This is a genomic window from Arthrobacter sp. ZBG10 (assembly GCF_001238605.1).
Classification (GTDB): domain Bacteria; phylum Actinomycetota; class Actinomycetes; order Actinomycetales; family Micrococcaceae; genus Arthrobacter.
Genome location: NZ_LFQH01000001.1, coordinates 1 through 57,671, shown reverse-complemented (window position 1 = coordinate 57,671; position 57,671 = coordinate 1). Strand labels below are relative to the sequence as shown.

The 57,671-nt window shown below is 63.0% G+C and carries 50 protein-coding genes (1 of these 50 running past the window's edge); 18 read left to right on the top strand and 32 right to left on the bottom strand.

What is annotated here, in order from left to right:
• Positions 1 to 773 carry the 3' portion of an FAD-dependent oxidoreductase gene (locus ACU18_RS00240; protein WP_050683509.1) on the top strand. The gene continues 595 nt to the left of window position 1, outside the view, so only the last 773 of its 1,368 coding nucleotides appear in the window; the start codon falls outside the window, past its left edge; the stop codon is at positions 771 to 773.
• Here the strand turns inward: ACU18_RS00240 and ACU18_RS00235 are convergent.
• Positions 748 to 1,281: a GNAT family N-acetyltransferase gene (locus ACU18_RS00235; protein WP_050683547.1), complete on the bottom strand. Its 534-nt coding sequence runs from the start codon at positions 1,279 to 1,281 to the stop codon at positions 748 to 750. The two genes, ACU18_RS00240 and ACU18_RS00235, sit on opposite strands and share 26 nt — an antisense overlap.
• An 81-nt stretch (positions 1,282 to 1,362) precedes the next feature.
• On the opposite strand from ACU18_RS00235, the gene ACU18_RS19470 reads away from it, so the two are divergent.
• Positions 1,363 to 2,184, top strand: a complete 822-nt coding sequence (locus ACU18_RS19470) for a hypothetical protein (protein WP_050683508.1) — start codon at positions 1,363 to 1,365, stop codon at positions 2,182 to 2,184.
• A gap of 1 nt (position 2,185) precedes the next feature.
• Here the strand turns inward: ACU18_RS19470 and ACU18_RS00225 are convergent, their stop codons facing one another.
• The 10 genes from ACU18_RS00225 to aztB all read right to left on the bottom strand — a co-directional run bounded on the left by ACU18_RS00225 (position 2,186) and on the right by aztB (position 12,202).
• A complete protein-coding gene (locus tag ACU18_RS00225; protein WP_050683507.1) occupies positions 2,186 to 2,419 on the bottom strand; it encodes a hypothetical protein in 234 nt (77 codons plus the stop codon).
• 100 nt (positions 2,420 to 2,519) lie between these two features.
• Positions 2,520 to 4,565, bottom strand: coding sequence for a DEAD/DEAH box helicase (locus tag ACU18_RS00220; RefSeq protein WP_157407493.1), 2,046 nt, complete (start codon positions 4,563 to 4,565; stop codon positions 2,520 to 2,522).
• A 490-nt stretch (positions 4,566 to 5,055) separates the two neighbouring features.
• On the bottom strand, positions 5,056 to 5,397 hold the full coding sequence (locus ACU18_RS00215; protein WP_050683505.1) for a YciI family protein: 342 nt from the start codon (positions 5,395 to 5,397) through the stop codon (positions 5,056 to 5,058).
• A 135-nt stretch (positions 5,398 to 5,532) separates the two neighbouring features.
• Positions 5,533 to 6,510 carry a patatin-like phospholipase family protein gene (locus ACU18_RS00210; protein WP_050683504.1) on the bottom strand — a complete coding sequence of 326 codons (978 nt, stop codon included), beginning with the start codon at positions 6,508 to 6,510 and terminating at the stop codon, positions 5,533 to 5,535.
• A gap of 196 nt (positions 6,511 to 6,706) precedes the next feature.
• Positions 6,707 to 7,051: a hypothetical protein gene (locus tag ACU18_RS00205; protein ID WP_157407489.1), complete on the bottom strand. Its 345-nt coding sequence runs from the start codon at positions 7,049 to 7,051 to the stop codon at positions 6,707 to 6,709.
• Between the two features lie 170 nt (positions 7,052 to 7,221).
• A complete protein-coding gene (locus ACU18_RS00200) occupies positions 7,222 to 7,863 on the bottom strand; it encodes a hypothetical protein (RefSeq protein WP_050683502.1) in 642 nt (213 codons plus the stop codon).
• 75 nt (positions 7,864 to 7,938) lie between these two features.
• A complete protein-coding gene (gene aztD / locus ACU18_RS00195; RefSeq protein WP_050683501.1) occupies positions 7,939 to 9,171 on the bottom strand; it encodes a zinc metallochaperone AztD in 1,233 nt (410 codons plus the stop codon).
• Between the two features lie 43 nt (positions 9,172 to 9,214).
• The gene (aztC, locus tag ACU18_RS00190; protein ID WP_231685963.1) at positions 9,215 to 10,111 is read right to left on the bottom strand and encodes a zinc ABC transporter substrate-binding protein AztC; all 897 of its coding nucleotides are present in this window, start codon (positions 10,109 to 10,111) and stop codon (positions 9,215 to 9,217) included.
• Positions 10,112 to 10,116: 5 nt separating this feature from the next.
• Entirely contained in the window at positions 10,117 to 11,322 is a 1,206-nt protein-coding gene (locus ACU18_RS00185; RefSeq protein WP_231685962.1) for a hypothetical protein, read from the bottom strand.
• Complete coding sequence (gene aztB, locus ACU18_RS00180) at positions 11,315 to 12,202, bottom strand: zinc ABC transporter permease AztB (protein ID WP_050683498.1); 888 nt, start codon at positions 12,200 to 12,202, stop codon at positions 11,315 to 11,317. The genes ACU18_RS00185 and aztB overlap by 8 nt, the downstream gene beginning before the upstream one ends.
• A gap of 57 nt (positions 12,203 to 12,259) precedes the next feature.
• On the opposite strand from aztB, the gene aztA reads away from it, so the two are divergent.
• Entirely contained in the window at positions 12,260 to 12,964 is a 705-nt protein-coding gene (gene aztA, locus ACU18_RS00175; protein ID WP_231685961.1) for a zinc ABC transporter ATP-binding protein AztA, read from the top strand.
• Positions 12,965 to 12,993: 29 nt separating this feature from the next.
• Here the strand turns inward: aztA and ACU18_RS00170 are convergent, their stop codons facing one another.
• Positions 12,994 to 13,710: a hypothetical protein gene (locus tag ACU18_RS00170; protein WP_050683497.1), complete on the bottom strand. Its 717-nt coding sequence runs from the start codon at positions 13,708 to 13,710 to the stop codon at positions 12,994 to 12,996.
• Positions 13,707 to 14,093 carry a PadR family transcriptional regulator gene (locus ACU18_RS00165; RefSeq protein WP_050683496.1) on the bottom strand — a complete coding sequence of 129 codons (387 nt, stop codon included), beginning with the start codon at positions 14,091 to 14,093 and terminating at the stop codon, positions 13,707 to 13,709. The genes ACU18_RS00170 and ACU18_RS00165 overlap by 4 nt, the downstream gene beginning before the upstream one ends.
• Before the next feature lie 246 nt (positions 14,094 to 14,339).
• On the opposite strand from ACU18_RS00165, the gene ACU18_RS00160 reads away from it, so the two are divergent.
• The 3 genes from ACU18_RS00160 (at position 14,340) to ACU18_RS00145 (ending at position 19,162) form a co-directional block, all read left to right on the top strand.
• On the top strand, positions 14,340 to 14,966 hold the full coding sequence (locus tag ACU18_RS00160) for a hypothetical protein (protein WP_050683495.1): 627 nt from the start codon (positions 14,340 to 14,342) through the stop codon (positions 14,964 to 14,966).
• A 96-nt stretch (positions 14,967 to 15,062) separates the two neighbouring features.
• On the top strand, positions 15,063 to 17,477 hold the full coding sequence (locus ACU18_RS00155; protein ID WP_082178082.1) for an Ig-like domain-containing protein: 2,415 nt from the start codon (positions 15,063 to 15,065) through the stop codon (positions 17,475 to 17,477).
• 395 nt (positions 17,478 to 17,872) lie between these two features.
• The gene (locus ACU18_RS00145) at positions 17,873 to 19,162 is read left to right on the top strand and encodes a choice-of-anchor P family protein (protein ID WP_157407487.1); all 1,290 of its coding nucleotides are present in this window, start codon (positions 17,873 to 17,875) and stop codon (positions 19,160 to 19,162) included.
• A gap of 156 nt (positions 19,163 to 19,318) precedes the next feature.
• Here ACU18_RS00145 and ACU18_RS00140 read toward each other — a convergent pair whose 3' ends face one another.
• Complete coding sequence (locus tag ACU18_RS00140; RefSeq protein ID WP_050683492.1) at positions 19,319 to 19,801, bottom strand: hypothetical protein; 483 nt, start codon at positions 19,799 to 19,801, stop codon at positions 19,319 to 19,321.
• 200 nt (positions 19,802 to 20,001) lie between these two features.
• Positions 20,002 to 21,258 carry a glycoside hydrolase family 26 protein gene (locus ACU18_RS00135; protein ID WP_082178080.1) on the bottom strand — a complete coding sequence of 419 codons (1,257 nt, stop codon included), beginning with the start codon at positions 21,256 to 21,258 and terminating at the stop codon, positions 20,002 to 20,004.
• Positions 21,259 to 21,469: 211 nt separating this feature from the next.
• Here ACU18_RS00135 and ACU18_RS00130 point away from each other — a divergent pair, with 211 nt between their 5' ends.
• On the top strand, positions 21,470 to 22,207 hold the full coding sequence (locus ACU18_RS00130) for an ANTAR domain-containing protein (RefSeq protein ID WP_231685960.1): 738 nt from the start codon (positions 21,470 to 21,472) through the stop codon (positions 22,205 to 22,207).
• A gap of 81 nt (positions 22,208 to 22,288) precedes the next feature.
• On the opposite strand, the gene ACU18_RS00125 is transcribed toward ACU18_RS00130, so the two are convergent.
• Genes ACU18_RS00125 through ACU18_RS00110 form a run of 4 tightly spaced genes read right to left on the bottom strand, consistent with a single transcriptional unit; the run spans position 22,289 to position 28,308 of the window.
• The gene (locus ACU18_RS00125; protein ID WP_157407485.1) at positions 22,289 to 22,630 is read right to left on the bottom strand and encodes an Hpt domain-containing protein; all 342 of its coding nucleotides are present in this window, start codon (positions 22,628 to 22,630) and stop codon (positions 22,289 to 22,291) included.
• Positions 22,627 to 24,609 carry a glycosyltransferase family 2 protein gene (locus ACU18_RS00120; protein WP_050683490.1) on the bottom strand — a complete coding sequence of 661 codons (1,983 nt, stop codon included), beginning with the start codon at positions 24,607 to 24,609 and terminating at the stop codon, positions 22,627 to 22,629. Before ACU18_RS00120 ends, ACU18_RS00125 begins: the two co-directional genes overlap by 4 nt.
• Positions 24,609 to 26,297 (bottom strand): ArnT family glycosyltransferase, encoded by a 1,689-nt coding sequence (locus ACU18_RS00115; RefSeq protein WP_050683489.1) that lies wholly within the window; start codon positions 26,295 to 26,297, stop codon positions 24,609 to 24,611. The genes ACU18_RS00120 and ACU18_RS00115 overlap by 1 nt, the downstream gene beginning before the upstream one ends.
• Positions 26,287 to 28,308, bottom strand: coding sequence for a cellulose biosynthesis cyclic di-GMP-binding regulatory protein BcsB (locus tag ACU18_RS00110; protein WP_050683488.1), 2,022 nt, complete (start codon positions 28,306 to 28,308; stop codon positions 26,287 to 26,289). The genes ACU18_RS00115 and ACU18_RS00110 overlap by 11 nt, the downstream gene beginning before the upstream one ends.
• A gap of 685 nt (positions 28,309 to 28,993) precedes the next feature.
• Between ACU18_RS00110 and ACU18_RS00105 the strand changes: the two genes are divergently transcribed.
• Both ACU18_RS00105 and ACU18_RS00100 read left to right on the top strand, forming a co-directional pair.
• Positions 28,994 to 30,460, top strand: coding sequence for an O-antigen ligase family protein (locus ACU18_RS00105; RefSeq protein ID WP_050683487.1), 1,467 nt, complete (start codon positions 28,994 to 28,996; stop codon positions 30,458 to 30,460).
• 177 nt (positions 30,461 to 30,637) lie between these two features.
• Positions 30,638 to 32,296, top strand: a complete 1,659-nt coding sequence (locus ACU18_RS00100; protein WP_050683486.1) for a hypothetical protein — start codon at positions 30,638 to 30,640, stop codon at positions 32,294 to 32,296.
• A gap of 179 nt (positions 32,297 to 32,475) precedes the next feature.
• Here ACU18_RS00100 and ACU18_RS20395 read toward each other — a convergent pair whose 3' ends face one another.
• The 3 genes from ACU18_RS20395 to ACU18_RS00090 form a co-directional block, all read right to left on the bottom strand.
• Positions 32,476 to 32,664 (bottom strand): hypothetical protein, encoded by a 189-nt coding sequence (locus ACU18_RS20395; RefSeq protein WP_157407483.1) that lies wholly within the window; start codon positions 32,662 to 32,664, stop codon positions 32,476 to 32,478.
• A gap of 179 nt (positions 32,665 to 32,843) precedes the next feature.
• The gene (locus ACU18_RS00095; RefSeq protein WP_157407481.1) at positions 32,844 to 34,049 is read right to left on the bottom strand and encodes a MinD/ParA family ATP-binding protein; all 1,206 of its coding nucleotides are present in this window, start codon (positions 34,047 to 34,049) and stop codon (positions 32,844 to 32,846) included.
• A gap of 606 nt (positions 34,050 to 34,655) precedes the next feature.
• Positions 34,656 to 35,471, bottom strand: coding sequence for an MBL fold metallo-hydrolase (locus ACU18_RS00090; RefSeq protein ID WP_050683484.1), 816 nt, complete (start codon positions 35,469 to 35,471; stop codon positions 34,656 to 34,658).
• A gap of 176 nt (positions 35,472 to 35,647) precedes the next feature.
• On the opposite strand from ACU18_RS00090, the gene ACU18_RS00085 reads away from it, so the two are divergent.
• Entirely contained in the window at positions 35,648 to 36,358 is a 711-nt protein-coding gene (locus ACU18_RS00085) for a hypothetical protein (RefSeq protein ID WP_050683483.1), read from the top strand.
• Positions 36,359 to 36,654: 296 nt separating this feature from the next.
• Here the strand turns inward: ACU18_RS00085 and ACU18_RS00075 are convergent, their stop codons facing one another.
• Genes ACU18_RS00075 through ACU18_RS00065 form a run of 3 tightly spaced genes read right to left on the bottom strand, consistent with a single transcriptional unit; the run spans position 36,655 to position 40,474 of the window.
• Entirely contained in the window at positions 36,655 to 38,130 is a 1,476-nt protein-coding gene (locus ACU18_RS00075; RefSeq protein WP_050683481.1) for a dihydrolipoamide acetyltransferase family protein, read from the bottom strand.
• 2 nt (positions 38,131 to 38,132) lie between these two features.
• Positions 38,133 to 39,245: an alpha-ketoacid dehydrogenase subunit beta gene (locus ACU18_RS00070; protein ID WP_050683480.1), complete on the bottom strand. Its 1,113-nt coding sequence runs from the start codon at positions 39,243 to 39,245 to the stop codon at positions 38,133 to 38,135.
• A complete protein-coding gene (locus tag ACU18_RS00065) occupies positions 39,242 to 40,474 on the bottom strand; it encodes a thiamine pyrophosphate-dependent dehydrogenase E1 component subunit alpha (RefSeq protein WP_050683479.1) in 1,233 nt (410 codons plus the stop codon). The genes ACU18_RS00070 and ACU18_RS00065 overlap by 4 nt, the downstream gene beginning before the upstream one ends.
• Before the next feature lie 161 nt (positions 40,475 to 40,635).
• On the opposite strand from ACU18_RS00065, the gene ACU18_RS00060 reads away from it, so the two are divergent.
• Positions 40,636 to 41,100, top strand: a complete 465-nt coding sequence (locus ACU18_RS00060) for an Lrp/AsnC family transcriptional regulator (RefSeq protein WP_050683543.1) — start codon at positions 40,636 to 40,638, stop codon at positions 41,098 to 41,100.
• 335 nt (positions 41,101 to 41,435) lie between these two features.
• Here the strand turns inward: ACU18_RS00060 and ACU18_RS19095 are convergent, their stop codons facing one another.
• From ACU18_RS19095 to ACU18_RS19080, 6 genes are all read right to left on the bottom strand, one after another.
• Entirely contained in the window at positions 41,436 to 42,929 is a 1,494-nt protein-coding gene (locus ACU18_RS19095; RefSeq protein ID WP_082178089.1) for a polysaccharide biosynthesis tyrosine autokinase, read from the bottom strand.
• A gap of 539 nt (positions 42,930 to 43,468) precedes the next feature.
• Positions 43,469 to 44,677, bottom strand: coding sequence for a lipopolysaccharide biosynthesis protein (locus tag ACU18_RS19090; protein ID WP_082178079.1), 1,209 nt, complete (start codon positions 44,675 to 44,677; stop codon positions 43,469 to 43,471).
• A gap of 69 nt (positions 44,678 to 44,746) precedes the next feature.
• Positions 44,747 to 45,808, bottom strand: coding sequence for a polysaccharide pyruvyl transferase family protein (locus ACU18_RS19460; protein ID WP_157407479.1), 1,062 nt, complete (start codon positions 45,806 to 45,808; stop codon positions 44,747 to 44,749).
• A gap of 41 nt (positions 45,809 to 45,849) precedes the next feature.
• On the bottom strand, positions 45,850 to 46,800 hold the full coding sequence (locus ACU18_RS19085; protein ID WP_082178078.1) for a nitroreductase family protein: 951 nt from the start codon (positions 46,798 to 46,800) through the stop codon (positions 45,850 to 45,852).
• A gap of 82 nt (positions 46,801 to 46,882) precedes the next feature.
• The gene (locus ACU18_RS00045) at positions 46,883 to 47,470 is read right to left on the bottom strand and encodes an acetyltransferase (RefSeq protein ID WP_231685959.1); all 588 of its coding nucleotides are present in this window, start codon (positions 47,468 to 47,470) and stop codon (positions 46,883 to 46,885) included.
• Positions 47,460 to 48,176: a glycosyltransferase family 4 protein gene (locus ACU18_RS19080; RefSeq protein WP_197273484.1), complete on the bottom strand. Its 717-nt coding sequence runs from the start codon at positions 48,174 to 48,176 to the stop codon at positions 47,460 to 47,462. The genes ACU18_RS00045 and ACU18_RS19080 overlap by 11 nt, the downstream gene beginning before the upstream one ends.
• A gap of 735 nt (positions 48,177 to 48,911) precedes the next feature.
• On the opposite strand from ACU18_RS19080, the gene ACU18_RS00040 reads away from it, so the two are divergent.
• From ACU18_RS00040 to ACU18_RS00010, 7 genes are all read left to right on the top strand, one after another.
• Complete coding sequence (locus ACU18_RS00040; protein ID WP_082178075.1) at positions 48,912 to 50,156, top strand: glycosyltransferase family 4 protein; 1,245 nt, start codon at positions 48,912 to 48,914, stop codon at positions 50,154 to 50,156.
• 45 nt (positions 50,157 to 50,201) lie between these two features.
• Entirely contained in the window at positions 50,202 to 51,230 is a 1,029-nt protein-coding gene (gmd, locus tag ACU18_RS00035; RefSeq protein WP_050683475.1) for a GDP-mannose 4,6-dehydratase, read from the top strand.
• Positions 51,230 to 52,204: a GDP-L-fucose synthase family protein gene (locus ACU18_RS00030; protein ID WP_050683474.1), complete on the top strand. Its 975-nt coding sequence runs from the start codon at positions 51,230 to 51,232 to the stop codon at positions 52,202 to 52,204. The genes gmd and ACU18_RS00030 overlap by 1 nt, the downstream gene beginning before the upstream one ends.
• A gap of 52 nt (positions 52,205 to 52,256) precedes the next feature.
• Positions 52,257 to 53,693: a sugar transferase gene (locus tag ACU18_RS00025; RefSeq protein WP_050683473.1), complete on the top strand. Its 1,437-nt coding sequence runs from the start codon at positions 52,257 to 52,259 to the stop codon at positions 53,691 to 53,693.
• Positions 53,694 to 53,815: 122 nt separating this feature from the next.
• Positions 53,816 to 55,654, top strand: coding sequence for a DUF4012 domain-containing protein (locus tag ACU18_RS00020; protein ID WP_231685958.1), 1,839 nt, complete (start codon positions 53,816 to 53,818; stop codon positions 55,652 to 55,654).
• A gap of 180 nt (positions 55,655 to 55,834) precedes the next feature.
• Positions 55,835 to 56,443, top strand: coding sequence for an LPXTG cell wall anchor domain-containing protein (locus tag ACU18_RS00015; protein ID WP_050683472.1), 609 nt, complete (start codon positions 55,835 to 55,837; stop codon positions 56,441 to 56,443).
• Positions 56,444 to 56,641: 198 nt separating this feature from the next.
• Entirely contained in the window at positions 56,642 to 57,088 is a 447-nt protein-coding gene (locus tag ACU18_RS00010) for a VanZ family protein (protein WP_050683471.1), read from the top strand.
• Positions 57,089 to 57,104: 16 nt separating this feature from the next.
• Here ACU18_RS00010 and ACU18_RS00005 read toward each other — a convergent pair.
• Positions 57,105 to 57,671, bottom strand: a 567-nt coding sequence (locus ACU18_RS00005; protein ID WP_269430506.1) for a UTP--glucose-1-phosphate uridylyltransferase, incomplete at its 5' end; no start/stop codon positions are given.

Sequence of the window (57,671 nt, the reverse complement as noted above, 5' to 3'; positions counted from 1 at the left end):
TTGTGGTCGTCGGGTCCGGCCACTCGGCAGCAAACACCCTGATCAACCTTGCCGCCCTCGCAAAAGACGAAGCCAGCACCTGCATCCTCTGGGCCGTCCGTGGCGCGTCGGCCGAAAAGGTCTACGGCGGCGGCGAGGCAGACGGGCTGCCAGCACGTGGCCAACTCGGCTCCCGCCTCCGCCGCCTCGTCGAAGCCGGCATCATCGAACTGCACACTGGATTCGGCATCGCGGCCCTGAAGAACCTCGACTCACACGTGGAGGTCGAAGCCGTGGACGGTCGCACCATCGAAGCCGACGTCATCGTCCCCTGCACCGGCTTCCGCCCGGACTTGGAGATCCTGCGCGAACTGCGCCTGGACCTGGACCCCGCTGTTGAAGCCCCTACCGAACTCGGCCCGCTGATCGACCCTGAATTCCACTCCTGCGGCACCGTCCCAGCACACGGCGCGAAGGTTCTGGCCCACCCCGAAAAGGACTTCTACATTGTCGGGATGAAGTCCTACGGCCGGGCACCGACCTTCCTGCTCGCTACCGGCTACGAGCAGGTCCGCTCCGTCGCCGCAGCCCTCGCCGGTGACCAGGAATCGGCGGACACCGTCCACCTTGAACTGCCCGAAACCGGGGTATGCTCCGCAGACGCCGGCACCAGCTGCGACGTTCCCCCCGCAGTCACCACAGGATCGCAGGAGCCCGAACCGGGCTGCTGCGCCGCGCCGGAACCGGCCAGGCCGGGCTTCCGGCAGGTCAGGAAACCAGCGATATCGGCTTAATATCCGGTTCCGGGTCGGTGCGCAGCCGGGCGTGGGTTTCCACGTCGTATCGTTCGGATCCGTACAGCAGTTTGCCGCGTTCGATACCCTCGGCGAGGAACCCGGCACGGGCAGCCACCCGGCAGGACGCCGGGTTGTTGGTGCGGTGGCCCAGTTCCAGCCGGAACAGACCGTCGCCGAACGCCCAGCCTGCCATCGTGGCCAACGCCCGTGCCGCGTACCCGTGACCGCGGGCCGGACCGGCCAGCCAGTAATATGCCCAAGCGGTGCCGTGGCGGCGTTCGATCGCTGAGAGGCCCACGTTTCCCACCACGGCGTTGTGGACGGTGATGGCCCAGTTGCGACGGGAATCGTTGAACGGAAGCTGGGCCAAGATGATGTCCCGGGCCTGTCCCACGGTGGCGGGACCGGCGCCGCCCAACTGGACCACCAGTTCCGGACTGCCGGCAACGGCAGTCACCAGGGCCGGTGCGTCATCGGTGGTCCACGGGCGCAGTTCAACGGTCATGGTCTCCATGGTGCCCGATCCGGGAGCATCAAGGCTTCCACCCGCCCCGATCCGGCCGGCCCGCTATAGAATGGGGCCATCATGACCGGCGCCCGTTCCCGTCTTTTCGCTGGGCTTTTTGCCTTGGCAACCCTGCTCGCGGCCTGCACGCCCGCGACCGGCACCACAGCGCCCAGCACCGCCCAGGCTCCGTCACCATCCGCCGCCGCTGCAGCCGCGGGGGAAACCGCCGTCGTCCCTACCCCCGCGCCGACGGCCGCCCCGGAGCCGCTGCCAGGCACAACGCCGGCTCCCCCGCCGCCGGTCCCCCAGCCATTTGCCCTCAACCTGTACCAGGAAGGCGACTTTGTGCCGCAGTACACCTTCGACTGGTGCGTGGCCGCGAGCATCCAGATGGCGCACAACCTGATTGACGACACCGGCGGCGGCACGTGGAACGACCGTGCCCAGCAAAGCGCGTTGTGGGAGCAGGCCCGGGCAAAGTCAACCAATGCCTACAACGGCGCCAACCCGTTCGGCTGGGCCCAGGTGCTCACCGAAAGCGGCATGGGGCCGTACACCGTGGTCAGCATCGCGGACTATGGCGAGACGCTGCGGACTGCCGCGCGGGCCATCGCCGGGACCGGCAGGCCAGTGGGACTGGTGATGTGGAGCGGTCGGCACGCCTGGGTGATGAGCGGGTTCGAATCCGTTGGCGATCCGCAACAGTTCGCAGATTTCCCGGTGACCGGCATCCGCGTGGTGGACCCGCTGTACCCCTACGGCAGTGGACAGTGGGGCCCGTCGCCCGCCCCGAACAGCCTGCTGACCCCCGATGAGTTGGCCACCCAGTTTGTGGTCCGCGAGCCGCGGCGCTGGAGCAGCGAGCTTCCGGCAGGCTACCTGCTGGTGCTGCCGCAGTAACTCAGCTGGCAGACGGATCCTCGCCGTTAGCCACAGTTTCGATCCAATCAACAGCCCCGTCAGAAAGCTGGAGGCCGTGTGGTGATTCGTTGGCCCAGCTCTGGGAATCAGTGGTGCCGCCCGCAGCAGCCTTGATGCCGTCAACCACTTTCGGCGGCAACGGCTCGCCGTTGTGTTCAATCAGCCAGTCGCGGGTTTCTGCGTCGAGCAGCGGCCACCACACACGGATATCCATCAACACAGCATCCCACCGATGCGGCATCGGGTACACAGCTGCTTGTCAGCCAACTCCCGGCCAGGCACCGCTGGGCGCCCGGCCGGAATGGCTTCGCAGGTCAAACCGCGACGCGGGCCTCCAGCGCATCGGTGAGCAGCGCAATCAGGGCACCGAGCTGGATGTCCTCGGAGGAGGAAACATCCTCATCCGATCCATCCAGGGCACGGGCCGCAAGGCCGGCCTTGGAATCGATCAGCTGCGCCACCTTGGAGTCGATGGTCTGCGCAGCGATGATGCGCCAGGCGGTCACCGGCTCTTCCTGGCCGATGCGGTGCACGCGGTCAATGGCCTGCGTCTGCTCCGCGTCGGTCCAGGACAGCTCGGCCAAGACCACGTTGGAGGCAACCTGCAGGTTCAGGCCCACGCCGGCGGCGCTGAGTGAGCACACCACCACTGCCACGTCCGGATCGTTGATGAACGCGTCGATGTTTTCCTGGCGCTGCTTGGCGGTCTGGTCGCCCCGGATGGAGGAATAGCGCAGGCCGCGCTTGGCGAACGTCTCTTCTGCCACGTCCATCACGTCGATGTGCTTGGCGAAGAACACCACCTTGCCCACGTTGCGGGCCAGCTGCGCAGCGTAGTCCGCCGCGAGCCCGGCCTTGGCCTGGCCGATCCGGCGCATGACCCCAAAGACGTTCTCTTCGGAGCTGGCAGCCTTGGTGTCTTCCCGTTCCCAGCGGGCCACGCGGCGCACAAGCTCCTCGTCGATTCCCACCACCGGCACACTGGACTTCCGGTTTTCGATCGCCGAGTCGTAGCGCTGCACCAACCGGCGGGCCAGCTCGCGTTCGGCTGCGCGGATGGAGCGGCCGGCTTCGTCGTCCAACTCGACCGGGAGGTCGGCGATCCGCCGGGCCGGGATGTCGGCAGCCACGTCCACTTTCCGCCGTCGGACGATCCCCAGGTCCACCACGCTGCCCCGTGCCGCGGTGTAAAAACCGGAGTCGGCAGGGGTGAGGCCGTTATCCTCCAGCGCGCTCATGAGCCTGGCCAGGGGTTTTTTGTCGTCAATCCAGCCGAGGAACTGCCAGATGGCACGGAAATCCTCGATGTCATTGATCAGCGGCGTTCCGGTCAGGGCCATCAGCAGCGGGCGGACCGTTCGCTCCCGGATCTGCTCGGAAAGCTGCAGGACATGCTGGGAGCGCTGGGAGGTTTTGTTCTTGATGAAGTGGGCCTCGTCCACCACCATGCCGCGGAACCCGAAGCTGCCCAGCCATCCCACGTGACGGTCCAGCACCTCATAGTTGACCACCACAATGTCGGCGAACCCGTCGATGGTGTCGCCGTTGCCGTTGACCACGGTGGCGGTCCGTCGCGGCGCCCACAGCGCGGCTTCGCGGGCCCAGTTGGTCTTGACCACGTTGGGCACCACCACCAGCAGCGGGAATGCGTCAGCAGCTTCGGCGGCGAGCAGCGCTTGTGCGGTCTTACCCAAGCCGGGCTCGTCCGCGAGCAGGAATGTCCGGTGCCCGTCCTTGGCGGCGGCCACGAGCTGCGCCTGGTGCTTCATAAGCTCCAGCCCGGCCGGGGCGCTGATACGGGAGTCGTTGGGCAGGTCCATGCAGGAGGAGGCGCCGCCATATTCGAAGGACCTGAACAGTGGGCCCAGGAGTTCCCAGCTGCTGAGCCGGCCGGTGGGACGTTTGTGGTCCACTGCCGAAAAATCGGGGGCCAGGAAGGGGTTGGACAGCTGCCGGGACACCACCGACTGCGGCACCACGCTGCGTTCCGGAACCAGCGGGGCTGCATCCGGTTCGGGTGCGGGTTCCGGCGCGGCGGTGATTTCCACGCCTGCGGCACGCTGCATGTCACGCTTCAGGCTGGCTGCAGCGTCGGAGACAGGTGCGTCCTCGGGCAGGAGGATCAGCAAAGAGGTGTCCCTCGCAGCGGTCTTGGCCAGGATGGTGGCCACCCCGTCCAGGCGTTTGAGCTGCTCGTTGCGCTGCGCCTCGGTACTGTCGGCGTCGGCCTTGATGCGGGCCCGCTCCTCGCGGACCAGCAGGGCCACCACCTGGAAGGTGGTGCGGCCGGAGGGCCGGACCTTGCCGTTCTGCGCGGCGGACTCGACTTCCCGGACGGCCCGGGCCAGGACCGGGATCATCCCCTCGTTGTCAAGATCGCGGGCACGTCGGGGTGCGCGCTGCTGCGCACTGCCGCGGCGCTGGCCGCCGGTGCGGGCGGCACCGCCGGTAGCGGCACCCTTGCGGGTGGCGCCGGGTTGGCGTTGGCCTCGAGCCAAAAACTTCTCCTCCGTTGGACCGCAATGAGCGGACGGGCGGACCCGGCGTGGACGGCCGGGACTATCAGGCGCATGCCATCGGCCCCTTGCAGGACCTTGGTGACGCGGCCCGGACCCATCGGTCCCGGAGGGACCGGGGCGGCAGCGGATGTGCTGCCCCCGCGATGGGACCGGAAAACCCCGGGAGCCGTGACCACCATGCACCGGACTGAAGCCAGGGCGAGAAGGGCGGAACGGCGCAGGGGCCGGTACTCCCCCTATCGTACCGTCCACACCGCTGATGCGTGACTTCCTGCCTTTTCGACGGCGGGAACTTACCCTTGCTTCGTTCGGCCGGGGACCGCCGCCGGGTTCAGCTGGCGGGGTCGTAGTGGAAAGCGCGCACTTCCTGCGCGCACCTGCACGCCGCAGCGATCTTTGCTGCCCACTGCAAGGCCGCATCGTGGGAAGGCAACTCCAGCACCGAATAGCCGCCTTCGAGCTGGCTGGTCTGCGGGTAGGTTCCCTCGTGCACCGACCCATCGCCGTCGACCATTACTGGTGGGATGCCCTCATCAATACCGCCGCCGAAGACCCAGACTCCGGCGTCCTTGGCTTCCTGGACCACAGCGTGGGATGCATCAACAACAGCCGGCATGTCCTCTTCCGGCACCACCATGGCGGCACTCGGAAACGAGATCAAGTATTTTCCCATCGCGTCGGCTCCTTCTTCGCAGCTTGGGTGCGTTCATCTTCGCCGACGGCGGCGCGGCACGCAAGGATCCAGGCATCGCGGCGCCTGTTATCTTGACGGTGGAATCTTGGGCGATTGTCCTGGGGCTGGTCCTTCTCACCCAGCGGCCTGCGTGGGGTAGGCCTGCCCTGAAGTAAATGGCCTGGCAAGCCTGCCGGCGAGGGCGCGGCCCTGGTTGAATCCGGCCCGGGCAGCGGGCAGGCGCAATGACAGGTCCATGGCACTGGGCCCGAAAAGGTGCGCGGATCCGCTGTCCGGGAACACCGTTTCCACGCGGCTGCCTCCGGCCCGCAGCGCATCCACCTGCGTTGCCAGGTGCAGGCCCCACTCCACCGGCGTCCGCGACCTGCCACTGAACGGTGACAGCACCAGCACGTGCGCGTAGCCGGCCGCCAGGTCGGCATTGTCCGCGTTGGTCCGGTAGCCGCCGTCGATGTAGGGGCCATCGCCGATTCTGTACGGGGCGCCGCTTGAACAGCTCGCGGCAACAGCGTCCACCAGGTCAACCCCGCTGTGGCGGTCGAACACCACCGGGTCCCCGGTGCGCGCATCTACGGCAGTGATGAGCAGCCGCCTTTCCGGCCACTCCAGGCTGGGCAACCGGGCGGCGACGGTGGCGCGCCATCGCGCTTGCGTTGAAGCGGACGACGCCGGCACGGCCTCGAGCGCGGACGCGCCCATCCTGCGGCGCATGTCGGCAGCATCCGCCGCAGCGGCGATCACGGCGGCCGTCCGTTCCATCTGGGTGAGCACCGGCGCCGCGGCTTGCGCGCCACCGACGGGACCGCCGGCCGCCTGCCGTGGCGGCGGGGCACCGGCGTCGAGGATGGCGGCCAGCAGGTCAGCCGGGTCCGCGCCGGTGATTTGCGCCGCAGCCGTTGATCCGGCCGAGGTCCCCACAATGAGGTCGGCCGCCGCTGCGTTCACGCCGGCGTCCTGCAGACCGGCGATGACGCCGATCAGCCAGGCGTTGCCGGTTGATCCGCCGCCGCCCAGGACCAGGGCCCGTTTGCCGGCCGTCGGCGCGTCAGCTCCCGGGGCGGAATGCAGGCTTGGAGAATGTGTTGTGTTCATGGGAGTCGCCTCTTCGCGTAATGCCTAATGGAAGGCGCTCCCGGTGGCGGCTAGGAAAACCGCACGTCCGTGGACTCCAGGGGAGCACCCGGTGCTGGTACTGCGTTCACGGGTCCCACCTCCTGCCGGTTGTTCACGATTGTTTTGAAACTAGCACCTCGCACAAAGCAGCACAATCACTGAAGTGCGCCCATGCCTACCCGTTCCGGCCGGCGTAAACCGTGGCTGCCACAATGAACATGATCCCGATGACAGCGAACAGGCCACCGAAGGCCCGGATGTAGGCCGGCCTGGCGAAAAACGAGTTGGAGTAGTCAACGCCCATGGGCTTGAAGTCCTTGACCATGCCGGCGTACGCCTGCGCGGATCCGCGCACGTCGAAGACGAGGGCCAGCCCCAGCAGCACCGCGGCAACGCCTACAGCGCCGAACGTCCAGGGCACCACCTCAGCCGATTGCGCCCGGCCGGTGAATGCCGCCAGCGGCACCGAAAGGAAGGCCACCGCGAACACCACCATGTAGAGGACAAACAAGCCCTTCACCGGTTGCGGCAGTTTCCTCACAGCACGCCACAGTTGCATCATGTTCCAATCCGTCCGGGGCTGCAGCATCGCAGCGGATACAGACCAAGTAACTCATGGATCGGACACACACTGAACCACCTTTGGGCCATCTTGAGGATCGGTTGCCAATTGGGCCCGGCCCCATGGAGTCAGAAGCTGTCCTCCTGCGCTGTCCCGGTTCGTGCCAGGAAATCACCGGCCCGCCGGAACTGCCTGAGCGTCACCACAAACAAGGCGGCCATAAAAGGGATCAGCGCGCACCACAGCCACTGGAACCAGGTCCATCCATCGCTGAAAGTGGTCAGCAACTGGGACACGTAAAGGAGCATGAACCCCGGGAACATCAGCAGGGTGGGGGCCAGGCCTTTACGCACCAGCGCAGCGGCGCCCCTCAGCACGGGTACTTGCCCGGGGATGGTCTGCTTTTTACCCTCGATCTGGTCCATCAAGGCTTTACGCTCCGGTTTCTCCAGCCAGATGAGCCCGCCCGCGTGCTTGGGCCGAACCAGCGGCGTGACCCGTTTGGCCGAATAAACCATGGAACCCACCAACGCGCCCAAAGCCGCGAAGAAGAGGCCAACGCCCACCTGGGCCACCCGCTCGTCGGGGTCGTTCCCGTAGATCCACAGGCCAACCACAAAACCGGCAGCAAGAAGGACCGCCACCCCCACAGGCAGGTAAATCCTGTAGAACTTCCACACGGCCTGACCGGTGCCTTCGTCCGTGACCCCGATGACGGCCCGCTCCGTCTTCGCCCACCGGACGGCCGGGTCGTCATTGTCCCAGTTCATCCCAGATCCCCGATCCCTTGTCCGCAGATCCTAACCTTCAAGGCCCGGATCTGCGGCCAAGCTGAGGATTGGAACCTAGCCCGTCACCCCGGTGAGCTCGTTCGGGGTCTGGTCCAGGGTGCCGCTTCCGGTCACCGTGCCGGCCTCGATGTCCACCGCGTGGATGGTGTTGGTGGCGGGGTCGGTCACAAAGGCGGTGTGGTCGTTGACGAACACTGTGGGCCGCGGCTGCTGCCACTGCAGCGGCTCCTCCCAGGCGCCCACCACGGGGATGCTGCTGGTGACCTTGGCCGTGTCGGGGTCGATTACGTGCAGCGAACCGTCCGTGCCCAGCACCAGGGCCTCACCGTGCGGCCCGCGGGCCAGCGACCGGAAGCTGTAGCTGGTCCCCAGGTCCACCAAAGCAAGCTCCTTGGTTTTGGTGTTGATCAGGGAAATCTGCTCCGGGCGTTCCAGCTCGGCGTCCTTGTCCTTCTTGTAATCCCCCAGCGTCACGGCGGACTCATCGGACCCGGCCTGGTTCCCGATCCGGCCGTACTCCGTGGGGCTGGCCACCTTGGTGATGGTCCCGCCGGAGTAGATCAGGACGCCGGTCTGGCAGCCGATCACCACGGCCTCACCCTCGGCAGTGGCTTCGCCGTGCACACCCGGGCAGTCCTCGTTCCGGGCAATCTCCTTGCCGTCCTTGTCCAGCACCACAATGCCGGGCCGGCTGTCTTCGTTGCCCAGGGTGAGGACCAGTTCGCCGTTGGCCAGTTCCACGGCCACGCCGTGGTGTGCTTCCTCGGCCTGGTGGGTCTGAACCTCAGGCTGGCCCTTGGCCAGGTCTGCCGAGTTGAAGATGCTGATCTCGCCGGTCCCGTCGCTGAACAGGATGGTCTTCCCGTCATGCCGCACCACGTGGCCGGGCTTGGACGTGGGGAACACGATGTCCGTCATGGCCGGGTCCTGCGCATGGTGGGTGGAGCCGTCGGTCCACACACCGGTATCAAGCACCTTGAAGCCCTCCGTGGTGGAGATGATGACGTGCCGCCCGTCCCCTGCCGGGTTGACGCGGTTGAAGCCGGCAAGGGGGTAGTCCCCCAGCACCTTGAAGGAGGCGCCGTCCAGGACCTGGATGCCGCCGTCGTACGTGGTGACGATGCGCGGCGCCGCTTCCGGAACCGTCGCGGCGGCAGACGCCGACGGTGAAGTTCCGGCGGCCGGGCCGGCGGTTCCGCCGCAGCCGGTCAGCAGCAGGCCCGTGACGGCGAGCGCCGAGAGCAGCCGGATGGGCGAGGATCGGACAAGTGAAGTGCGGTGGTGCATGGGTGCTTCCTTTTCTGGGTGGGTGATGGCAAAAAATATAGAATCAGGTCAGTGCGTCGGTGATGCGCTGGGTGTTGGACCGCATCATGTCCAGGTAGGTCTGGGCGCCGGAGCCGTCCGCGCCCAAAGATTCGGTGAACAGCGGGACCACGGCGATGTCCATCCCGGCTTCGGCGGCCAGGACCTGCGCCAGCCGCTCGGGCTGCGAGGAGTCCGCGAAGATCGCCACCACGCCGGCGTCGCGGATGGCGCCGGTCAGCCCGTTGAGGTCCGCAGAGCTGGGCGAGGCCAGCGTGGTGCCGCTGGGGATCACGGCGCCGATCACGTCGAACCCGAAGCGCTGGGCCAGGTAGCCGAACACGTGGTGGTTGGTGATGAGCTTGCGGTGCGCGGCGGGAATGCCGGCGAAGCCCGCTTCCATGGCCGCCTCCAGCTCCGTCAGCTCCGCGGTGTAAGCGTCCGCCTGGGCCTGGATCACCCCGGCGTCCACCCCGGCCACGCGCCCTTCCACGCTGTCCGCAATGGCCGCCACGGCCTGGCTGACGCGGGCGGGGTCGGTCCAGAAGTGCGGGTCCTGGGCGCCGGACCCGTGGCTGAACGCAAGGGGCTCGACGGCGTCCATCGCCGCCAGCGTCGGCACACCCGCCGCGGCGGCAGCTTCGACGTGGTTGAGGACGCCCTCTTCCAGCCCGCCGCCGTTGTGGATGATCAGGTCCGCGGCTTCGATCCGCGCTGCCTGCTGCGCCGAGATGCCGAAGGAATGCGGGTCCGCGTTGGCCTCCATCAGCACCACCACCTCGGCCTGATCGCCCACAACGTTCCGGGTGATGTCGCCCAGGATGTTGGTGGTCACCACCACGGTGGGCTTCGCGGCAGCCGCCGGTGAACAGCCTGCCAGCGCCAACACCGCCAACGCAGCTGCCAGAGTGCCGGCCACCAGGCGCCTCACAGTCCGGTCTCCAGGACCAGGTCCGCGGCGGGGACGTCGAACGTGCGGGCCGCGCGCAGCTCATCGGCGTAGTCGAGTTCCAGGACCCTGGAGCCGGCGGGATCGCTGAGGTAGGCACGGGAGGCATCAACCCGAAGGGCGGGGACCGCAGGTTCGGAACCCGTGAGCGGCGCCAGCAGCGGAGCTTCCGCCGTCACTGCACCAGTCCGCGGGTCCAGGGTGCGCAGGACGCCGTCGACGCCGAGGGCCAGCACCCTGCGCGTGTCGCCCACGGCGGATGCGGCCACGGTCCGGGCGGGCGTGGGCAGCAACGTCCACGTCCGCGCGGACACGTCGAGGTGCCAGACGCCGGCGTCACCGGCAGGGCCGGCCAGTTCGTTGGACCCCGCCCGGTGTTCCAGGGAGGTGGCTGCCGGTACACCCGCGTTGGCCGCCGGGTACGGTATCCGCTCGGCGGCGAACGTGCCGTCCTCCTCCGTGATCAGCAGGGCGGCGTCGGCACAGGCCAGCACCACACCCACCCGGGTGGTGGCGGAGGCAGCGGGATCCTGGCAGTCCTGCCGGGCCAGGACGGTGGCATTGGCGTCGTCGCGCACTTCCACGCCGGTAGCCACGGCTGAACCCTCAGCCGCCACACTGGCAATGAAGTGGCCCTCGTACGGAACCACCATCCCGCGGTGCGCGGAGGTGGTGATCCGGAAAGCCTCGTCGATGCTGCCCGCGTCAAGGTCCTTGTGCCGGAAAACGGCTGCGTAGCCGCCGGTGTCCGAGAAGACGGCAAGGTCTTTGCCGTCCCCGGCGATGCTGCCCGGGCCCGGGACCTCAATGGTCCCCACGGTCCGTGGTTCGGAGCTGTAGTAGTGGGCGTGGTCGCCGTGGTCCACGGTCCAGGCGCCGGTGTCGAAGACCTCCACGTGCTCCGGCGTGGTGACCAGGGCGTAGCGGCCGTCCTGGTGGAGCGCGTCCACTTTGCCGAACCGGCCGGCGTCGGACGTGTCCCCGGTGAGCAGCGACAACAGCCGGGCCTCCCCCGTGGCCCTGTCGACAGTGAGCAGGCCGGTTTGCGGCTCCGGGTTTTCCTGGGCGCCGGCCACGTAGCCGTGGGGTGTGGCGGCCGGCTGAGACGGTTCAGCAGCAGTGGGAGCGGCGCAGGCTGCCAGCAGCAGGGGCAGGGCGGCGAGGAGGAGCGCGGGCTTAGGCATGGTGCGGTGCACTGGAGAAAGGTTCCGTTTCTGTGGAGGGTGCGGTGGGGCGGGGTGCGGGCCGGTTCCGGCGGACCAGGAACCGGACAGCAGCCGAGGCGAAGTAGGACAGGGCCGCGGTCAGGGCGATGGTGGCACCGGCGGCTGTGCCGGCGAACCAGGAGATCCAGAGGCCGGCCGCCACGCTGGCAATGCCCACCACCGAGCCCAGGACCATCACGCCGCGGACGGACCGGGCCCACACCAGCGCGGCGGCAGGCGGCGCGATCAGCAGGCCGAACACCAGGAGGGTGCCCACCACTTGGAAGGACGCGGCCACGGCCAGGGTGATCAGGAACAGCAGCACAAAGTGGGCCAGTCGGGGACGCAGCCCCAGGCTGGCGGCTTTGTGCGGATTGAATGCGGCCGCCATAAAGGACCGGTGGAACACCGCGGCGGTGGTGAGGACAACAAGTCCGACGGCGGCCAGCACCAGCAGGTGCTCCGTCCGGACGGCCAGGACGTCCCCGAAGAGCGTGCCGGTAAGGTCCACCGCGAAACCCCCGGATGCGGACACGATGATCACACCGAGCGAGAGCATCACGACAAACAGCAGCCCGATGGCGGTGTCCTGCGAGACGCGGCGGTTCCGGGTGATGGCCGAGACCCCGGCAGCCGTGGCCGCGGCGCTGATGGCGGCACCAAGGATGAGGTTGCCGCCCAGCAGCGAGGCAACGGCGATACCCGGCAATAGTCCGTGGGACATGGCATCGCCCAGGAAGGCCATGCCGCGCACCACCACCCAGGTGCCAACAACGGCGCAGAAGACCGACACCAGGGCGCCGCCCAGGAGGGCACGCTGGAAAAAGGACGCGTTCAGGGGATCAAGTAACCATTCCATCGCCGTTCACGATACATTAATAATGAGAATCATTCGCAACATTTCGACGGAGCGCAATTGTCCAGGATCATTTTTGACGGGGCCGGGTTCGCCTACCCTGACCGGCCGGTGCTGGACAGCATCTCGCTGGCCATCATGCCCGGCTCCCATACGGCGCTGACCGGGACCAACGGGTCCGGCAAGTCCACCCTCCTCGGCCTGGCGGCAGGCATCCTGAAACCGTCAGCCGGGACCGTCACGCTTCCCGCAGGGCAGCGGCCGGCGTTTGTCATCCAGCACACGCACACCCCGGAGGTGATGCCGTGCACAGTCCGGCAAGCCGTGGAGATGGGCCGCTGGCCGCACCGCAGGGGCTGGCTCCCGCTGCGCCCGTCGGACCGGCGCGTGGTGGCGGAGGCCCTGGCGAGGATGGGGATCTCGGACCTGGCCGGCCGGCAGTTGACCGAACTGTCCGGCGGGCAGCGGCAGCGGGCCTTGATTGCCCAGGGCCTGGCGCAGCAGGCCGGCATCCTGATCCTGGACGAGCCCACCGCCGGGCTGGACAGCCACGCCAGGACACTGATCAGGGAAGCCATTGCTGCGGAGTTGGCGCGCGGGGTGACGGTACTGGAGGCAACCCACGACGACGGCGACATCGCCCTGGCGCACCGCGTCATTACGCTGGCGGTCGGCAAGGCGACGGCTGGCAAGGCGAAGGCGGGCGCGGTCCGGGGCCGGCAGGGAGCGCCCGGCAGCCCTCAGGCGGCGGTTTCACCGGCATAGCCGGCTCCACCGCCGCCTGGCTCAGCGGCTCAGCTCAGTGTCCGGGCGAGCCCCAGCATGGCCAGGGCGAAGAGCGGGAACAGCCAGTTGGCAATCACCACACCCACTTTGGCGCCTACACCGCCGGTTGCCTCGGCAGCGGCCAACGGATCCGCGATGTCGTCATCCTGACCGGGACGGCGGGAGATGACGGTGTTCCTGACTGACAGGGCCACCATCACCACGGCGGTGCCCACAACCCACGGCAGCGGCTCGATGGCCAGCCACGCGTCCGCCTGTTCCGTCGGCGCCACGATGGCGGAAAGCAGCCCCGCCGCTGCGCACACCGCGGCGAGGCAGGCCAGCACCCACAGGCGCCGGATGACCGCCGTGAGGTAGAGCGGCAGGAACGCGATAAGCACCACGGGCAGGGCCAGGAGGGCCAGCTGCGCGGGCGAGACCAGCATCGTTTCGGACCTGACCCAGGCCATTACGGCCTGATTGAAGAGAAGGAAAGCCAGCAGGCCCAGGAGCGCGGGCCAGAGTGCCGTGCGCACCCAGTGGTGCGCCGGCGCAGCGGGCAGGTCCAGGGCGGCAGCATAGTCGCGAGCCGGCCCAAAGGCGTCCTCGGCCCGCTGGCCGGTGTCACCCAGGAGTTCGCGTGCACTTGCCACCGCGTCGCCGATGGCGCTGCCGTGCACCTGGCGCAAACGCAGCTCCAGGACGAGGTCGTCAAACCATTTTCTATCGGCGGTTTCCTGCATCATGTGGTGGACTCCTTTGTTTGGCGCTCGGGGTCGAGGTAGTGGGTGCTCAGGTGGGTGAAGCGCAGCCAGTCCGCGCTGAGGCGGGACAGTTCGGTCCGGCCCAGGGGGGTCAGGGCGAAGTATTTACGCCCTGGCCCGTTGACGCCTGCCTTCCACTCGGTGGAAACCAGGCCGGCCGTCTCGTAACGGGTAAGGAGCGGGTACAGGGTGCCGCCCTTGATGACACCGAACCCGTGCTGCTCGAGTTCGCTGATGATCGCGTAACCGTAGGAGGGCCCGGCCTGCAGCGCACGGAGGGCAAAAAAGCCGAGCGTGGCCCGGAGCCAGTCGCTGGGCCACTCGGCGCCGTCGGGCGGCTGTGGCGGTGAAGAGGAAACATCCATAGCTATATTGTCACTCTAAGTAGTTAGCCTGTAAAGCCCACGGAACCTGCCGCATCAAGAAGGCGCGCAAGGCCCGGCTAAAGAAAATGACAACCCAATGACACATCTGTCACGTGGTCTGGTTATAGTTTGCGGACTCCCGTATCCCGACCGTGTCAGCGCTTGGGGGCCACGGACACTTGGAAGTGCTTTGCGGGCCGACCGAGCAGGAACGTCTCTCCTATCGGTCAAGGCAAGGTCTCAGAAATGCACACACCCTCATCACGCACACGCAAAATCGCCATGTTCGCTTCCGCTCCCGTCGCCCTCCTGATTGCCGGCGGCATGGTCTGGCAGGGTTCGCAGGCTGCCTTTACGGCCTCCACCCGCAACGCCGGCAACTCCTGGAGCACCGGCAACGTGGTGCTTACGGACGATGACCTCGGCGCTGCGGCGTTCCACGTGGAAAACATCGTCCCGGGCCAGACGGGCCAGAAGTGCATCGTTGTTACGTCCCAGTCCAATGTGGCCGGCGAAGTCCGGGCCTACACCCAGAACCTGGTCACCTCAAAGGGTCTGGAAAACCGGATCTTCTTCGACCTTGAGCAGGGCACGGGTGGATCGTTCAACGACTGCACCGGCTTCACGCCCACGGCCAACACGGTCCCTGAACTGCCGCTCTCCACCCTGGCCACCGTCAACCGCGACTTCGCCACCGGCGGGGCTCCGTGGGACACCACCGGCACACCCGGCGAGACCCAGAGCTACCGCGGCACCTGGCGCTTCGACACCACCAACCTGAGCCAGGACGAGGTCAACGCCCTGCAGGGTGCCCGCGTGAGCATCGACCTCGTATGGGAACTCCAGTCCGACAACGCTCCCACCACCCCGTAACTCCGGCCTGGCAACCACAGCGCTGTGAACCGGGAAAGGCCCGGGTCTGCACCGGGTCTTTCCCGGGGAGCAGGACTGTTCTCCGCTGACGGCTGGGTGCGTTTTATCGCATCCATCGCGTCGCGGCTTTATCTGGGTGTGCTGCTGAGCCTTGCCCTGTTCGCGGTGCTCCCGGCGCTGTTCGGCTGGCACGGCACCGTGGTGCAGAGCGGGTCCATGGAGCCGCACATCTCCCCCGGCGACGTGGTGCTCGCCGCGGCGTTGAACCCGGAACACCCGGTGCCCGTGGGCGGCGTAGTGGAGTACCACAGCCCAGCGGAGGCCGAGCCCGGCGGCGTGGCAAAAACCCGCCTGCACCGCATCGTCGCTGCGAACACGGATGGAACGTTTGTCACAGCCGGCGATGCCAACATCACCGTGGACAGCACCCCCATTGTCCGCGACCAGATTAAAGGCCAGGCACGCCTGCTCATCCCCGCCGTGGGCCTGCCCGGGCTGTGGCTCGGCAGCGGCAACCTCTCCGCCCTGGCCCTGTGGTCCGTCATTACCCTGGTGGCCGTGGTGGCCGCAGTTTTCGGCGTTACCGGCCGCAGCCGCCCCGGTGACGGCGATGACGGCGGCACCCCTGATGACGAGGGCGACGGCTCCGGACCCGATGGCGGTGGGGACGACGACGACGGAACGGACGACGACGAACCCTCACCGCTGCAGAAAACCGGCACCGCCATGGGCATCGTCGCCGTCCTGGTCACCGTGGTGGTGATGGGCGCCAGCGTGTTCTCCTCGGCCGCGTTCACGGCCACGACGGCCAACGCCGCGAATTCGTTCGGCACGGCACTGGACTGGATGCCGCCGTCGGCCGTCCTGGTCAATCCCGGCCCCACGGTGAAGGGGACCGTGGCGCTGACCGCCGAAGCCTCGGACGCCGAGAGCGGCATCCGCAATGTGGCGATCCAGTACGCCCCCGCCGCCACTGGTGTGTACGTGACCCTGTGCACCGCCGTGTCCGCACCGTATTCATGCGGCTGGAACACCGCTGCCGTGCCCGACGGCGCCTACCTGCTGCGCGCCGCCGCAACGGATAAATCCGGCCTCACCACCACCACGGAACCCATCAGCACCTCCGTGGCCAACTCGTTTGCGGTGTCCCTGCCCGACCCCGGCGAAGTGGTCCGCGGCAACGTCAACCTAAGCCCCGTCCTTAGCAACGCAGGCCCGGGCACATACACGGTGCGGGTGGAGTACGCCGCGGCCGGTACCACCAACTGGAAAACGCTATGCCCGAACCAGGTGGCGCCGTCCCCCTGCACCTGGGCAACGGCCACGTACAGCAACGAATCCTATGACCTCCGCGCGGTGGCGGTCTCCGGCGGCACCACCACCTACTCCCCCGTCCTGCCGGACATCCTGGTGGACAGCCAGGCCCCCACGGTGGCCCTGACGGACCCGGGCGCCACCATCCGCGGTACCGCCAACTTCACGGCGACGGCGGCAGACGCGGTGTCCGGCGTCGCCCAGGTGCAAGTCCAGTACCTCCGCTCAGGCACCAGCACCTGGGTGACCATGTGCGCCGTGGAGGAGCCGCCGTACACCTGCCGGTTCGACACCACCAAGCTGGCCAACGGCCAGTACAGCTTCCGGGCCATCGCCACGGACGACGCCGGCAACACCGCCACCACCTCCGCCACGTCTCTTCGGACCGTGGACAACACGGTGGGCTCGGTCTCCATGGAGGATCCGGGAGCGTACCTCACCGGAACCGTCGCCCTGCAGGCCGCGGCCAATTCGACGGCGGGCATCACCAACGTGCGCCTCCAGACGGCCCCGGCCGGAACCACCACCTGGACCACCCGCTGCACAGTGGGCACCGCACCGTACTCCTGCGCATGGAACACCACCGCCGTGGCCGACGGGCTCTACGACGTCCGCGCCATCCTGCTTGAAAGCACCGGCAAGGAAACCATTTCCGCCACAGTGTCCGGCCGCCGGGTGGACAACAGCCCGCTGCGCGCGGCGGACATCCAGGCCACCAACGGCGGGGTGCTGGGCCGGGTGGACGCCGGGGACACCATCAGCTTCAGCTACAGCCAGCAGGTCAACCTGGCCACCGTGACGCCCGGTTGGAACGGAGCCGCACTGCCCGTGACGGTCCGGCTGCGGGACGGCAACCTGCTGGGCCAGGGCAACGCTGTTGACACCCTGGACATCCAGCGGACCGGCAGCACCGTGAACCTTGGGGCCGTCAATACCAAGGGCAACTACGTCAAAAACCGCAAGACCGTCACCCTGAACGGCACCATGACGGCGGCAACGGTCACGGTCAACGGGGTTCCGCGCACGGTGGTCACCGTGACAGTGGGCACCGTGGCAAGCGGCGCCGGCAGCCTGCGCAGCTACACCACACCGGTGAACATGGCGTGGACGCCGACGGCGGCCGTCACCAACGCGGCCGGCGTCGCCTCCTCCCTGGCACCCGCCACGGAGACGGGAACGCTGGACCGCGACTTCTAAATTGCCAGTGCTGGCACACTCCCGCCGACCTTTTTCCTGAAGACCTGGAAGAACTGCAAGACGAAAAGCTGCAGGTTCTCGACAGCCAGGTTCAGCGGCGGCTGGACCATGAAATCATCACCAACGGCGAATCGGACCCCGAAACCGAATTCCGCCAGGAGGAGCTGGACACGGAATTCGAAAACAGCGAAAACTAGGGCTGGCACACCTGCGGCTCGGTTCCCCGGGATCAGTCCGCTTGAAAGACCCCGTTTGAATGTGGTCCGGCTCCGTCCAGAAAGTCGACGCTAAGCAACCAGTTTCGAAGGCGATGAATTCCCCTGAATAAAACCGCGGTTACCTTGAAGAAAGGGAATACCAAAGGTATTTTATGAGCACCACACGATAAAAGATCTGTGTATAAAGTTCCCTGGGGGGAAAACTTGAAACGAACACTAATTGCTCTTATGGGAGCCCTGACGCTTGTGGCTGCGGGTCCCCTCGCCGCGCAAGCGGCCGATCCTACGCCTGCGCAGGTTCAAACGGGGTTCTCAAGCTCGGCCTACGGGTCCTACATTGTCAATGCCGACAAATCCCTGGTCTCAGGCCCTACGGCCTCCTCAACAATTTCGTGCACCGCAGCAACCGGCAAAACGTCCTCCAACAACGTCGCGGCCACCAACGTCCCGCTGGTCGGGTCGGTTGGTGCCGCCCAAACAAACATCAAAACGCTCCTGACCGCCACGGGAAAGCGGACCGAAGCGAACTCGACAATTGCCGGGGCCACCTTGCTGGGTGGACTGATCAGCGCCGGCACCATCACCTCCAAGAGCACCGCGGATAAGAGCACAACGGGCGCGTACTCGGGAACCAACGAGACAACGATCGCCGACCTTAAAGTGCTGGGCATAGCCGTCAAGGCCAGCCCGGCCCCAAACACTGTCATCGACCTCAAAGATCCGCTGCTTGGCTCCCTCGGCAAGGTCACGCTCAACGGCCAGGAAAAGAGACTCGTCAACGGCACCTATCAGGTCGCCACGACCGCCATACGGGTGCAGATCCTCAAAGCCGGCCTGCCCGGACTCAACATCGGTACGGATATCCGGCTTGGCGTCAGTGCCGCCAAACTCACGCCGCCGCAAGCCGGCTACTTCACAGGTAATGGATTCAGCACCAAAGCATCACTGCTTAGCGGCCTGGTGAAATCCGGTGCAACAGCATACGCGGAAGTGAAATGTGCAGGCGGAACCAGCACTGCGAATGTCGCAGGAGCCAGCATTCCCGGGGTCCTGACAGCGGGTGCCGCCACCACCAACACCAACGCAACGCTCACGCCCGCACCCAAAGTCACTGTGATCAACACGCTGGCGGGCCTGAACGTCCTGGGAGGTCTGATCACGGCTGACGCGATCAAAGCCGAAACCTCCGCCAGCAGAGCCACTGCCGGCGGTACCGTGACCCTCACCGATACTTCGACGTTCACGAACCTGAAAATCAAGGGGCTGGCCTCCATCAACGCCTCCGTTGCCCCAAACACCGTGGTTCAAGTGGCCGGACTCGGCAAAGTCACGCTGCACAAGGTCTTCAAGTCCTCGTCAAGCGTCGCTGTGGTGATGGTCGAGATTGTCTTGGAGCAGGCTCTGGGAGCCTTGCCTACGGGCTCTAAGATACAGATCGGTTCCGCCAGCTCGGGAGTGCACAGCTAACACCCCGCCCGAGGTTACCATTGGGCCACGGCTGGGGAATCGTTCGATTTCCCGGCCGTGGCCTTTCCCTTGCACAGAAGTCGCAGGGCTCAGTTAACTAAGCCGGAATCAACCACCGCGCAGGATCCACAGGCTGAACGTTCCCCGTCGCTGCACCTACATCCGGCCCGCGGCTAGATCAGGGTCAGCATCAACATCCGTGCCGTCGTTGGTTGGCACAGCCACCGACGATGGCTCTTTCTCGGATGGCCACAACGATCGCCATATGAGCACACCGGCCCCGGCCATGACCACCAGTGCGGCAGTCCAACTCCCCCACTTCATCAATGCCGACCGCCCAGCCCGAACCGGCGCCACGATCTCAGCCGCAGCTTGCGGCCCAACCCGCCGCAATTGTTCCTGGACCCGTGGCGTAAGTGTTTCCACACCACCGGCCATATCGTCAGCGAGACGGCGCAAAACCATCTGGAGGCGAGGGGACGCAGTTTCAATGCCGGCATCCAGCCCGGCCACCGTTCTTTGCAGGGCTGCCTGCACACCCGGCGTGGCCCACTCCCGGCCCTTGGCCAAATGGGTCATGAGATTTTCTAAAAGACGGTGGAGTTGCTCGGTTTCAGTCAACGGTTCTGCCGTGCGCATGGGTGCCTCCTATATGCGATGGATGCCCATAGCCTACGGCGGGCAGCACCCAAGAAGCAGGCCGCATCTTTAGAGTGGCGTCATGTGGCTAGGTAGTCGGTAAACGCGCGTCCTATGGTGCACCGCAATTCCACCGCGCCCCGGTGGCTGCGGCAGTGGAATGAGCCCCTTGGACGAGTAGGGCCGACTAAAGGCCAGGCTCAGTCCGCCGGGCGGCAGGACCCGGCCGGCCCGTAGCTGAGCCAATCCGGCAGCGCTGCGGTGAATGCCTCGCGAACGGCCGGGGTGTTGGTCACCGTCCAGTCCACCCTGCCGTTGACCTCCACCTCGGTCTTGTCCCATTCGAACCAGTTGATCATCTTCAACTGCGGGTATGCGGTGGCCAGTGCGGGGTTGAACAGCTGTTCCCACCACGCTTTTTTGATGTCCATTTCCGCGGCCCCACCGGCGGCCGGCGCGTACAGGGCAGCAGTTTCCGGGATGGCCACGGGCTTGCCGTGCTCCGTCCCGTATACAGCATAGAAGTCCGGGAGCAGGCTGTCGTCGCCGTTGGCCCCCACGTAGGTGCCGCTGAGCTGGTCCGTGAACTTATTGGGCTCGGGCAGTTCGTTTTCGCCCCACGGGTAGGTGGCGCCCCAGTGGTACAGGGACATGCCCACCCAGTCCACCGCAGCGTCGCCGGGGTAATACGGTGCGTAGGAATCGTCCGCCATGGTGAGGGCGCCGTCGTCGTCCGTGTCCAGGGCGTCGAACTCCCGGGTCCCGGGCCTGGCCTCGAACGTGCCGCCGGCAAAGGGGTAGCCGCCGGCATAGTTGGGCGCCCACATCATGGCGGAGGCCGGCGCCACCTTATGGACGGCGTCCGCCATCCTGGTGAACGCCGCCTTGTAGGCCAGGGGCTGCTGCGCCCAGGGGTACCAGGAGCCGTTCATCTCGTGCGCGAAGCGGACAATAACCGGCACACCGTCCGCGTTGAAGGCGGCCAGGTCATCGGCGAGCGCCGCCACCGCCTCATCCGTGACGGCGCCCAGGCCGTTCATGGGCTCCAGGGTCAGCAGCATCATCTGCCCGTCCGCGCGGATCTGGTCCGCGGCGTGGGCCAGATCCATCTTCTCCTGGGCGGTGTAGGGGAAGCCGGCGAAGGAGACGCTGACGGCCGGCTTGTGGCCCAGGTCCGCGGCGTACTGGGCCAGGGGTTTGTTGTGCAGGTCCAGGTTCACACCGAATAAAGCGCCCGACGCCGGCACCAGGCCGGCGCGGTCCGGCGCCACACACACGGGCAGAGTGGGCCCGGCAGCCTTTTCGGCCTCGTCCCGGGCGTTGATCCCGGAGACAATGCTGGTCGTCCCGATCCCTGCGGCCACCACAAACGCGACAGCCGGAAGGACAAAGCCGCGCAGGCTGCGGCGCTCCGGTGCTGGGCCGGGAGTTGAGATGTCGGGTGTATCGGGTGACATACAGCGGTGGACCTTCCTGACCTGCGGGTTTACCTCATTTTACGTGGCCGGGCCGCAGGATCCGGGTAGTGGCCCGGGTACTTGCCGTGGCGTCCCGCAGAAAACTCGAGTACTCACTACTCGTGTGGGGGCTCCGGGCCCGCAGCTAAGTTTTGCTGGAGGGTTTAGCCGCATCCGTGGTTTGAAAAATCGTGAAATCGGGGGCAGGAAAATGGGAGTTCGGCCGGCAATTGTCAAAGAGCGGGCCCTGCGGGTAGTGGCTGACGCCGAACCCCAGGCGGAGATCCTCACCATGCCTGCGGCCCATGCCGCGTACCTGCTGGACCTGCTGACCGGCACCGAGACCGTCCAGGACTCCCTGCGGAAACTCACCCAAGCTGCGGCGCACGCCATCAGCGGACTGGCCGGCGTCGAGATCGACTGCGCCGCCACACTGAACCGGGACCGGCGCCCCGCCATGATCTCAGCCAACAACCGACGGGCCGCAACTCTCGCGGCGTTGGAAGACGGCGGGCCCATGGCGGACGCGCTTGGTTCTGCCGGGTCCGTGGTGGTGGGAACGTACGGCGGATCCCTGGCCGTCCCCGTCCGGCTGGACGAAAACTCATCCTGCGCCCTGACACTCCTGGGCCCTGCAGGATTCCAGTTCTCCCCGGAAGTGGTGACGGAAGCCCACCGGTTCGCCGCCGTTGCGTCGCAGAGCCTCAAACTTGCCATCGAAGTCCACGGGATCCGGGCTGCCGGGGACAACCTCAAGGCAGTCCTGGAAGCCCGGAAATCCATCGATGTGGCGTGCGGGGTGATCATGGCCCAGACGCGGTGTTCCTACCCGGACGCCTTCAGCAAGCTTGCCAGCGCCTCCCGCCATCGCAACCTGCACGTCCGCAGCGTGGCGGAAGGGGTCCTCAAGGACCTCCCCACCACCCAGAGGGGCAATCCGGGACGTTAGTCCTGTAGCGATCCGGTTTGCCCCTCTGACCCACCGCCCGTTTCCTGCGTCCGCGGGCACCACAAACAGGGCAGGCTTCCCCTACGTCAGCACCGGGGTCAGCGCCGCCACTGCCCGGGCCAGGCCGTGCATGGCCGCACCGGCCGCGGCCCAGCTCTCCGCCCGCACCAGGTGTTCCAGCTCGGTGGACAGGCCGGCCAGCTGCCGGGCACCCACCATGGTGGAGGTGACTTTCAGGCTCAGAACCCTGTCCATGGCCGCCTCGAAGTCCTGCGCCGCGACGGCACAGCTGATGCTGTCCATGCGGACCGGCAGCAGCTCGCGGTACCCGTCCAGGAAGGCAGCAGCCCCGGCGGGGTCGCCCAGTTCCTCGCCCAGTTCGCGCAGGCAGGCCGGGTCCAGGACCGGCAGGCAGGCGCTCATGCGGACCACCGGCCGTCGTCGTGGTACTCGGCTTCAAGCCCGTGCGGGGTCTTCTCCCACTTGTGCGGACTGGTGAGCATCTGCCAGGCGGCGCGCCAGGCGGCCACCGCGTGCAGCACCCAGTACGCGGGGTTGAGCAGGGCGAAGATGGCGATGCGCCAGCCGTGCCGGCGCCAGGTGGCGATGCCGGACACCAGGATCATCAGCAGGTTGCCGAACAGCATGGACACCACTCCTCCCCACAGCAGCCACTGCGGCAGCACCAGGCCCACAAAGTTGTAGCCCACGTACGTGACGATGGTGAACCCGAGGACCAGCGGGTAGGCCAGGAAAGCCAGGGGTGTGCCCAGGATCAGGCCCAGGAAGCCGACGGCGCCGGGCACCCCGGTGCGCCGGACGTAGCGGATGGAGTTACGGGTGTTGACGGCGGCGGTGATCATGTAGCCCTTGATCCAGCGGGTGCGTTGTTTGATCCAGGCCGGAACCTGGGAGCAGGCTTCCTCCCAGGTGGTGGAGTTGATGACGCCCACCCGGTAGCCTTCCACGGCGGCGCGGAGCCCCAGGTCGGCGTCCTCGGTGACGTTCCACGGGTCCCAGGCCCCTACGAGCTTCAGCAGCCGGGTGTCGAAGTGGTTGGATGTCCCGCCCAGCGGCAGCGGAATCCCGGACCGGTCAAGGCCGGGCAGCATGGAATCAAACCAGTGGGTGTACTCGATGGTGAACAGCCGGGTGAGGACGTTCTGGTCCGCGTTGAAGTAGTTCAGTGCGGCCTGCACGCAGATCAGCGGCTTCTTGGAGGTTTCCAGGTAGCGCCGTTCGAAGGCGTCCTGGCGGAAGGCGGCAATCGCGGCCCGCAACTGCCCCGGGTCGGGGCGGTCCTCGGCGTCGTAAATCACCACGTACTCGCCCCGCGCGAAGGTGAGCCCGTAGTTGCAGGCCCGCGGCTTGGTCTGCGGGTCGCCGCGGGGCACCACCAGGATCCGGACGTATTCGGGCGGCCGGGACCGTTTCGCGGCCTCGATGGTCTCGGTGTCGTCCTCCTCCAGCAGCACCAGGACGTCCAGTTTGGAGCGCGGGTAGTCCAGCTGCCCCAGGTTGGTGAGGAGCTTGTCGATGATGTTGGCCTCGCGGAACACCGGGATCAGGATGGTGTAGACGGGAAGGTCGCCGTCGGCTATCCGCTCGGCTTCCGCCGGGGGCAGCCCCCGCTGCAGGAGTTCGCGGGCCTGGGCCTTGGCGGCCGCGCGGTCGTGCAGGTAGTCGAACGGCTGGCGGAGGCTGGCCACGCTTTTGAAGCCGATGCTCACCAGGAACACCACGTTGACGGCCGTGAGCAGCACAATGGCCGTCAGCTGCGGCGCCAGCACCAGCCCGGTCAGGAAAACTGACAGCAGCACCGCCGGGAGCCAGCGCTGCCAGCGGTTCAGGGCGGTCCGGGCGGAGTCGTTGGGCTGTTCCTCAGCCAGCCGCTCCGCGGATTCGTAGAGCAGGTGGTTGCGGAAGGCCCGCTGGATGGAGTGGTTGATGTCCCAGTCCGTGGTGGTCCGGAACTCCACGTTCTCCGCGCCGGTGATGCGCAGGGCAGCCTGCCGGATGTCCTCGGTGGGTTTGACGGCGGTGGCCACGGTCAGGACGCCGTCCGCCAGGTGCCACGGCAGCCAGCCGGGTTCGGAGACCTCATCGAAGTGCAGCTGTTCCAGCAGGGCGTCGTCAGACGGGTGCGCCACCAGGTCCACCAGCGGTGCGTCCCACTGCTCGGCCAGGACCTGGTACACGTGCCGCCGGTTCAGGCCCGTTTCCAGGATGATGTGCCGGCCCAGGAGGCCGCCTTCCGTGCGGGCGCGGTGGAGCGCGCGGTCCAGCTGGGCCGCGGTGATCAGCCCCGCCTCGAGCAGGGTCTGGCCCAGTGCCAGGGACTGGGGGCCCATGCCGGAAAGGTCAGTGGGCCGGTCAACTGAAGGTGCTGCGTGGCGGGGCATCAGTCCGTGGACCTTTCGTAGATCCGGTGGGTGGGGCTGGAAAACACCACGGAGTACCGGGAATTGAAGGTGGGGTCGGCGCTGATGGCCTCGTAGGCCAGGTCCGTGAAGCCGGAATCCTGCGGCCCCGCGCCGGCTTCCACATTGACGAACACCCATTCCGCGTAGCGGGCAGGGTCCGCCAGGGCCGGGGCAAAGTGGTCCCCGGAGGCCCTGTTGTAGATGTTGTGCAGCGGGATGCCCATGGTGGGCAGCACGGCGTTGCCGCGGGCGCTCTCATCCATCAGGATCCCGCCACCGGTGTAATGCGCCTTCAGCCAGCGGGCGGCGGCGAACGAGTGGGTGTTGGACACGTGGGACATGTTCCCTTCCGCCAGGATGGCCAGCCGGCCGGTGGGGTCCTGCAGCCACCACGCGTTTTGCAGGGCGAGGGCCAGGAGGAGCGCGCCGGCAAGCCAGGGACGCGTCCGACGGCGCCGGGTCACCTGGTGCACAAAGGCCGCCACCAGGACCGCCACCAACGGAAGCGCGGTGAGGGCGAAGCGGTTGTTCCACCAGGTGCTGGGGAGGGAATGGTCGTTGTTGATGGCGGTTTGCCCCAGGAACAGGCTCACCAGGGCGAACGCGTAGGCGCTTCCGGTCACGGCGATGAGCAGGGTGCTGGTGGCCAGGCCCCGGCGGAACACCACCACCACGGCGCCGCAGGCAGCTGCGGCGAGGACCGCGATCCCCATCGTTTCCAGCAGGGACCAGTGGAAGGTCCACAGGGTCAGGCCCAGGTTGCCCTTGGTGGGCAACAGGCCGCCGTCGGTGATGTTTTTCTGCTGGGCGTAGGCGGAGTACTGGCCGAACATAAACTCCAGCGGGCTGCCGTAGATGGCCCAGTTGTAGGAGAGCCACCAGAGCACGGCGGCGGCAGGCACCATCGCGTAGCCGGCGGCCATGGTGACGGCCTCCCGCCATTGCCCGGAGCGGCGCATTTCCGCCACCAGGACAAAAATGGTGCCCGTGAGGACCAGGGCCCAGCCTTCGTAGCGGGACAGGACCGCGGCGCCGGAGGGGATGCCGGCGAAAACAGCCAGTTCCCCGGCGCTCATCCGGCGGCGGCTGGTGGCCCAGTGCGCCAGCCCGGCCATGCCGGCCACCAGGCACATCAGCAGCACGGGCTCGGTCAGGGCGGTGGTGTAGGTGTATAGGATGGCCGGGTTGGCCAGGAGCACCAGGACCGCAGCAAGGCGGCCGGACCGGCCGTAGCCCAGGCGCGCCGCGATCCGGTACAGGCCCGAGGCAGTGGCGGCAAGAGCCAGGATGCCCAGCAGGCCGGCACCCCAGCCGCTGCTGAACATCCACAGGTTCACCACAAAGGGCATCAGCAGCAGGTGCGGCACGGGCAGCCAGACGGTGCCCAGCTGCTCGAAGCCCGGGGATTTGCTGTCGAAGACGCGGCGGGCGATGGTGAGGTGGCTTTGCGCGTCCGAGTAGTCCAGGTTGCTGCCGTTGCCGGTGGTGTACAGGCAGGCCAGGAAGCCAATGGCCGCGGCGGTCACGGCGATGACGGCGGTGCCGGGGACGTGGCGGCCGCGGACCGGTTCGCCGAGTGCGGCCCACCACCTGAGGTGGCGCGCTGCCCGCTCCCCCGCGATGGCAGGTTCCGCCTGGCGGTCAGCCGCCAGAAGGTCAGCTGCCATGGGTGGGCTCTGCCGCCTCGACGGCCTGGGCCGCCTTGGCATCGGCGAACGCAGCTGCCTGCCGACGGTGCCGGCGGCGGAGCAGGATGCGGCCCAGGAAAGTCAGCGCCAGGATGCCTGCGGCGGCGGCAATCCACAGCGCCAGTGGCCGGTACCCGTCCGTCACTTCGGCTTGGGGCGTGACGGCGTTGGTCTCCAGCAGCACCGGGGCGCCGGTGGTCTGGGTGACCAGCAGGTTCCGGGAGAGGGCGCTCCAGCCGCCGTCCTGTTGCTGGACAAAGGATGCCAGGCCGGCCTGGAGGGTGCCGGTGGGGGTGCCGGACTGGGCGGCGCCGGGGGCCCAGCCGCCCAGGAGCAGCAGGTTGCGGCCGTTGTGCTCGAAGGCCTCCAGCACGCCGTAGGGGGCGCTGGTGCCCACGCCGAATTCGATGTCCCGGGCGGCCACGGTGCGGAATTCGGCGAGCCGGAGCGGGGCGGCGGCCTTCTCCGCGGTTGCGGCGGTGGCGCCCACCAGGAGCCCGGAGTTGCTGGAGTCGAGGAGCGCGGCGGGGTCGGTGAGGCTGATGTCCAGGAGCGTGGAGGAGTCGCGCTGCAGGGCCGCGGTGAGTGCCGCGGCGTTGACGGTGTTCTCCTGTGGTGAGGCGCCGCCGTCGAACGCTACGGGAAGGCTGCCGCCCAGCACCTGGGGGAAGCGGGCGAAGCCGGGCTTGACGGAGTGGCCCCGCTCGCCGGTGAGTTTGCTGCCCGTGGTGTCCACTGTCAGTTCCATGGGGAGCAGGCCGGCTGGGCCGGAGCAGTCGCCGCCGGCGGGCAGCGCGGTGAGGCGCAGGCGCAGGCCGTTGCGGGCCTGGATCTGGCCGGCAGGCACGGCGGCGGTGATGTCGAAGGTGTCGCCGTCCAGGGTCTGGGAGCTGAGCAGGTAGTCGTTCCAGTACACGGACAGGCTGGCCTGGCCGCCGGTGGGGATGGCGGTGTGGGTGCCGCGGATCTGCGCGGTCCACGCGGAGACGGGGCCGCCGAACTGGGACTGGCTGATCCCCAGGTAGGCTTCCTGCGTTCCGTAGCCGGCCAGCCGGATGCCGGTGGCGCCAAGATCGGCCAGGGTCTGTTCGGGTCCGGCGGCGGCGGGTGCGGCGGCCGTCATGCCGGTGACGGTGCCGGAGTCGGCCAGGGCTGCCTGGGGGCTGGCCAGCGCCTGGGCTGCGGTGCGGAGTTCCTCGCCGGAGCCGCTGATGGCCAGGGCGGGGCGGCCGGCTTCGGTGGTCAGGGTGGTTCCGGCGGCACCGGTTCCGGCGGTGATGGTGATGATGCGGGATCCGCTGGGCGCGTCGGCGGCGGCGGCTGCGAGGTCTGCGGCGGGGAGCACGGTGACGGCGGCGTTGGGGTAGCGGTGGGTCACGGCGGCGGAAGCGGAAAGGATCGCGGCGGAGACGTCCGACGCCGGATCGGCCGGCACCGGGATGAACACGGCGGGAACGGACGGGGCAAGGAAGCCGGCCACCGTGGTGGGGAGCGTTTCGGTTCCTGCGGTGGCGAGGGCCACGTTGCTGAGGGTGGCGCCGGAGCCGGCGGCGGTGCAGACGTCACGGACGGCGGGCAGATATTCCAGGCCCAGGACCACCTCATTCCCGGAGACGTCTGCCGGGGTGAGCGGTGCGTCCAGGGCGAGGGCTGCAGCGGCGGGGGCTTCGAGCAGGACCCGGCCCCGGGCGGTGACGCGGATGGTCCCGGGAGTCTGGCTGGGAACTTCGATGGTGCCGGTGACGCGGGTGGGCTGCAGGCCGGCGGGAACCGGGATGGTGAGCAGCTGGGCGGCCTGGCCGGGGAGTGCGGAGACGGAGCCGAGGTTGCCTGCGGCCCGGGTGGCTCCCGGCTGCGCGGCGGGGGCGCCGGTGGCCGGGGCGGGCGCGGGCTGCGCCGCGCTGGCTGCTGTGGAGGAGAAGACGGTCCCGGCAACAAGGAGCGCGGCGCAGGAAAGGGTCAGGCCTCCGGCCCGGATATGTGAGAGCATCCGTCCAGCCTGCCGGGGCAACTTCAAGGTAGTGCTGCAGCTGCACTCAAGGTTGCGTCAAGATCCGCTCAACACCCCGGGGGCTGGCCGATTGACGCGCTATCTTGTGCGCCGTCGGGACCCGCTGGTGCTGATGAGGTCCGGGCCGTCAGTGGCGGGACTTGGCCCGGATTACGCCGACGGCCAGCAGGGCCATCACTCCGAGGGAACCCAGCATGCCGCCCAGTGCCATTGCGTATTCGGTGATGTCCATGCCCTGCTCCGTCCGATTGGTGATGACGTCAAGCTATGGGGCGAAGCTCAGGGTTCTATTGAGGAAGGGTGCCGAATTGGGTCAAGATCAGCGCGGGTGCTGTGGTCGGCATGCAACAGCCGGGCACAGCTGTCAGCCACGCTCCCGCACTGCATTGCACGGGCCGGTGCGCCAACCTTGACCCTGCCGCCATGTCGCCCTTGGCAACGCATTCGGCGCCCCGGGCGGCGGCATCATGAACGTCCGCGCCCCAGTGTAGAACGTGCAGCCCGGACAGAAAAGATCAAATTTCCAGCGGTTGTAGGGGTTCCGGAGCCACCACCTTCGCCCTATCAAGCCAAGGCCGATGCCACCGGCTGGGTAGCCAAGTAGGCTAGCAGGGCTTCCGCATCAGTAGACTTGCCCTGACCCATCAAAGGGGGGTCTTGAACGATGGGTGAGTTTTCCATGGGCGATTTCTCCGTCAAGTGGCTAGCCGTAGGCCTAGGAGTTACAGGCATACTTGTCGCAGCCGCGGTGCTGGCGCCCTCCTACCTCGGGCTGGCGCTAGCAGGGGCTGTCGTGATCGCTGTAGCCACCAAACCAGTTGGGCGTTTGGCCCTGTTTGTCATAGGCGGACTCGTCGCCATGGGCGGGACGTCGGGACTCGGAGCGACTAAGATCGGATACGCGGCACTCATCGCGCTCCTCGTCGTCGTTGGTCTGCAGAGAATCCTCGCCGAGAAGGACGAGGCTTGGCAAAGGCTGATCCGGCCAGCGCTTGCCACCTCAGGACTGCTCGGGCTGCTGACTACGATTGCAGCGTTCGTGGGCGCCATTCAAGGAAACCCGCTGACCCTCATCGGGCAGGATGCATTCACCTACGCCCTGCTCGCCGCTGCTCCTATTATCGGCGTTGACGCCGCCATTGGCGGGACGTTCAAGAGATTAAAACCGCTCGTCGCGGTCGTGGGCGTGGTTGCGGCGTCAAGCTGGGCCGTCTGGTGGCTGGCGCGGCGCGGCAGTGCCATCGGTGGGCTAGACCGTATCCTGCTCTCCAGCTCTTTTCTAGGGTTCGCGGTATTCGCCATAGCCCTTGTCCTGGCCGTCAACTCCCGCAGTGGGATCGCCCGCACCGGCTGGGGATTCCTTGCGATAGCCATACCTCTGGTCTACATCGCATCAGGTAGCCGTAGCATGGTCGTCTTCGCGCTCGGCATCATAGGTGTTCTGGGAGCCCAGAAGGTCGGCAGGTTGCCGCTAACAAAAACAGTACTGGCCGGAGTCGTGGCATGCGCCACGGCATTGTGGGCGCTCCCTTACATATTCCAAGCACTCCCAGATGGCGACCGGATCCTCCGCAGGTTTGCGGGCATCGGCGAGCTTCTTGGTTCCAGCCAGGGAATCGAAAGCGATGGCAGCTACGTCGAACGCGCACGCGCATACAAGATCACAACCGACATGTTCCTCAACTTCCCGATTCTCGGCCAAGGGTTCGGGCACCGTTACCCTTCAGTCAGCGGGCTCACCGAAGGCGACCTCAAAGTAGATAGCCCACTGCTGATTTTCGCGAAATTCGGAATCATAGGCACAGCAATGTTGCTCGCCGTCCTGTGGCAGCTGTGGAGGCTCTCATTGGAAACACGAGGACCAGGCGAGCTGCGCCTCGGCGGAACGGTCATCCGAGTCTTTGCCTGCATAACCGTTGGCCGGCTGTTTTTCGTCGCCCCAACGGAGGACAAGGGCACAGCCTATGCGTTGGCGTTGATCATATGCTTCGCACTTATCGCCTGCCGCCAGGACCGGCACGTATTCGGGGAAGCGGAATCCCCTCCCACGGCCACCCGGCAAACGCAAAAAACTGGCCCACCACCCACACCGGAGCCAAAACGGACTCGGCAACATTCAACTTTTCCATAGCGCCTATAGCAGATGCCCGTCGCCGCGGTCCGAAGCCAATCGGCGAACTGAGTACGAATCATCGTCGGGTAGGTGATGCCGCTTAACAATGCGCGTAGCCTCCACTGTGGTGCGTTCAGTTTCCGGTCAATAGCTTCTAGAGACGTTTTAGGAGCTATCGGAAGTTGGGGTCGTGTTATGGCCAGCGAGACTGGGAACCCGGATCAAGAGAAGGGCCTAACGGGCGTTGGGCGGCGCCAGCTACTCCGTTTTGGCACGTTGGTGACGGCGTTCACTGGGGCGTCAATTGTTTCAGCTTTCGGAGGCTCCAAGGCCCAAGCTGCTTCCCTCGATGTGTCGCCGTCGCCCACTAGGTACGTGCCTCTAGCCGAGAAGGGCGCCCCCTTAGGGGTGGCACCTCTAGACGCGCAATCCAAGATACCCCGCGCGCTCCTCCCGGACCTGTCCGGTACCTACGCCAGCAAAGCAGAAGTCAACGCTCGCGACTTCGGGCTCTTGGGCGACGGCACCGATGAAACAATACGATTTCAGACGTACGTTAACTTCTTGGCTGCGAACAAGAAGATGGGCGTACTCCCAGATGCCGAATACCGGATAAGTGCCCCGATAAACTTCCCTGGCACCGAAGGCTGGGGCCTGCGGGGAATGGGACGGGCCGCCACAACCATCCTCCAGGTCACCGACAACGTGCCCATCTTCAACATGGGTGTGGGCTTGGAAGCACCAAACACCGCTGGTTTCCGCATGTGGTCAATAGGGATGATGACCCTTCGCTGGCTCAAAGATCAGCCGGCGACGAACACGAATGCCGTAAGTCTCAGGTTCGTTGCCATGGCGTACCAGTTCCGGCTCTACGAACTGTTCTTTTACAACGGCTTCTACGGCCAGCAGACCGTTCCGGGCCAGGTAGTCCCCTGGGGAGGCACCTGGGAAGACCTTTACTTCAATAAACTCATGACCGGCGGCGCCATCAACTGGGCCGGAGTAATCAATGACGGTCCGAACAACAAGTTCGGGCGAATCTTTGTCGAAGCAAATCAGATGGTCGGTCCTCTGTTCATCATCCGTGGACATAACCTCGAGTTCGGCCCTCTTGAAATCATCTGGGCCGTTCGCGGACCCAAACTCTTCGAGATCGCCGCCACCTCGAATGTGATATTTAGTTCACTCAAACTAGAACGGGCCATCTACACAAAGCCACAAGTGCTAATCGACGTCCTCACACAGGCCTTCGTTACTTTCGGGCATCTCCGGATCAAGTCCACGTTCAACACAATCGCGCCCACGTCCGGCGACGTAACTCTCATGCGGGTTGGAGCTGGGGGCGACCAGTCCTATGTCAAAATAGGCAAACTTGAAGCCGGACAGGGCACAAACACCAACGCCTATCTCATCGCAGGCTCGCGCAATAATCGCGTACTGATTGACAGCCTTAGCATCAATGACGGCTGGAAGCTGACGAACGCGGCCACACAACAAGCTGCAGAAATGATCAAAGTCGACGCCTACAGCAACGGCATGTACTCCAACGACTTAGGCGACACGGACGCGACCGTCGAGTTAGGCGCACCCAGCATCCAGTCATTCGAAACGCTTCTGACGGCACCGAGGTCGATCAATCTACCCTCAGACGGGTCAATGCTGACGGGTGGACTGACCTATGAGGTTGTATCCCGCGGCGCGGTCAACGGGGCTAACACCATCACGGTCAAGTCCGGTACCCGCACGATCACGACAATAAAAGCAGCTAATTACAGGGTGGTATTGACCTGGCGACGCAGCGCAGCCGGAATGAACGGCTGGATAGTCATGCAGGCAGGCCCACGCATCACCTAGCACCATCCAGGCCCTGCCAGCGCATCGAGGAGGCCACTGTCTTCCGGTCAACGCCGGTCCCGTTCCGGGCCAGCCCGGCCTGGATCCGAGGGCCTAGCCTTCTCCGCCTCCATCAGCTCGAAGTATTCCGACTCTGCTGCTTGGAAACGAAGAAGGCTGCGGCTTTTCCCAGGAACTCGTTATCCATCCGCAACTGCGCGTTCTCTCGGCGCCAAACCCTCCAACTCAGAGTCCCCCGCCTCGGCTGCCGCGGACACCTCAGGAGCTTCCAGCCTTGCCCGTTCCCGGGCCACCCACCGGCCCAGCAACTGCTCGCCCAAGCCCAATTCACGGGCCACGGGCGCGAACGGCCTGCCCGTATCAATCACAAGGCGCGCAGGCTCCCGCCGCTACTCCGGAGTGAATTTACGTCGTGTCGTGCTCACAAGAACAAATTCCCGCAGATCCAAGGATCCCGCTACTACAGGTGTCCACCAACAGAGGCTAACCCCATCTGGTATCGGATAAATCCCGTTATTCACCAGCACAGGAACCTAACGGCGGGAGTCTATCGGTAGCCATCCACAATCGCAGCTGCGATCTCCTTGTACGCGCGCTTCGTTTCCGGCTTCAGGACATCCAAAGTGACCAGGTCGCCGTCAGCCACTCCGCGGTCGTGCGGTACGGCGATGAGTTCTCGGCAGATTCCTGCGAGGTGTTCTTCTATGGCGTCCTTGTCCACGCGGGACGACACTTCGTCCTTATCGGTGATCACCACGATGGCATTCCTGGCGAGTTCCGCGTAGCCGTGGCTGGCCAGCCAGTGGAGGGTGCTGCGTGCGCGCTTGGCGCCGCTGACCGCGTACCCTGCAGCGATCACCAGGTTGTCGGCGGACTGCAGAATGCCGCTCATCGCGTTGTGCGTAACGCCCGTTCCGCAGTCGGTCAGCGCAACGGAGTAGTAATTGGAAATGAGCTTCCTGATCTGCAGGTACTCCTCGGCAGTTAGGGAATCCGAGACCTCCGGATCCTGTTCCCCGGCGATCAGGTGCAGCCTGCCGGCGTGATGCATATACCTAGCCAGCGATGTCAGGGAATCCACTGAATCGATGTTTTCCAGCAGATCAGAGATGGTCCGGGGGCTGGACTGCTGGTAGAGGCCCTCACCCAGGGCTCGCTCCACCAAGTCGCCGGAATCGGGATTGGCGTCGATGGCACAGGGCGCGTCGCCCCGGTATTCCGCCAGTGTCAGCCCGACCCCAACTGTGGTGGACGTTTTGCCGATGCCGCCCTTGAGGCTGAGGACAGCCGTGTTGTAGCTGCCCTGCAGCTGGCGGGAGATCCGCTTGGCCAGCTCATCTTCCTGGCGCTGTTTTGATCCGGGACCCAGGTTCCAGGATCCACCCGTCATCGCATAGATTGCGCCCCGCACTCCACCCACGGGCCGGGGCTTCTGCTCTTTGACGAAGAGGCCCGGCGAGCTGATGAAGTCTGGCATAGGGCTGCCGGCAATGGTCTCCGCCACGGTCGGCCGGGCACGGCGGAACGAGGGGGTCTCTGGTCGAGCCGCGTTGGCCTCGTCGGCTTCACCGGGAGTTGCAGTGGTGATGGTCGGTTCAACAAACCCAGCAGATGCTGGTCGGCGGGTTGGCGCCGGCACAGTGGTGGACGGTTTGGCCGCGTCGGCTGCTGCTGCCGCTTCCGCCCATGAGGTCCGCCTGCTTTGCGGCTTGGAGTTGGCTTGGCTTGCGGGGTCCGGTGTGGCGGCTGGCATGGTTCCTGTCCGGGCATCCGTTGGCTTGCTGTTGCCGCGACGGAGGTCTCGGCGACGGCGCGGCGACGGCTGCCCTGCATGTTCTACATGGGCGCGTGCGTTCTGATCCGCCGGATCGGGCATGTCTGGTCCCCCAAAACGTTCGGCAAGAATTACTGCAGCACTTGGTTCAGTGAGTAAGTCTAAGTGGTTTGGGGCGGCAGGAACTTTAGGGACGGAAAAGGGCTGCCGCTACGACTGCCGCAGTAAGGACAAGCAGGACGGCCAAGGTCGTGTACGACACCCAGCGTGGGCGGCGTTTATGCGGATTAATGTCAACGTACGGCATGACTAACGGCGGTTACCTCTGTAGTCGAGTGGACTGGAGACGCGGACGGCACGGCGCTTGAGCCGCAGCATCTGATGAAGGATAACGAACGGCACCAGTAGCGTCCCGAGCAGAGCGAACAGGGCCAAGGCGTAGTCGGATAAAGCCACGTGAATCTCCACTAGTAAGGGTGCTTTCTCTGTTGCGACTTAACCATGCACCCTGAGGATTGACAAATCGTGTCAAGGAAATGGCTGGGTAGGTCACGGGCACCCGTACCAGGGGATGGACCCCAGCCTTCAGGACTCGCGGCGGATTTCCTGCAATCGCTTGATGAACCAGCGCGACTGTTCCGGGCCGTAGGGCAGCACGGGGATGGCCTTGGTGGCGTCGGACGGGGTATCCCTGATGGACTGGGTTGCCTGGCGCACGGCCGTGGTCATGGTGTTGGCCATGGTTTTCACGAACTGGTCGCTGCAGGGCTGCCCGTGGCCGGGGATCAGAAATTCGTAGCGCAAACGCAGCGCAGAGATGTGGCGCAGGGAATCGGCCCATTCCTCGGGAAAAGCATCCTCGAAGGACGGGTGCGCGCCCTGCTCCACGAGGTCGCCCACGTAGAGGGTGGTGGACGTGCCTACCAGGAGGTCGCCGTCGGTGTGGCCACGGCCCAGGTAGAAGAGGGTGGCCGTGGTCCCGCCGAGGTCCACCAGCACCGGCTGGTCGCGGACAATGGCGTTGGGCACCACGAGTTCCACATTGGCACCCTCGCCACTGGCCATTTCCGGTTCCAGGGTGCCCACGAAACGGCGCTGCAGGTCTCCGCGTTCGTCGATCTCCTTGGCGCAGTTCTCATGCGCCCAGAATTCGGTAACGCCCTCTGCCGCGAACACCGCGTTTCCGAAAAAATGGTCGTAATGGGCGTGGGTGTTGACAACGACGAGCGGCAGTTGGGTCTTCTCCCGGACCGCGTCCAGGATCTCCCGACCCTGCCGCGGCCCGCAGCCGGTGTCGATCACCATGGCCCGCTCGGATCCCACAATCAGTCCGGTGTTCAGCAGGGATCCTTCGGTGACCAGCACATAGTTGTCCGCGCCGACTTCGAGCCATTCCGACATTGTTTCTCCGTACCTCCGGCAAATCAGGTTGCGTTCGTCTGGCGTCGATTCTAACCATGGAGCCTTGGAGTTTCCGGGAGGCGGAGCGGGTACGACGGCGGAACGCGGCCGCCGCCGGAAACCTCGACCCAGTGGCGGGACACACATATCCCCGGCCCTGCGGCAGAATGAGGAGCATGGGGAAACAAGAGGCTACGGCGTCGGAGAGTCAGTACGTCCAACTAGGCAACTGGGACGTCACAACTTCCCTCCTCGAAAAGCCAGGCGTCTCCTGGCAGGACGCAATAGCTGACTGGTTCCCCAACGGCAGCCTGGCCCCGCGGAGGCGGGAACACCTTCCGCTGAAGGGCTGGCGCGTCCTGTACACGTCGAGGTCCGACTGGTCTGAAGAAGTAATAATCCTCGGCGCTCCCTCCACCGAGGAACCGGGCCGCTGGGTCCTGGTGCAGCTGTCCCGGCATGAGACAGGGAACCAAATCACGTCGCCGGCTGTTTTCCGTCCTCTTCCTGTCCAGGAGGTACGCCGGCAGGGTCTGCGGCTCGGGTGGTCAAGGCCGGAGTTCTCCATGGCCTGCGGCGGCTCTCCTAACATTACGGTTGTCCTGGTGAATGAATCCGACATCCACCGGGAACCCGTGGAAGAGGACGATTCCCACGTCCAGGGCCTAGTGCTTGACCTGCATGGCCAGCGCATCGGCGACGGCTCGTTTGTCCACGGAATGGCTCCTCCGATTCCGGAGCTTGGTCCCGGTCAGCGGGTTGAACTACCTGCCTTCCGTAACAATCCCGAACTCACCGGCCTGCCGGCGGGTCAATACCAGCTCGCGGCCATCCTGACGTCTCTCAACCTGCGCGCGGAGGGATCTGCCAGGCTCACCATCCGGTGACGGCTCAAGAGGACCGGGTACCGGATGCGAACGGAAATGTTTACCGTCCGGAAACTTTCCGACAGGTACTATCTGCCTATGGGGACAAAACAACATCAGAGCTTCTGCGCCTTCTGCGCGAAGACAACGAACCACGTGACCCGCTACCAGAAGTCCGACGCCGGCTGCACCCTCGTTGCCAGCGTCCAGTGCTTTGAGCACGCGGAGAGGCCCCTCCGGAGTTAATGGCAGCAACTCCCGCCGTCGCAGATACCAGCAGCCCGGATGGCCGAACCAACTGGGCCACCAGTACAGCGTCAGATGTCGGCCAACACTGCCCCAGGGTTCTCGATGGCGTCCGCGACGAAGCGCAGGAAACCGCCGGCCGTTCCGCCGTCGCATACACGGTGGTCAAAGGTCAGCGTCAGCTCTGTCACCTTACGTACCGCGAGCTCACCGTCAACCACCCATGGCTTGTCGATGATGCGGCCCACGCCAAGGATCGCCACCTCGGGATGGTTGATGATTGCCGCGGACCCGTCCACGCCGAACACACCGTAGTTGTTGAGCGTGAAGGTCCCACTGCCCAGCTCGGAGGGTGTTGCCTTGCCTTGCCGGGCGACGTCGGTGAGCCGCCGGATTTCCGTATCCAGCTCGCGGGCCGTCAGTTTTTCTGCGGCACGGACCGAGGGAACCACCAGCCCGCGATCCGTCTGAGCAGCGAACCCTAGGTTGATTCCCTCAAAGGCAACGATCTCCTGGGCGCCGTCACCGGTTGTTTCAATGCGGGTGTTGAGCTCCGAGTACTTTTTCAACCCGGCCACCGCAAACCGGGCAATGAATGCCAGAAGGCCGGGCGCGTGCCCGCCGCCTTTTTTCAATTCGGCGCGGAGTTCCACCAGGGCGGTGGCGTCCACGTCAACCCAGACGGTGGCTTCCGGGATCTCGGACCGGCTGCGCGCCATGTTGGCCGCGACGGCTTTCCGCACGCCCCGCATCGGCGTTCGGGACACAATTCCGAGCCCGGTCCTGCTGTCGGCGGAAGCGCCTCGGCGTTGCGCGGGCTCCGGTTCAGGCGGCGCTTCAACAGCTACCGGGGGCTTGGTGATGACAGCTTCAACATCCTTCCGCATGATGATGCCGCTGTCGCCGGTCCCCTGCACGGCGCCGAGGTCCACGCCATGTTCTTTCGCCATGCGCCGGACCAGCGGAGAAATCACCGCGCCGAGCTTGCCCGGCACTCGGGTGCGGAGCAGCACCAAGTCATCCACGGCCTTTTCCGTGAGCGCGCGGGCTTTGTCCGGCGCAGTGTCCGCGGCACTGGACTCGGCACCCCCGGGTTCAACGAGGGACAGCTTTCGCGGCCGGGTGCGGCGAGCCGTTCCGCTGCCACCGGGAGTGCCGTAGCCGATCAGGACGTTGCCTGATCCCGCCTTTTCTTCTTCCCGGTAAACCTCTGCCTCCGCCTCGGCGGGTGTCCCGGAAGGCTCAACCGCAGCATCGCCCAACTCGGTTTCTTCCGGTTTTACGACCGAAACTTGCGTAACTCCGATGGGCGTCACGGAAATCAGCGGCTTGCCCACATCCAGGGTCTCCCCCGGCTTCCCGTGGAGCACTGCCACCGTGCCGGCGTAGGGCGACGGCACCTCGACCATAGACTTGGCGGTTTCCACCTCGGCGATGGGCTGGTCCACACGGATCTCATCCCCCACCGCAACGAGCCAGTTCACCAGTTCGGCTTCGGTGAGGCCTTCACCGAGGTCGGGGAGCAGGAAGACTTTGGTTTCGCTCATGGTCAGTTCTCCCACTGGAGGTCGTCAACGGCGTCGAGGATGCGGTCCACGCCGGGCAGGTAGTAGTGCTCCAGCTTCGGAGCGGGGTAAGGAACATCGAATCCGGTTACCCGTCGGATGGGCGCAGCCAGGTGGTGGAAACAGCGTTCCTGGACCCGCGCCACAAGTTCGGAGGACACGGAGGCGAAACCGTGGGCTTCGGCGATCACCACGGCACGGCCGGTCTTGCGGACGGAGGCGCTGACGGTCTCGTCGTCGAACGGGACAATCGAGCGGACGTCGATGACCTCGAGGGACCTCCCTTCCAGTGCAGCAGCTTCGGCGGCGGCAAGAGCGGTTGGGACTGAAGGGCCGTAGGCGATCAATGTTGCGTCTGTGCCTGGGCGGGCGACGGCGGCACGCCCCTCGGACGAGGTGCCGGCCGCCGCGTTGGCCTTGTGCTGGGAGCGGAGGTCGGCCAGGTCAACGGTGTCCTTGGTCCAGTACATCTTCTTGGGTTCCATGAAGATGACGGGGTCATCCGAGTCGATGGCTTCGCGAAGCATCGTGTAGCCGTCCGCCACCGTGGCCGGGGTGTAAACCTTCAGGCCGGCGGTGTGGGCGTAGTACGCCTCGGAGGAGTCACAGTGGTGCTCCACTCCCCCGATGCCTCCGCCGTACGGGATGCGGATCACCAAAGGCAGCTTCACCGCACCCTTCGTGCGGTTGTGCATCTTGGCCACGTGGCTGATGATCTGCTCGAACGCCGGGTATGCAAACGCGTCAAACTGCATCTCGATCACCGGGCGCATCCCGTTGATCGCCATACCCACGGCCATGCCAACGATGCCTGATTCGGCAAGCGGAGTATCGAAGCACCGCTGCTCGCCGAACGTGGCGGTGAGCCCATCCGTGATGCGGAAGACGCCGCCCAGCATTCCCACGTCCTCGCCGAACACCAGAACAGAGGAATCTGCATGCATGGCATCGGACAGCGCGGTGTTGAGGGCCTTGGCCATCGTGACTGGCTGCGGACCGGCGGCTTCTGCAGAGGCAGCAGCGGACGCAGCTGCCCTGGCCGTTGCGACGCTGACGTTGCCATTGGCCTCGGATGAGGTGGTGATGGTGGGGCTCACTTGCCGGCCTCCTGGTCTGCGGAGTTCTGGGCTGCAGCGTCCCGGGCGAGTTCGTCGGCCAGCAGGGCTGACTGTTCCTTCAGTTGCGGGGTCTGCCGGGCGAACACGTGGCGGAAGAGTTCCTGCGGGTCCACGGGCACGTCCTCGCTGAGACCTTCCCTCAACTGCGAGGCAACAGCCTCCGCATGTTCGCGGATCCGGACCTCGCCGTCGTCGTCCAGCAGGCCGCGGTCTATGAGGTAGGCGCGCATCCGGTTCACCGGGTCCTTGGCCCGCCACTCGGCAACCTCGCTGCTTTCGCGGTAGCGGGTGTCGTCGTCGGCATTGGTGTGGGCCTGCATCCGATAGGTGTTGGCTTCCACCAGCAGTGGGCCGGACCCTTCACGGGCGAGCTTCACAGCGCGGTCAAGGACGGCTAGGAGGGCAACCACATCGTTTCCGTCCACGCGTTCGCCGGCCATACCGTAGCCAACGGCCTTGTGCGCAAGAGACGGCGCCACAGACTGGTGGGCCAGCGGCACGGAGATGGCGTACTTATTGTTCTGGACAAAGAAAATGACGGGCAGGTGGAAGACAGCGGCGAAGTTAAGCGCCTCATGGAAGTCGCCTTCACTGGTGGCGCCATCGCCGCACATGGCCAGCACCACGGTGTCCTCGCCCCGCAGTTTTGCGGCGTGCGCCACGCCCACCCCGTGCAGGAGCTGCGTGGTCAGTGGCGTGCACTGGATGCCCACGTTGTGCTGGAGCGGATCGTACCCACTGTGCCAGTCACCCCGGAAGATGGTCATCACCTGAACGGGATCCACGCCACGGGTCATCACGGCGACGGCGTCGCGGTAAGTCGGGAACATCCAGTCACTCTTGGAGAGGCACAGGGCAGCCGCCACCTGGCAGGCCTCCTGGCCGTGGCTGGACGGGTAGACGGCCATCCGGCCCTGCCGGACAAGGGCAGAGTTCTGGTCGTTGACCCGGCGTCCGACGACGAGATGCTCGTACGCAGCCAACAGTTCGTCATCGCCGGGAACAGGGTACTCATGCCCGGGTTCGGCGCCCTGTTCCGCCCGGGACTTTAGCCTGCCGTCCGGGTCCACCATCTCGATCTGGTGCCGTGCCGGAAGCATGTAGTCCTCGGCGGTGATGCCGAACTTCGTAACTGCCTCTGTGAGGGCATCCTCGACCGCTGCAGTCCGGTCCTGGTCCTGTGCCGTGTGGTTCGCGGAGATCGTCATCGGTTCCGTCCTTCTGTTGCCACTATTCCTTCCCAGTATTGACCTTGGGGAGGTTTCGTATCCAGCATCTCGGGAAACCGTGGAGAAGCCGCACCAATCTGCCTAGGATGAAAGACGTATTGTAATTGTGAGCCAGGTTACTGACGGGGTGCGTGGACAAATTGGCAGCGAAGGACGAGGGGACGGAACCCGTTCCCCTGGATGAGATCGACCAGAAGATAATTTCGGAACTGACCCGGGACGGCCGGATGTCCGTGACACAAGTGGCGGAGAACGTCCATATTTCCCGTGCTCATGCGTACTCGCGGATCGGCCGGCTCACGTACGAGGGGGTGCTCTCCAGGTTCACGGCACTCGTGGACCCAATCAAAGCCGGGCTGCGGTCGTCTGCCTACGTGACGCTCAAGTTGAAGCAGAATTCGTGGCGCGAGCTTCGGGATCTGCTGGCAGCCATACCGGAGGTACACCACGTGGCCCTCGTGGGCGGCGACTTCGATGTGATCCTTCTGGTCCGCGCAGTGGACAATATCGACTTGCGCCGGGTGATTTTCGACCAACTGCAATCCATGCCGGGGGTGCTGGATACGCAGACATTCCTGGTGTTCGAGGATGCTGACACGCGATAGTCTGCAAGTTATGCCGGATGTCAGAGACGCCCTAGTGCATTCGGTGACGGCAATCTGCTGCGCGTCCGCGCCGTCCTCCCTGCAAACCAGCCGGGACCGGAACACTAGTCAAGGCCGTTTCTGGCGGCTTGGCGCCACCATAACCATCACAGCCGTGGCCAGTCCGACAACGACGACGGGCTGGGACAGCCCCGCGTGAAAGGTCCAATGCACGCAACGAGGAAGCACGCGCGGGCTAGCATATCGAAGCCCTACCTGGCTCCAACTGCCTGCAGAAGCGCACAATGACTATTCCGCGGTGTAATTACCATTCCTGAGGTTTAGGTACGAGCCAACTAGAACTTACTGACGCGATCGGCAGGGAAGAGTGTGGCACGCCTACCTGCTTTGGAAGAGACGCGATCAGGCGCCTCCTGCTCACCGCTGCGCAAAACTTGCGGGGCAGCGGCATATTCGGAAGTTGTCTTCTGCGGTGAGGACTCGGGTTGGCTGTAATAGGTATATGCGTATGCATCAGCCCCCTTCGTCGGAAGCCTGTTGAGAACTGTTCCGAGGACGTTAGATTCGACCATCTCCAACGCGTGAAGGGATCGTTGAAGATCTTGACGCTTAAGTTTTTGCGAACCGACAACCAGCACGACTCCACCCACGTGCTGCGAGAGAACGGCCGCGTCTGTTACCGGAAGCAGCGGAGGCGCATCAATGATCACGGTGTCAAATGCTTGTTCCAGTCCAGAAACGAGGTTTCGCATCTCCGCTGATCCCAGAAGTTCGCTCGGATTGGGAGGTATTCGACCGGAGGTCAGAATATAAAGGTTGTCGTCACCCCATGGTTGGAGTAGTTCGTTGATGTCTGCATCTCCGACTAGGGCGGTTGTTAGACCGGCATTCCGCTCCAGGCCAAGATACTCGCTAATCATTGGGCGGCGCAGGTCGGCATCGACCAAGCAGACGGCTTGGCCGGCCTGAGCGAGTGCGATGGCCAAGTTGACTGCCGTGGTGCTCTTTCCTTCGCCGGGGAGGGACGACGTCACAAGCACGCTTTTGGCTTGGACGGCAACGTTGGCAAATTGAAGATTTGTGCGGAGCTGACGAAAGGACTCTGCTCGCGGGCTTTGAGGTTTAGTATGAGTCAGCAGCGGGGTGCGGGCGGCCTCCGGATCAAATGCTATTCCTCCCAGAAGTGGGACATCCGTGACGTGACGCAGGTCAGACTCTCCGACTATCCGGCTATCGAGAGAAGACCTGACTATGGCCAGCGCGGCGCCAAATCCGAGACCGATGAGCAGACCGAGAACCAAATTCAACTGAGTGTTGGGCGCGGACGGCGCCGAAGGGACCGTGGCAGGTGTGATTACAGATAGGCGAACCGGCGACGTACCGCCGGTCTTAGGCCTCTCGAGTTCGTCAACCGCCCGAATCAAACTGTTGCCGATGCCTTGCGCCAGCGCAGTCGCCTGTGCTGGTGACGTGTCCTTAACGCTAATGCTAATGAGGACGGTATCCAGATCGGTTGTGGCAGTGACCTTTCTTGCCAACTCCGATGCAGTCATGTCGAGACCAAGCGCATCCAAGGCGGGTTGAAGTACGACAGGAGATCCGACAGTTTTTACATAGGACTGGACCCGTGCTTGGCTGAAAGTGTTGCCCTGTTGCAATTCCTGAACACTTCCAGAGCTTTGAATCGCGACAAAAAGTTGCGTCTGCGACGTGTAGGTCGGCGTTAGCAATGCAGACATAGCGCCTGCTAAGAGCAAACCCCCCAGTGTCGTTGCAACAACTACTATCCAATTGCGGCGCAATACGCGCACGTAGTCGCTCAGATTCAAGCTGGGGTCCCCCTGTATTGATGGCTGGGACAGCCAGAAGCCTGCCACCAGACGGCATTAATGCGATGTTCCTAATCGTACCCGGCTCACAAGCACCGATCTCGTCAGCCGGACTACTCTCTCCTACATCCCTGTACTCGTAGTTGGCGCCGTAACAATTGCAGCCTTTCTTCACTTCTGAAGCTTCTTACTCCTAGAACTAGCGAGTAACACTTTGCCGAACGTCATGAGGGAAACTCCCTTTGATCAGAGCAGCCGCTTCATTGCGAACGTTGCAGGGCCTCCCGCACACCTACCTTTGCGGAAGGTCCGCGGCAGGCGGAGGAGTCGGCGCCGTTTTCCAGGCGGACGTGGCTGCCGCCTCTTGCACCCGCACCTGCCCGGAAGACATCTTTGGCAGCAGTACCCGGTCGCCATGTCGGACTGGCCTTTCCTCGGTTAGGATGCCCACCGTTGCTCCGTTCTCAGTTATCCACTTCAGCAGTCGTCAAACCGATATCAAGGCAGCAATTCGGCGAGTTACCCTATTGCAGGAATGCTTATCCTCGGTGCCGTCCATGTTTGCGTCGCTGACGTCGTTGGAAAAGCTTAATCGAAAACAGAAACGTTTGGAGAAGAAATGATGATACAAATCCTATAGAGGCTCCAGTCGCACCAAGCCATATGGTTCCTAAAATGATTGCTGGAATACAGGCCAGGGATGAGGCCATGGAAGACCGCGCAACAAACTTTTGCTCCCCCAAGCCTTGGAGGATGGCAGCGAACATCGAAGCAGCCGCGCCAAATATCAAACCTACGCACATAGCCTGCACGGGCATTACCGAATGTGTATAAGCCGCACCCATAAGGCTTGGTATTAAAAGAGGGGCGGTGGCTACGATTAGCCCGTACATGACAGCCATCCCTGCCAATGTCAAGATGATCAGCTTAGTTGTACGAACTGATATCTTCCCTTCCTTCGCCACACCCGGAAGTAGCACTGATGCCAAAGACGTTGGAACCAAACGAAGAGGGCCAGAAATCCGGCTGGCAACGGAATAATACCCTGCCTGAGCCGGAGATCCGACAAGAGCTACAACCGCAGCGTCAACATTTCGCAGCTGAGTTGCAAACGAATGTAACCAGTATGGACGAGACAGACTAAGCGTCTCTCGGATTGATCCGCCAGAAGCTGTGGGAAGTCGTCGCCTGACAACCAACTGAGCAAAGCATGCCGCACCAAAAGCAGCTATCGCCATGGCACACGAGTAGACAACTGGAGCATCAAAACTCAAAGCAAATCCGACCAAGAGGAGAAGGAGAGACAATACTCGCCGGCCCATCAGGCCAATGAGATTTAGATGAGCATCCCCATCTGCAATTGCAACACCCAACCAGGTATCAGCATTTTTTTCGCCCGCTGCCCAAAAAGCCAAGGGACAAAGTGCAATAAAAATAGGATCAATGATAATACCCATCAGAAAAAGAGCAATTAAAGCCAAAAAAGCAAATACCAGTGATATTCGATTATTTAATTGCAGGGCAAATGCTACACGCGCATCTTGTCCACCTGCCGCGCGCGCGCTTATGATGTACGTACTAATTCCAAAATCAAGAAACGATTGAGGTACAATTGCCGCACCTACCACTGCAGCCACCATGCCAAACTCAGCTGGACTCACTTTGTTAGCCAAGAGTACAAAAGTTAGGAACTGCAACACCGCAGAGAATAAACGCCCAAAGGCAATCCATGAGAACTGTCTCAGCATAAGATGCGGAACCTTTGTTTTATTCCAGGCGGAAGTGAGCGGCTATCTTTTTTGGCGCGCCTCAACTATTTATCCAGCAGACTGAACGAGATTTCGGACCCTCTGTTCAAAATTATTCAGCGAGTTTCTCGCCGACTCCATTGACATACGTAGATTTGGAAGCCCAGATACGGCATCGTTTATGAAACGAGTCATTTCCTCCACCGAGGAATCTGAAACATCTATAGAGACTTTCGGAGCCCCGATTTGGGCAAAATGAAGAGCTACTTTGTCCTTCGGACGGTCTACAATCTCCAGTGGGACAGCGCCAGCTAATGCTGCGAGGATTAAGACGTGGAGGCGATCGCTCACCACAATCTTCGCGTTGTGGTATCGGGCACGGAGAACCCCCTCGTGTGCGAGGTCTTTTGCCGTACCCCAAGCGACATACTCTGCTCCGAGGGCAGCAGCTAGCTCACGGGAACGAGGCTCATCTTCACGTACCTGACTAGCCACAGCGACCTTGACCCCATAGGACTCCTGAATAGTACGGATAGTCTCGAACCACGCGGGACTTGGATATGGGCGCGCTGCCCTCAAACTTATGATCAAGTCACGACGTTCTTCATTTCCTGTTGACGTGAAGTCCTCCTGAAACGCCGTATCAGGAGAAAGCTCGCCTCGCCTTATCAGATCCATACTCCGCTGATTTCTCCACAGCGCAATCTGAGAAGCTGCCACTCCCATTCGATGCACAGCCTTTGTCGCCCAATCCGACTTTCCCACGCCACGTGGTGGCCTAACAACGACACCACCGCGGAGCCTTGTCATCCAGGTGAGCGCGGTAAAGATGCCCTCCGGGATGAAAGCCTTACGGTCCAGTGGAACTTCGCCCGGGTCCAGTATGAGTGCCGCCGGCGCCGTGGATGAAACGGATAGCTTCATCCAAGCGATTTTGTCAGCGGACCTGTAGATCTTGTCCTCCGGCGAAAGACCCAGCTGCTCTATCCAATCATCGGTAGCATTACCAACGTACGCGTGAATAGGACCAAGGTCTCTGACCCAACCAAAAATGCGTCTTCGAATAACGCCGTCTCCGATATTCCCGTAGGCGCCGGTGAGAACCACCATTAGGGGCTTATTACTTTTCATGAGAAACTCTCGGATTGTGGGTGATTATAAGAACCAGAAGATTAGTGATGTCGAAAAATTTCAGTCACAGGTCGACGTGGAGAACGTGCAACGCGGTGATCGGGCATGGCATAACCCAATGCGATCATTACGATGATGTCTTCTTGTGGAGCTATTCCTGAATCGCGACGCAGAGCTTCTGAAGCAGAATTACCCTTTGACCAGTTCAGCATGCATGAGTTGATACCTAAACCATGCATAGCCCAAACTATACTCATGGCAAAAAGGCCACCGTCTACCCATCGCTGATTCCTTTCCCCGGAACCACTAAATAGGCGGGCATCCGCGGTCACAACTAAAAGCCCGCGCGCAGTATGGCCGAATCCGCGATTCCCAGATTGGTGGGAAAGCAACTTCTCAATATCTGCTTGTTCCGTGTAGAGGTGAGTCTTCCAAGACTGTCTATTGCAAACCGATGGGGCGTGTCCCGCTAGGCGAATCGCTTGACGTACGACATCAAGATCCAGGGCGCGGTCGGGATCAAACGAGCGAATGCTTCGTCTGGACGTAAAAAAAGCCTGCAGCTGACTTTGATCAATTTCGAACTTTGGCAAAGTAGAACCCGAAGGACTGACCGCCGGATCGATTTTCTCATTCAAGTTCCACAGCTCGAGGGCCTCCAAGGCAGAGTCAGCATAGGACAGGTACTCCGGACTTTGCCCAGGGATACCGTTCCTACTATCGCTCAGAGCAATATCCAATCTCTGTTTCGGGTCCAGACCAAAGGGGCGTTTCGGCTTCGATATGGATAGCCCCTTTTCGATCCGATGATAGTCCTTGGTAACTTGACACTCCAGCTGGCGACCCTTCAGCTTAGATAGCTCATCTTTACTGGACGGCGTGCTAAGCGCAGCATAGCGTCGATAATCTCGCAAAAACTCGGAGAGCATTTTCGCATTGCTCGCGAGCTTCCATGCAGTCCGTTTAGTTCGATTAAACAGTTTATTGGTCATCTACTGCTCCGTTGATTCTGAATTTGCGAGTTTTTACTTTTCGATGTCAGATTACTTTTACGTGTTGCGGCTTGTCAGTAATTCAGCCTCGATGCGAGGGGATTGGATTGGTAGCGATCAACAACTTCAAAGCAGAAGAATGCGCCTCGCGATCGGTGATTGATTCGAAGCGGAAACTTACAACGCGAGCTGGATTACCGACAGCAATGGCATAGTTCGGAATATCTGAAACCACTACGGCACCACCACCAATTATGGCCCCTTCACCGATTCTCACTCCTCCTAGTACCAACGCGCCTGCACCAATCCATACATCGTGGCCTATCTCCACAGCATCAGAGTCACATCTCTCGCGATCACCGATCCACTCGGCCTCAACTATTGGGACTCCGATTTCGTCAATGGCGTGGTCCATGCGGCCCACTATTTGAACCCCCCGCGCTATCAACACATAGTCGCCAATGTTCCCGTCGACCTCGATCAGGGATCCTGGACCAAGGGAAAGATTTTTACCCACAACAAGGCCGTGGAGGGAGTTAATTCTACTTCCGCTGCCGGCTCTGAAGCCCACCCCAATAGTGACATTTTTGCCGGTCGCAGCGAAGTTTAATAACGAGCGAATTACTGATCTTAGGGGCTTAGGAATTCTTGATCTGCTGTTATTTGACACGGGCGGGCCATCCTTGAGCATCGAGTTCGGCTGGGATATTCAGCAGCGCGTTATGTAGCCCAGCGGCCATGGACTCCGCGGAGTAGTAACTTTTTACCAGGTGTGCTAATTCAGATCCTGCAAGATCTGCAATCGGATCGCCGCACTCAACTTGTATTGCACGCGCTAATGCCTCTGCGGAGTCTTCTCTGAATCTGGTGACGCCCCCAAACCGCTCGAGCTCTATTTCGGGAGCATGCGGTTCGTCGTCCGCAACGAGGACGGGGACCCCGAACCCAAGACTTTGCGTCAAGCTCAGTCCTGCATATCCAGGAGATACCGCGCAAACGGCCCGTGAATACAGGTCGACAAGATCATTCTTGTCAGTGACCGCTCCGAGAAAATCAACTTGGCTGGCACACCCAAGTTCGACGCTCAACTGCTGAAGTGCTTGCTTCTGATCACCGGTTCCTGCGATCACAAGTCGCAAACCCGTCTTGTCTGCTAGTGCAAATGCCCGGATGAGTAGTTCGACCTTCTTCTCGCTGACAAGCCGACCAACATAGACAACAGAATTGCGCACTGGCGAATTGAGCGCCCGGCCAAGACTCTCAGCCTCATAGAGCGAGTTCGGAGCGACCCATACACTCTGATGTGGCAGGTCACGTTTTGCTGGTAGCACGCTGTCATATCCATACAATATTGTTCCCGAGGCCAGGCTTCTCATTCGGCGTCTTAGTGCTGCCGTGGGACTGTCAGGACCCGATCTTGGATGCAAGTGTCCCCAAACCAATGTCCTGCGTCCGACTAGTCGGCGTAGCGCGAGGATGCCCCAGGCTGTGACGCAGCGTGGATTGAGGTCTACGATGACCGATTGCGCTCGAAAAGCCTTAAGCCATCCGCCGGAATGAACCATGGCCGCTTTGCCCAAGAAACGGACGCCAAGAGGCGAATATAGGGATCTGCTGACAGCAGTTCGGACTGAACCGCCGATCTGGCTCGGTCCAGACAATATAGAGAGGTCGGAGCCAGCCCTGTTGGAGAGTTCTCTAACACAAAACTCACGATAAAACGGCAATGTGGTTAAGTACATTACGAGAGGTGAAGCCCTGTTTCTTTCGCTGAAGCCAGCCAAATTTCCCCCTACTGAAGAGTGCCACAAAAGAATGCCCCAATTTCAAAGTCGCCGCCATCCAGGAGACCGACGGCGCGCAACACTGTCCGCGTGTCGCTGAGTCTTACCCCAGGGCCAGCACAAGGCCTCCGATGCCAAGCGCCAGCAAGGTACACCTCAAGATATATGACTTCCGCCCGTAGCAATGAATTCGGCAGGAAAACTGGCTGATCGTCCTCACGAAGACGCGAAATATTAACGAGTGGGTGGCAGGTCTCCTGTGCCCCCCGACCTTGTCCCCTGCGCTTTCGCACAGCCCTAGACATATTGACTGCTTATGATGTTCCTGTGACTGGATCAAAACTCCGCATTGCGATATTGGGCCTGAATTACGCACCAGAGCCTACGGGGAATGCTCCGTATACTACGAGCCTTGCTGAGGGTCTGGCGGCTGCTGGCCATACGGTGCATGTCGTGACTGGCTACCCGCACTATCCGGAGTGGGATGTCAGACCCGGCTACACAGGCTGGAAGCGGACAGAGGTGATCAATGGAGTATCTGTAACGCGGCTGAGGCATCATGTGCCAACCAAGCCAACATCGGTTGGTCGAATCCACATGGAATTGAGCTTTGGCCTCCGAGTGATGTTTGCCCGCTGGAACAAACCCGACGTTGTCCTAGTCGTCAGTCCGGCATTGTTTTCATGTGCTCTGGCCATGATTCGCATTCGATCGCGCCCAAATAGGCCGGCCGTGGGTATCTGGATACAAGACCTCTACAGTCGCGGAGTCGTTGAGACTGGTACCGGAGGGGGAAAGCTCGGGCAGTTCGCTACCGCTGTCGAGTCCAAGATCCTGCGTTCGGCAGACGGCGTCGCAGCCATTCATGACCGTTTTAAGCGGCACATGGTCAAAGCATTGCATGTCCCAGAACCCAGCGTAGAAGTAATTCGCAACTGGACCCACTTGCCGGCCTCGCCGACCAGCGGCGCTGCGGAGCTTCGCCAGCGCCTGGGCTGGCAACCAGATGACGTGATAGTTCTCCATGCCGGAAATATGGGCAAAAAACAAGGCCTCGAAAATGTCATCGAGGCAGCCAAAGTTGCCGACAAAAGAAGGAGCCGCGTCCGTTTCGTACTGATGGGGGATGGTAACCAACGGAAACAACTTGAGGCGTCTGCAGCCGGGATCACAAATATTAGCTTTGTTGATTCTTTACCGGATGTGGAATTTCAGCTCGCGCTCGTTGCAGCGGACGTGCTTCTGGTTAATGAACTGCCCGGGGTGAAAGACATGGCCGTACCCAGTAAGCTCACTTCCTATTTCAATGCCGGTGTACCCGTGATAGCGGCCACAGACGAGGACAGCGTCACAGCTTATGAAATCGAAAACTCCGGAGGCGGAGTGCGGGTCGACGCAGATGACCCACTAGCTCTAGTGCTGACAGCTGAAGCCTTGGCTAACGAGCCATCCATCGGTGCAAAATTGGCCGAGAACGCTTTACGATTTAGGCACGAAATATTGTCTGAAGCGGCCGCTGTGGCGCACTACAATGACTTCATAACAAGTCTGGCATCGTCGCGCGGCCGATAGGTCGGGCGACTCTTTTTTGCATTGGTCACTATTGCTGGGGGTATCATGACAAAGCGCGCGCTGATTACTGGAATTACAGGACAGGACGGCTCTTATCTCGCAGAGCTCTTGCTGTCCAAGGGCTACGAAGTGCACGGCCTGATTCGTCGTGCATCGACATTCAACACGGCCCGTGTAGATCACCTCTACGTCGACCCGCACGATCCGAAGGCCAAGCTCTTCCTCCACTACGGTGACCTCAGCGACGGTGCCCGGCTGGTGACCCTTCTCGCCGAAATCAGGCCGGACGAGGTTTACAACCTCGCTGCCCAGTCGCACGTGCGAGTGTCCTTCGACGAACCCGAACACACGGCCGATACCACAGGCGTCGGAACTATTCGCCTTCTGGAAGCAGTTCGCATGTCCGGCATCGAGACTCGGTTCTACCAGGCGTCCTCTTCTGAGATGTTTGGGGCGACACCACCGCCCCAAAATGAAGACACGCCATTTTATCCGCGATCGCCATATGGTGCCGCGAAGGTTTACAGCTACTGGATAACCAAAAACTACCGCGAAGCGTACGGAATGTTTGCCGTGAACGGCATCCTCTTTAATCACGAGTCCCCACGCCGCGGTGAAACCTTCGTTACCCGCAAAATAACGCGAGCAGTCGCCGCCATCAAGGCCGGCAAACAGGATCTGCTCTACATGGGAAACCTCGATGCCGTACGTGACTGGGGCTACGCGGCCGAGTACGTGGAAGGTATGTGGCGCATGCTTCAAGCAGATGAGCCCGACGATTTTGTCCTCGCTACCGGCGGAAACTACACCGTCCGTGACTTCCTTCAGATTTCGTTCGAGCACGCCGGGCTGAAATGGGAAGACCATGTCCGTTTCGACGAACGCTACCTGCGCCCTACGGAAGTCGATGCCCTTGTTGGCGATGCCTCAAAAGCCCAGGAGAAACTGGGATGGAAAGCCACGGTACACACACCGGAACTTGCCCGCATTATGGTGGATGCCGATATCGAAGCCTTGAAGCACGCCGGCAATGACTGGATCGACAGCGTAGACCTCGAAAGCTGGAGGAATTGATGTCCGACGCCATGGCGTTTGAACCAGCGCCTCTAGACCGTGCCGCGCCGTTCTACGTAGCCGGTCACCGCGGTCTGGTTGGATCCGCGATTTGGAACAAACTCGATCAGGAAGGTTTTACGTCGCTGATCGGGCGGACATCCTCAGAAATGGACCTTAAAGACCGCGAGTCGGTTTTCTCATTTTTCGAGGAACATAAGCCTCGGTATGTGGTTCTCGCAGCCGCAAAAGTTGGTGGGATTCTCGCGAACAATACGTTCCCGGTGGATTTCCTCAGCGATAACCTGAGGATTCAGGTGAACGTACTCGATGCAGCCAGGGAGTATGGCGTTGAACGACTTCTCTTCTTAGGTTCATCCTGTATTTATCCGAAATTTGCTGAACAACCTATTCGCGAGGATTCGTTGCTGACCGGCCACCTCGAGCCGACAAATGATGCCTATGCCATCGCGAAAATCGCTGGAATAACACAAATACAAGCCATTCGTCGTCAGTACGGTCTACCTTGGATTTCCGCAATGCCGACAAACCTGTACGGGCCCGGCGATAACTTCTCGCGGGAGGGATCGCATGTACTACCTGCTCTCATCCGTCGGTACGAAGAAGCTGCACTTGCCGGAACTCCCATTGTTACAAATTGGGGTTCGGGTAGTCCTCGACGCGAGTTCCTCCACGTTGAAGACATGGCAGCGGCTTGTCTTCATCTGCTGGAGAATTATGACGGACCTTCCCAAGTCAACGTAGGCACGGGCACGGACGTTACCATCAAAGAGTTGGCAGGTCTCGTGGCGGAGGCTGTCGGATACGAAGGTGAAATCGCCTGGGACACCGAAAAGCCAGACGGAACACCGCGAAAACTACTGGACGTATCCAAGTTGACCCAGGCGGGCTGGTCCTCCTCCATCGAGCTGAAAGACGGCATCCGCAGCACAGTCGGTTGGTACCGGGAAAACAAACAGTCCGTGCGCGGTTAACAACCTGATACCAGGCCATGCAGGTTCCGGTTTAGAAAATGGGGGAATCCGGATGAGTGACGATGCTAATTGGCGGGGCCGTTCCTCGCGTTTGCTAGGAATTGTCGATGCCTTCGTTGTTACTTGGGCGGTCGTCGGGGCGTTTATTATCAGATTTGGTCTTGAGCCCAACTTCGTTGTCGCCGGCCAGGAATTGGCGTACGTATGGCTATCCCTAGCACTCGCCATCACCTGGTGGATAATGCTGGGGGCTTGGAATAGCCGTCAACCCAGAGTTTTAGGCTCCGGGGCTGATGAGTACAAGCGCGTGGCAGCCGCTTCCCTATGGCTGTTTGGATCCGTCGCAATCATTTCCTATGTTTTCAGATTCGAAACAGCCCGGGGCTACGTTGGTTTGGCTCTTCCTGTTGGTCTAGTTGGTCTGCTTCTTGGCCGGTGGCTCATCCGGCAACACCTGAACGTCAAGAGACGTCAGGGGCAGAATATGTCCCGGTTGCTACTACTCGGAGGGCCTGGCGCGGTCTCGCATCTCGCAGCCTCTCTTCACCGAGCCAAAAATGCCGGGTACCTTCCTGTGGCAGCGTATATGCCAGGTATCGAAAACGCTGCCGAATTCGAGCCAGACTCGGGACTAAAGATCCTTGGCACGAAGCCGGACGCCGCATCAATTGTCACCGCGATTGACGCGTGCGGAGCCGATGCTGTGGCGGTATCTGCCGGAGTTCAACTCCATCCGCAGACCCTGCGGCATCTCGGGTGGGAACTGGCGTCGAGAAACGTTGGGCTGATCATGGCCCCTGCCTTGACCGACATAGCCGGGCCGCGAATTCACACCCAGCAGGTGTCAGGCTTACCTCTTATCCATGTAACCACGCCCACCCTCGAGGGTGGGCAGCGAGTGGCCAAGCGCCTCTTCGACATCATCGTGTCGGCAGGTCTAATAGTTCTTGCTGCACCAATCATGTTGGTCGTCGCAATTCTAATCAGGATTGACAGCCAGGGGCCGATACTTTTCCGTCAGGAACGGGTCGGTATTGAGGGCGAGCACTTTAGGATGCTGAAATTTCGCTCAATGGTGGTTGACGCCGAAGCGAGACTGGCGGCGCTTGCCACCGCGAATGAAGGATCGGGGCCCCTCTTCAAATTGAAGAATGACCCTCGTGTCACTCGTATCGGAGCACCCCTCAGGCGCTTCAGCATCGATGAGCTTCCGCAGCTCTTTAATGTCTTCGCGGGAACGATGAGCCTTGTCGGTCCTCGCCCTCCACTTCCGCGCGAGGTGGAGGCCTACGAAAGCGACGTCCGTAGGCGGCTGTTGGTGAAGCCGGGAGTAACCGGCCTGTGGCAAGTAAGTGGCAGATCCAACCTTTCATGGCAGGACTCCGTCCGACTCGACCTCTACTACGTTGAAAACTGGTCCCTTGCCGGAGACCTCGTAATCATCCTGCGGACTGCCCGTGCGGTATTCCACAGTACCGGCGCATACTGACCATCAACGGCTTAGCTAGGACACGTATTAGATGAATCATGAGGCTCCAAAGCACCTTCCCGTTCGTACATGTTTTCGTCGAGCGACCAACTTTGCCGATCGCAGAAACTGAAGAATCATCCATGCAGAAAACCTCCAGAAGTCGAGTACGCCAGTCGACCAACATGAAGCGAAGCCATGTCAAAACGGTCCTAATCTGTTTCGCAACCGCTGCACTTGCGGTTGGTCTTGCGGGACTTTGGCTCGGGCTAAAGGCCTCAGTGATCAGTGATGAACTACATTCTGCGCAGGCATTGATCGCCCCACTCAAGGATGAGATTGCGCGTGATGACTCCCCGGCTGCAAATGCAACGGTACTTAGACTTCGCACTCATACCTCCGCAGCAAGTGACGCCGCAGGCGATCCACTCTGGACCTTGGCGTCGTCCCTTCCCTGGGTCGGCGGAAATTTCGGCGCCGTAGCGGAAGTGGCGCGTTCAGCAGATGACGTGGCCACTCTCGGCCTTTCTCCCCTCGTAAAGGTGTTCGCCTCGCTGGACTGGCAGAAACTGATGCCCAGTGACTTGCCTACGGATTTGAAGCCGCTTCAGGACGCGTCGCCGAGCGTTTCCGCCGCCGCTCACGTGGTCAGAGTTTCAGCGGAGCGCCTTGAACGTATCGACGGCAGCGGCCTCCTGCCGCAAATTTCAGAGCCTCTGATCCAAGCCCGTGACCAGTTGCGGGATGTGACAAAGGCACTTGATGCCGCAGCCAATGCTGCTGAAATTGCCCCTGAGATGCTCGGAGCAAACGCTCCAAGGAACTACTTGCTGATGATCCAAAACAATGCGGAATCGCGTGCGTCAGGTGGAATTCCCGGAGCGTTGGCTGTCTTAACCTTTGATAGAGGAAGCCTCACATTATCTGGGCAAAGCAGTGCAGCCGAGGTAGGCGTGATGACTCCGGTGCTTCCCGTTGATACTGCCCAACAGCAGATCTACTCAACACGTCTTGGCAAATTCATGCAGGACGTAAACCTAACGCCCGATTTTCCGACCGCAGCCGCCACTGCCCAGGCCATGTGGGAACGAAAAAACGGCCAGCGGGTAGACGGCGTAATTTCCGTGGACCCGGTGGTGCTGAGCTACTTACTCAAGGCTACCGGCCCCATAACTCTCTCGGACCCCAAATTGTCCGCGCTAGCTGACATGGGCTTGCCGAGCCAACTGACCGGCAACAACGTGGTTCCCACGTTGCTGTCCGATGTCTACGCGAAAATCGAGCAGCCTTCGCTACAAGACGATTATTTTGCGGTTGTGGCTCAACAGATTTTTGAGGCACTTTCAGAAGGAAAAAGTGATGCAGCCGGTCTCCTAAAAGCTGTGGCCCAAGGAACTAATGAAGGGCGCGTGCTCGTGTGGTCTTCATCGAGTGAAGAGCAAAACATCCTTGGCGAGTACCAATTGAGTGGTTCCATAGCCGGGACCAGCATCCCTGCAGCCCAATTCGGCGTCTATTTCAACGATGGAACCGGAGCCAAGATGGACTACTACGTCAAGCGCACGGTTCAGCTGGTGAAGGCCTGCCCCAAGGACGGTTACGAGCAAACAACAGTCCGGGTAACCAGCACCAATACGGCTCCGCCCGACGCGGCAACGTCCCTTCCTGAGTATGTCACTGGAGCTGGTATCCATGGCGTGCCGCCCGGTTCAGTCCAGACAAACGTTGTGGCGTACGGTCCGTCCCAATCAAACATCGAGACGGTCACGGACACAGGCCAGCAAGTGGCTTTTGCACCTTATATACACAGCGAACGAACAGTTGGCGTCTACGCGATCCGGTTGGCACCCGGAGAAAGTAAGACGGTGGAATTTAATTTTGGAAAGATCGTGCAGCACACGGAACCTACCGTGGTTGTCACACCTACAGTGCAGCCGGTCAAAGACGTAATACTGCCAACACTCGAGGCGGCCTGTGGCTAAAAATAAGACCATCGCGTTAACACTATGTAAACCGTATGGATTGACGTTGCTCACACGGAATGACTGCTGGTAACGTCTGCAGTGGGATAACTATCCGTAGTTCTGCACCTGGTCTTAGTGCGGAGGGGGAAAACTCCTAATCGGGTACCAACAAAACTTAAAGTCTCCGGGGGGACACACATGAAAAAAACACTCGCTACCATCGCGCTTGCGGGCTCCATTGCACTCATCGGCTCGGCTCCCGCCATGGCCGCCCAGTACCCGGTGACTCCGCCGGCCGCTGCTGTCACCACCGGTACGCCGGCACCGGGACAGACCTTCACCTTCACCGGCTCGGGCCTGTTCCCGAACGAGGAAGTTGTTGTCACCGTAACGCCGCTGGATGAGTCTGCACAGGGCGCGGGTACCACATCCGTCGCCTCCGTGATCAGCGTGTTCACGGCACCGCAGACCTTTGGCACCACCACCGATGCACAGGGCGCGTTCTCCATCCCGCTGGCGCTGGGTGAAGCAGGCAGCTACAGCATCACCGCCCGTGGCGTGACCTCCGGCATCACCGTTGGTCCCGTTGTAGTGAAGGTTGCGGCCTCCCTGGCCAACACCGGCGGCAACGCATCCGGCAACGCCGGTGGCGGCGCTCCGCTGGCCAACACGGGCTCCGGCCTGGCCAACACCGGTGCCGATTCCGGCCTGATCCTCTGGACCCTGGTTGGCGCCGGCGCGCTGGCTGCCGGTGCAACCTCTGTTGTGGTTGTCCGCCGCAAGGCCAAGTCCGAGGTTGCTGCCTAACTAGCAGCCTCACCAAGCACCACGGAAAGTGGGCGGCCCCGGGAAACCGGAAAGCCGCCCACTTTCCACATTTAACCCTGAACCCCTGCGGTGGACTGCTCCGCCTGTGGTACTGATTGGACCTATGGGGAGACCATGGCGCAGCACACCACACACCTGCCTGCCTCTGGCCTGCCTCCGCGGGCTCCAGGCGGCCCGGTGAGGCTCCTGGACAACCACCGGCTCTGGCAGGCGGTCCTGCTGGCCATGATGGTCCCCCTGGCCTTTGTGGCCTTCTGGCCCACGCCGGTGGATGCGCCCGTGGGCAATGAGTTGCAGGACTTCCTGCGCCGGCTCCACCGGCACGGAATCCCCCGCTGGGTCAATTACCGTTTTGTGGAAATGTCCGCCAACGTGGCCCTTTTTGTGCCGCTCGGATTTGTGGCCGCCCTTGCCTTTTTCCGGAAACGCTGGTGGCAAGGCGGGCTGGTGGGCTTGTTGCTTTCCTGCTGCATTGAACTGGGCCAGCTGCTGTTTCTCCAGGACCGTTTTGCCAGCCCCATTGACCTCATGACAAACACGTCAGGCGCAGTCATAGGCGCGCTCATTGCCACCGCTGCCATCAAAATAAAACAGGCCCGCCGCCTTGCGGCAGCGGACCTGTGAAAAGCGTTGATTAAAGCTAGTTAACGAAGGCCTTCATCCAGCTTTTGAGGTCTTCGCCGAATTCCACGCGCTCGGAGGCCAGGGTGATGACGGCCTTGAGGTAGCTGAGCTTGTCGCCGGTGTCGTACCGGCGGCCCTTGAAGACCACCCCGTACACCCCGGAGCCGTTGCCCTCGCCCGCGGCAAGGGTCTGCAGCGCGTCCGTCAGCTGGATCTCGTTACCGCGGCCCGGAGGGGTGTTCTCCAGGACACCGAACACGGCCGGGTGCAGCACGTACCGGCCGATCACGGCCAGGTTGGACGGCGCCTCACCCACAGCAGGCTTTTCCACCAGGGAGTTCACGCGGACGTAGTCCTCGCCCTCCACCACGGAAATGTCGGCACAGCCATAGGCGCTGATCTGCGAGGGGTCAACCTCGATCAGGGCGATCACCGATCCACCGGTCTTCTGCTGGACCTCCATCATGGTACTCAGCAAGGACTCGGCCTCATCAATGAGGTCATCCCCCAGGAGCACCGCGAACGGCTCGTTGCCCACGTGCTGGCTGGCGCACAGCACCGCGTGGCCCAGGCCCTTGGCCTC

Excerpts from the sequence above, each read along its gene's own strand:
- ACU18_RS00165 (WP_050683496.1), bottom strand. The coding sequence starts at position 14,093 with ATGGATGTTTCCTCTTCACCGCCACAGCCGCCCGACGGCGCCGAGTGG.
- ACU18_RS00015 (WP_050683472.1), top strand. The coding sequence starts at position 55,835 with ATGAAAAAAACACTCGCTACCATCGCGCTTGCGGGCTCCATTGCACTC.
- ACU18_RS00030 (WP_050683474.1), top strand. The coding sequence starts at position 51,230 with ATGTCCGACGCCATGGCGTTTGAACCAGCGCCTCTAGACCGTGCCGCG.
- ACU18_RS00160 (WP_050683495.1), top strand. The coding sequence starts at position 14,340 with ATGCACACACCCTCATCACGCACACGCAAAATCGCCATGTTCGCTTCC.
- ACU18_RS00100 (WP_050683486.1), top strand. The coding sequence starts at position 30,638 with ATGGCCAGCGAGACTGGGAACCCGGATCAAGAGAAGGGCCTAACGGGC.
- ACU18_RS19085 (WP_082178078.1), bottom strand. The coding sequence starts at position 46,800 with ATGACCAATAAACTGTTTAATCGAACTAAACGGACTGCATGGAAGCTC.
- ACU18_RS00020 (WP_231685958.1), top strand. The coding sequence starts at position 53,816 with ATGCAGAAAACCTCCAGAAGTCGAGTACGCCAGTCGACCAACATGAAG.
- ACU18_RS00135 (WP_082178080.1), bottom strand. The coding sequence starts at position 21,258 with ATGTCACCCGATACACCCGACATCTCAACTCCCGGCCCAGCACCGGAG.
- ACU18_RS19080 (WP_197273484.1), bottom strand. The coding sequence starts at position 48,176 with ATGAGAAGCCTGGCCTCGGGAACAATATTGTATGGATATGACAGCGTG.
- ACU18_RS00215 (WP_050683505.1), bottom strand. The coding sequence starts at position 5,397 with ATGGGAAAATACTTGATCTCGTTTCCGAGTGCCGCCATGGTGGTGCCG.
- ACU18_RS00125 (WP_157407485.1), bottom strand. The coding sequence starts at position 22,630 with ATGAGCGCCTGCCTGCCGGTCCTGGACCCGGCCTGCCTGCGCGAACTG.
- ACU18_RS00130 (WP_231685960.1), top strand. The coding sequence starts at position 21,470 with ATGGGAGTTCGGCCGGCAATTGTCAAAGAGCGGGCCCTGCGGGTAGTG.
- ACU18_RS00235 (WP_050683547.1), bottom strand. The coding sequence starts at position 1,281 with ATGACCGTTGAACTGCGCCCGTGGACCACCGATGACGCACCGGCCCTG.
- ACU18_RS19460 (WP_157407479.1), bottom strand. The coding sequence starts at position 45,808 with ATGAAAAGTAATAAGCCCCTAATGGTGGTTCTCACCGGCGCCTACGGG.
- ACU18_RS00185 (WP_231685962.1), bottom strand. The coding sequence starts at position 11,322 with ATGCCTAAGCCCGCGCTCCTCCTCGCCGCCCTGCCCCTGCTGCTGGCA.
- ACU18_RS00065 (WP_050683479.1), bottom strand. The coding sequence starts at position 40,474 with ATGACGATCTCCGCGAACCACACGGCACAGGACCAGGACCGGACTGCA.
- ACU18_RS00115 (WP_050683489.1), bottom strand. The coding sequence starts at position 26,297 with ATGGCAGCTGACCTTCTGGCGGCTGACCGCCAGGCGGAACCTGCCATC.
- ACU18_RS00225 (WP_050683507.1), bottom strand. The coding sequence starts at position 2,419 with ATGGATATCCGTGTGTGGTGGCCGCTGCTCGACGCAGAAACCCGCGAC.
- ACU18_RS19470 (WP_050683508.1), top strand. The coding sequence starts at position 1,363 with ATGACCGGCGCCCGTTCCCGTCTTTTCGCTGGGCTTTTTGCCTTGGCA.
- ACU18_RS00140 (WP_050683492.1), bottom strand. The coding sequence starts at position 19,801 with ATGCGCACGGCAGAACCGTTGACTGAAACCGAGCAACTCCACCGTCTT.
- ACU18_RS00110 (WP_050683488.1), bottom strand. The coding sequence starts at position 28,308 with ATGCTCTCACATATCCGGGCCGGAGGCCTGACCCTTTCCTGCGCCGCG.
- ACU18_RS00085 (WP_050683483.1), top strand. The coding sequence starts at position 35,648 with ATGGGGAAACAAGAGGCTACGGCGTCGGAGAGTCAGTACGTCCAACTA.
- aztD (WP_050683501.1), bottom strand. The coding sequence starts at position 9,171 with ATGCACCACCGCACTTCACTTGTCCGATCCTCGCCCATCCGGCTGCTC.
- ACU18_RS00210 (WP_050683504.1), bottom strand. The coding sequence starts at position 6,510 with ATGAACACAACACATTCTCCAAGCCTGCATTCCGCCCCGGGAGCTGAC.
- gmd (WP_050683475.1), top strand. The coding sequence starts at position 50,202 with ATGACAAAGCGCGCGCTGATTACTGGAATTACAGGACAGGACGGCTCT.
- ACU18_RS00170 (WP_050683497.1), bottom strand. The coding sequence starts at position 13,710 with ATGATGCAGGAAACCGCCGATAGAAAATGGTTTGACGACCTCGTCCTG.
- ACU18_RS19090 (WP_082178079.1), bottom strand. The coding sequence starts at position 44,677 with ATGCTGAGACAGTTCTCATGGATTGCCTTTGGGCGTTTATTCTCTGCG.
- ACU18_RS00105 (WP_050683487.1), top strand. The coding sequence starts at position 28,994 with ATGGGTGAGTTTTCCATGGGCGATTTCTCCGTCAAGTGGCTAGCCGTA.
- aztB (WP_050683498.1), bottom strand. The coding sequence starts at position 12,202 with ATGGAATGGTTACTTGATCCCCTGAACGCGTCCTTTTTCCAGCGTGCC.
- ACU18_RS00220 (WP_157407493.1), bottom strand. The coding sequence starts at position 4,565 with ATGATCCCGGTCCTGGCCCGGGCCGTCCGGGAAGTCGAGTCCGCCGCG.
- ACU18_RS00095 (WP_157407481.1), bottom strand. The coding sequence starts at position 34,049 with ATGCCAGCCGCCACACCGGACCCCGCAAGCCAAGCCAACTCCAAGCCG.
- ACU18_RS00090 (WP_050683484.1), bottom strand. The coding sequence starts at position 35,471 with ATGTCGGAATGGCTCGAAGTCGGCGCGGACAACTATGTGCTGGTCACC.
- ACU18_RS00025 (WP_050683473.1), top strand. The coding sequence starts at position 52,257 with ATGAGTGACGATGCTAATTGGCGGGGCCGTTCCTCGCGTTTGCTAGGA.
- ACU18_RS00120 (WP_050683490.1), bottom strand. The coding sequence starts at position 24,609 with ATGCCCCGCCACGCAGCACCTTCAGTTGACCGGCCCACTGACCTTTCC.
- ACU18_RS00200 (WP_050683502.1), bottom strand. The coding sequence starts at position 7,863 with ATGAACTGGGACAATGACGACCCGGCCGTCCGGTGGGCGAAGACGGAG.
- ACU18_RS00075 (WP_050683481.1), bottom strand. The coding sequence starts at position 38,130 with ATGAGCGAAACCAAAGTCTTCCTGCTCCCCGACCTCGGTGAAGGCCTC.